Raw genomic sequence first — 57,671 nt, 5'->3', positions numbered from 1 at the left:
GAAGTAGCTCTAAAAATTAAAATGTCTTATATATTTTTTCAGGTTTTACAACCACCACATCAATGTAATAGTATATTAAAAATAATAAGTATTTAATTTAGTTTAATTCAATATAAGAGGTGTATGCATTGTCCGAAAAAGTGTATAAATATAGAAGATCAGGTACCCAAAAACATTTTCACTTAAAAGAAGCTGACATATTTGTCTTTACAGTTTTATATTACAAAAGGGCACTTACAACAAGGCAAATCACGCAGTTATATAGTGCATTTGAGGGAAGAGAATGTTCTGAAGCTAGCATATTTACAAAGCTTGACCGGTACTCACAATATGGAGCTATGTTAACTAAAAGAATAGATAAAAGGGCTGACAGTATTACGAAACGCGCTTTATTTTCCTTAAAAGAAAAGACAATTGAATTCTTATTGGAAATAGGAAGAATTCCCAAAAAAAGTTCAAAAAGACGGTACTCAAGAACAACTTCTCTTCACACTATGTGTTCACGTGAAGTCATGATCCGTACTCTTTTAGCGACTACAAAGAAGACACAAACCAATGAAGTATTATATGAATTGGATATTCGTTCTTTTTACCAGAAAAAAAATATAAAAATTGAGGACAACCAATTGGCCTTGATTCCTGATGAACATATTTCATACCAAGATAAAAATATCCATATTGAGATGGACATGTGCAAAGAGACAAATTCTATCTTAGTTGAAAAAGTAGAGAAGTACATAGAATATGCAAAAAAAACAAATGAGGATGTAACGGTTGTCTTTGTTATGTACGACAAATCAATGTTCCTTGCTGAAGATGCAGAACCGCCATACATACGTATGAAAAATCTATTATTTTCTATGCGGAAGCATCATGAATTATTAATGAATATACCAAATCTAAATGTACACATTTGCTCATTGAAAGATGCTGGGGATGTTATTTCAGATATCATTCTAGGAACAAATGATAATCAAAACTTGGAACAAGATATTCTTTTTCCTTTATCTCAACGTACAGTAGGAGATGTCAATTGGCGTTACACTTTTGTCGAAAAAATTCAAACGTTTAAAGAATCAATAGATGGTGGCCTTCGACGCACATACAAGAGAGATAAAGCTTCTATTCAAGATTTCTTTTTTATTTTTGGAAATGAAAATGATTACCGAATGATTGCAAGATTAGATGATGTCGTGTTTTCAAGAAGGGATGGAGATGAAGGCGTTCCGCTTGTAGTTATCTATCCTAAACGTGAAAATCCTAGAGATATTCTACTGATGGACACTTATGATAATGTACTACTTCTATCCATTCAAAATACAAATATAGCAACCGATGAACAGCTCATGGTACATGCTGCAAATAACGTTAATCCGAAAAGACGTAAACTTGTAGAATTATATTAATCGTTTATTTTTTATATACTTTTATATAACTTTATTGATTTTTATTATTTAAGGTGGTAGAATAACGTTTGAACTAAACACTCAAAACTACAATCAAATCAGAACATATGAAATTAAGGCAAGCGACACACGCTGTTTTTACAGTGGGTGTCGCTTGCCTTTTTTTGTATGGAGAAAGGTGGAAGTGGAAAATGACAATGAACTTACAATTTGCAACAACTACTGGGGGAGTGCTCTCAGCAAGAGAAGCATTTAAAACTCCAGAACTAGTCCTTAAACATATTACAGAAGGGGGAGCTAAATTTTGCGTTTCCCTACAAGATATCAAAATTCCAGGGAAACCTAATTATTATTGGTACGATGTAATAATTGAAACTGCGGCGAATAACAAACTAGAGATAAATATTGCAGTACTTTCTCAAGAAGAATATAACCAATTGTGTGAAGGAGATAGTATTGACTTATATTTAAAACAAACTGAAGATGCAGCGAAGTTCTTTCTAAAAAAATCAAAGGAACAATTCAAGCCAGAACTTCATAATCGTTTTACATTACACCATAAAGCTCAACTATGTCTTTAAAAAGTAGGTGAACCCTTATGGAGACATCTAAGCAAAGATTACCATTATACACTACAATCGCCTTATTTAGCGGATTTATCCTTTCATTTGGATTTGGTGTAGCAAACTACATCCAGTTACTCTACTATGCATTTGAACCACCGTCTTATCCTATAGAAATTACATATGTACCACTATTTTTAATGTTCTTCTCTTTGCTATTAGGAGAATTTAGTTTTAGGTTCTACAGCCGTATCCCAGCTTTACAATTTCAAAATGGCAAGTTATTAATTTTAATTGCTTCTCATATTGCAGTAGATATTCAGTTTTTATGGTTTGCAACTACTCCTATCCATGCGAAAGTTATTCCTTATCTTATGAATAAAGCAAAACATGTTAATTTTGGTGAATATCAAGCAATAGGGGATGTATTAACAGGAAATTTCCATACACTCACCATGATATTTGTATTCTTACCGACCGTATTTATGATTTTGTTTACTCTTTGGTATAGTGGCCATATTATCCGTTACAGAGAAGAAATCTTAAAGTGGGTACAAAAATACGAATATAAAAATCATAAGTTGCAAAAGTGGTTTAATAGCCAAGAGGAACAAATATATCCTGATGTTGATATAGGTCCTCATATTAAGCACAAAGAAATGATTCGAATCAAGGGGAAAGATAGAACCCTAAATGGAATTATTATTGGTCCTATTGGTTCTGGTAAGACATCTAGTTTAATTATTCCAATGATTAATCAAGATTTACACTGGATGGTACGTTTTATAAATAAGTTTGAAAATACGTATAAAAAGAATAATTATGATACAGAAGAAGTAAAAGGAACATTTTTAAATGGGATAACTGTTATTGAACCGAGTAATGATTTATGTCAAAAGGTATTTAAGTTAGTACAAGCACACAAGATTCCTGAAAGTTCAATTTATTATATTGATCCCACAAACCCTGATACCAAAAACATTAATATTTTACGTGGACCAGTTGATAAAGTAGCCGAGGTTTTTGCAATGGTTATCCAGGGTCTGTCGGAATCTAATAATGCATTCTTTGAACAAGCACAACGGAACCACCTTAAGCAACATATTTATTTATTAAAACTACATAACCCACAAAAAGATGTGACCTTTGATGACTTAATAGATATGTACGACGATGTAGAACGTGTACACCGTATGCACAAACTATTAAAAGTACAGGTAGAAAAATTATATGATTTTGTTCAAAGTGGTGTTGCTTCACGTGATCAAAAAAACGAATATAAGATTATAAAAGGTATCGATGAATGGTTCGATAATACCATTCGTGAAAAAACGGGTTTCCAAGGGGAACCGGCCGTTTATAAATCTGGAAAATATCGTGGAAAACCAATGCATTATGACCGGGAAGAAGAATATGTAAAAGGTTTGCGTAACATCTTAAAAGATTTAGCCTCAAATGTTTTAATACGACGTGTTTTATTTGGAAAATCAGATTTTGATTTTGATGTTCACCTAGAGCAAGGTGGTATTTTACTAGTAAATACAGCCAAAGGAGAACTTGCAGATCTTTCTAATGTACTAGGAAAATTCGTATTACTAAGTATGCAAAATGCTGTATTCCGAAGAGAACCAAATATTTCACCATACCATCATATTATTGTGGATGAATTCCCTGATTATGTTGTGCGCCCGTTCAAAGAATTCCCTGCACAATCTCGTAAATATAAAGTCATTCTGACAATTGCAAGTCAAACACTATCTCAATTAGCTTTGGATTTCACAGAGCAGTATATGTTTACTTTACTAGGTTCGTTCCGTAACAAGATGATATTTGGTGATGTAACACCATATGATGCGAAAATTTTCTCTGACATGTTTGGTGAAACAGAGGAATTTAAAGAATCCGAATCCGAACAAGGGATTTCTCCTATGCAAGAGAATCCCGTTAGTCGCTTAGGTTCGACATATCAAAAATTAAAAGAAGTCGTTATGTCACCAGGAGATATTATGGCACAAGGTGCCTTCATTTGTGCTGCGCGTATTGTACAAGACAATCATGTGCAACCTGTACAACAAATTACTAGTAACTTTGTACCCAAAGAGGAATTTACTCAAGCAATCATTCAAGTAGAGATCAAGTCTGGACAATATTGGGAAACTGAACGTCTTCGACTCATTGAAGAATCTATCGCAAAATCAAATCCTATGAAACATGTAGATGCAAATAATAAAAAACAGATAGAATCATTTCCACCTATGCATGGTGATAAAATAGAACAAAATAATTCCATAGAAACAAACACTGTAGAAAATGTAACTTTTCCTGATTATTTTAAGGATGTCAGTCAACAGGGAAATGTTATTGAAGAAACTGAAAATAAGTTGTATGAAGAAATTAAGGCATTCGTTATTGAATCACAACAAATCTCACCATCTCTTTTGCAAAGAAAATTCAGAATCAGCCATATAAAGGCTGTAAAATTTATTGAGAAGTTAGAACACAATCACATTGTGAGCACTTACACCGGGAATAGCCCTCGTAAAGTTTTAATTTCAAACAATAATAATACGTTGATATTATCAAAGGATTCTCAAATCAATACTACTCCTTCATCTAATACAGATTTAGATAATACGACTTCACGAGAAAATAGCATTCCAAACGAAAAATCAGAAGCAAAGCAAGAGGAAACAGGCTTCTTTAAAGACATCCTATATGATGATGTAGTAGCCTTTGTTAAGGCATCAGGGAATTCTTCTATACATGCACTACAGAACGCATTTAAAATTGATTATACACGTGCTTCAAGATTACAAGATGCCCTACAACGGAATGGCGAGCTGCCGAATATAACAAAAGAGACACATAGGGAAATAGTAGGTCCTAAAAAAAATATGGAGCTAGCAGAACGGAAGAAAGAGGTATCTAATACTATGCTGGAACCAAAAAGGGATATAGATTACCCAATTCATTTCGGAATTCCTGTAGAAACTGATCCATTGCAAAAAAAGCTTCTAACAGAGGGACTTATAACCACAGTATTAGAGGAAACAAAAACAGATATGAAAACTAATTTGAAACCAGCTACAAAAACAGTTAATCCCACTAAAGAAAATAAACTTGATGAAGAGGTTGCAAAAGTTTACGAATCTATTAGCATTACTGTTCATCAAAACTTAGAAAAGAATATGGTAGAGAACACTAGAAATAATGAAGAGCAGCATGAAGATAAACATATCGACTATAAAGAACGCAAAAAAAACTTAAAAGCCAAACAAAAGAATACGTATAACAATACAAATTCACTACTTAATAAAAACCAGCAACAAAAGAAAAATACATCTAATGTAATGAGTAAGGAATTAGATGATTTTTTTGATTAATACCTATAGAAACCTAAAATAACTTTTTATTCAAGATTATATTTTTAGGGAAAATCTAACTTAAATTAGGAGGAAAGGTTAGATATAGTATTTTAACTTTTCCCTTTTCAAAAAATAATACTTGCACAAATTACATAAAAACGTTATATTTTAATTAATAATTATACAAATAAAACATGACTTACGTGAAGGACACACCTTACGTACCATTCCAACGGTACAGGTGTGTCCTTTTTTACGTTCAAGGAGGAAAATATAATGGTTGAAGATAAGGTAAATACTCATATTACAAAAGAACTAGGGATGGCATTTGAACCGGATAACACGCTAGAGGACATCTTTATAGAATCAACTTTCAATCAATTTGAAAGAATACGTGAACATGAATTAGAAGAATTAGCTCGTATGAAACGTGAACGTACTGTAGGGAAAGGCTTAATTACAATAGTATCTGAAAAATTATTCCCAACTAAAAACGGGACATCTGAGCGGATACAAGTGCTCACAATGCAAATTGGTACTCATACGACAGCATATTGTCCACTTACAGAGGCAGGTATAAATATTCCTAAAAATCCTCAATGGCTGATAGGTAAAACAAAACCCGTTATTATTGAGCATTTCCAAAGAACTGAGGAAGGGAACTTTGCTGTTGTATCTATCACTGCAGGAGAACTTGCACTGCAAAGAAAATTATATGAAGAAATAGTAGAGCAAGAGGGGAATAAAGTATACACAGGAACAGTTTCTGGACATATTCCATCTGCACAAACTATTCTGGTTGAAGTTCATGGTGTAACAGTAGGAGTAAGATACTCGCAATGGTCTCATTCATTCGTTCGTTCGGCGGATATTATTATTGGCGATGTTGTAGAGCTTATCATCGATAAAGTAGTGGAAAAGGATGGGCGCTATGAGTTTAGAGGAAATAAAAAGAAACTTGAAACGGATCCAATGGAAAAACTATTAGAATTAAACAAACGACGTGACCGCTTTGTAGGTAAAATTGTAGGTGTAGATGCTATTGCTGGGATTTTCGTAGAAGTTGCACCAGGTATTCAATTTAAAGGGTTAAAGGGTCGTAATCTGGCAAATCCAACCGTGGATGACGCAATAAACCAAACAATTGTTACATGTGAGCTGCTTAATATTGATGCTAAAAATAGAAGAGGAACTGTACGTATTCTAAATTATCCGCAAGGCCAAAGTAAAAAATCTAATTCGTCAATTTACCAATTTTAATAGATGATTATGCGTACAATAAAGAAACAAATGTCTACTTATATTCCTTCTATTCCTCATTTATCAAGTGAGGATGTACAAGGACTTCAAATATATCGGATACATGACTTGGATAAAACCTATGTATTCCACTCTTATGACGAATTAGTTAAGTTTAAGCAGCTTTTAACAGAGGAACAATATGCTATACTCAATTTCATTGGTGTTCATACATCTGTTCGGTTTAATCATTTATTATATCTATTCAAGAATAAATTTTCACGGAAGAAAATTAATAATGCACTTCAAGGATTACTTTACTATCAATTTATAGAAAAATGGCAAGTAGAAATTTTTGATATGGAAATCTTTGAAGAAACATATACCTTATCCAATAATGGATTTAAACTACTAAAATACTGGCAAGGGAATATGTTCTTCTTTGCCCCAGAGCGTCTTGACAATCATGGTAAATATGTTCACCTACGTTATTGGCATGACATAGACCTACTTTGTCATTTACGCTACGCTCCTTCATTTTTAGGTCATATTATGCATCCATCTATTAGTAAAGGGGTTTTTACCCCTTCTTTAAGTTTTATAGTAAATGGAGGAAAAGAACGTAAATTTAACTTTGTTGTATACTCCACCTTATTATCTGATCAAAAGGATCGATTAAAACGAATAATTGCTAGATGGCAGACTTTTGTAGAGTCAGGAAAAGATGTTATTATGCAGGACTTAGGGAATAACCCTACAATCTTAGTTATTTATGTTTCTACTAAAAAACAAGCAAAGAAAATTAATAATGAACTATTACTTGATTTAATTCCTGGTAAAGTATTGTTATGCATAGGGGAATCTTTACATTTTCAAGGATTACAACACGCTTTTTATCAACCTCTTGCAGAAGGGGAGATTAAACAATTAGATACAAAGCTATTTAAAGAAAACTAATCCACCTTACAAGCTTTCGCTTCAAGGGTGGCTTGTTTATTTTATAATTAGCTTGAAATATTCAAAAAAACTTAACAAAATTAATAATCCTGTATCTACCTCTATACAAAGCAAGGATTTTGCGAAATAATATTCTTTGACACCTGTTAATAAAATAACATTATATACAAATATAGTTATTTCATTGGAGGAATATACAAGAAAGGAGTACTATATTGCTACGTATACAAAGAGGGTACATGTACGATCCTGATAATAATGAGGTAATAGTAAATGAAATTTTCTATGATGGTACATCAGAAAAAAAGTTAGGCAGTAAAATGGGGATATTTGATCCAGTTAAAGTACCTATTGCTATTTTTGAAAAGGTCCAGGAAAACGAAAGTATGACCTATATGGAAAATGTTGAAGTAGAAGAAAAAAATATTAAGGAAATACTTTGTTATTTAGTTCAAAATCAAAAGCCCGAAAAACTATATTTTGAAATACAGTACATGAAGTAACACCAGGGCCTGAATATAAGAGGGGATTTATAGCAGGGGAATCAGGGGCATTATTATACAATACATGTGGGATCTGCATATAAACTTCCTTCTTATCTCTGTTCTATTGAAAACAATTGAATATAATATAAAAATGGTTTAATATAAATCTATATTTATTGTTTAATTGATTCCGTCTATTCCCACGCCCTATGTGTTGTGGTTGAGTTTTAGAAACAAGTTATATTTTTGTTTCAATTATGAAAGGGCTTCTTTGAGCCGATTAGTGTATATATAGCTTATTTTGCTATGCACATTTTAATCGACTTGAAGAAGTCCTTTTTGTGTTGTCTTCAAGTTAGGAATCACTTATACATAAACCTTTAGGACTAAAAGTATGCTAAATGAGAAAGTACAAATTTTGTGCTTTTTGTTTAATTTAGGGGAGAGATTATATGAATTTTTACAGAGTATAGCATAAAAAAATATGGATAAAACGCACATATTTCGTGCTTTTTATTTAGAAAAGAGGATATTTATGATGAAATATGAACATGCAATTACTTTAGATAAGCCAATCTTATCAATAGGGGAAATCATTTAAAATTTTCAAAAGAAAAAAATAATTAACACGTTAAAAGTTATGAACTTACTATCTATAAAATCAAAACTTTATATTGTTGGAAATTCCAAAATTTCACTATGAAGTAAGATAATAAGTATCAATTCATAATGGCATTCGAAAGAGAAGAACAAGGGAATCTAAATATGTAAAGACTTGTTGCAATGCTAAAAGCACAAGGAATTAGAATATGAAACTTGAGAGGAGTTATATAATATGATTACAGTTAATCGAGGATACATGTATGTTCCAGATGATAATGAAGTCTTAATTACCGAAATTTATTATGAAGCTGCTACAGATACTAAACTAGGAAGTAAAATGAATAACTTATCTTATTCAGCCATTCCTAATGAGATTAAAGAAAAAATAGAAGCAACTGCTTCATTATCCTATGTGGAAAGCATTGAGATGTCTCAGCCATTAGCTGTCCTATATCAAAATGAAATTAACATATATGGAAAACCAGAAAAACTATACTTTGAGTATACAAACATTTAAAAAGAAAAAAGACATTGAAACAAACTGTTCAATGTCTTTTTTCTTTTTAAACTATAGAGGAACAAATGGTTAAGGCTTTGTTTGGCATCCTATAGTGTTTTAGGTGTGTTATACTTATATTTGTTAATTATAATATTACGTAGAAAGTTAGGTTTGTTTACTACTATTCGATATATATAACTGGAGGAAAAATTATGTTTTTTTTTAAAAAGGCAGTATGTGGTGTTTGTGATACAAAGGTTGGTTTAAATCGTTATAAAATACTAAAATCTGATGCATGGCTATGCCCAGATTGCTTTGATAAAGCAGGTGGCTTGGGTGTTGTAAGTGTAAGTACGGACACTATGGAAGAATTGAAAGCTACAATCGATGCAAAGGTAGCAAAACTTGCTGAGGATCCATTGTCATGCGCTGAAGGAATGTATCAATTCTGTATAGATAATACATTTGGTTCTGGCTTTAATGAAAAGTGGGGTGTAAAACACTTCAAGGTATTAGAAGATAACTTGATGAATGGCGAAAAAATTCATATGACTTATATCGGAATGCACGATTATCAATCTACAACAAAGCATGATGGTTATTATGCCTACGCCATAAGTAATAAACGCATTATGTTCGGACAAAAAACAATGACTGGTGAAAAATTCAAAGCAGTAGATCATGAAAAGATAAATGATATATCTTTTGAAATAGGGATGTGGTTAGGCTTTCTAACAATTGATACTCCGCAAGAAAAGATCAAAGTTGCGTTAGATAAAGATTCAGCAAAATCCATTAATAATCATATCCATCAAGTTCTAGATGCTTTAAAAAGCAAACCTACTGAAGCTCAACCACAAGCAGTATCTGCTCCAATATCAACAGCAGACGAATTAAAGAAATTCAAAGAGCTATGCGATATAGGGGTTATTACAGAAGATGAGTTTAACGCCAAAAAGAAGCAGTTACTTGGTATATAAATACAAGATAAACAAGGCAAGTATATTAGAGGGAAAAAGACATTAAACGTATTTGTTCAATGTCTTTTTTATTACACTGCAGAGAAGCATGTATAATAAATATTGTAAATGAAATAGAAACTGCACCCTATACGAATTATTGACTAACCTAGAGTTTCTTTTTAGATGACAGTTTATTAAATTTTTAGCGATAAAAGCCAATAATTTAAAATTGAGACATCCTATTTCTTATAATCTGAATAATAATTTTTGTTACCTAGGACAAGGATACCAAGGTGCTGAGGAGGTACTAAGAAAAGTACGAATTTTCCCAAAGTCATCATAAATATTGCGTGGAATAGTCCACGTGTGCGTGACAGTATAGTTCTTTAACCTACAATCAGGTGATACAATATCCCGCCATTCAGTAAGGAACCCTCCATCTTTGGTTAAATAAAGAATCTTAAAAACCGGATTCCACACTACTTCCCCCCAAGAGGGTCCTGTTGTTATTTAGGATGTATGAAAAACTAACTTGACTACTCTTATCAGAATTTAGCATAACTGTACCAGTAACGTTAGATATAGACATAAAAACATCGCTTTTATCCCCAGTACTACTGTTGAATACAATCCAGCCTGGGGCAAAGTATATTTTAGTTAAGCGGATATTATCCAATTCAGCAATTTTTAAGACTGTGTCTTTTGGTTCAAATCCCATAAAATATCCCCTCTCATCCAAAAATATATTCATTGTATGAATGTATTTTTGTCCTAGTAAATTGGATTTAACTATTTTTAAAAATTAGGTAGTATTACTACTTTACTTAAATCTAAAATACATAAGTTGTCATGAACGAATTATTATTTTGAAGGAGATGAAATATTAATGCATATAGTTCCGTGTTGTCATCTACAGGTATATACATCATTTACACCAAATCCTATGCAGTATATTCCATATGGGTCATGGAATACTTTTGTACAGCTCAACCCGCAACCACTACCTCCTGGTACTTTTGTAGAACTCAATCCACAGCCACTACCTCCAAGATATCATTATTAAAAACAAAGGCTTTCTAAAAAACTTAAATTGCGGAGTACATCTAAAGACCACTGGGAAGGTAATCTTTAGATGTATTTACATACAGAACATTGCTTCATATACAACTACAGAGGAACAAAGCATTCTATTACAAGTAACCCCTAATTTAACTTTCACTTACCTTTGGTCTTTCGTCCTTCATCAAGTTAAGGAATAAGGTATCTGTGATGATGGGTTCTAACAAGACTTCAAGAAGGTTTACAAATGTTATTAAGCATTGAAGGACGTTGGGAAATAAGGGCACAATATGAAAATAAATATGTAATAGTAAGGAGAAGAGAAGCGCATATATAATATACTTAAACGTCAATATAATTCTATTTTCCAAGGGGTGATTTGGATTAACGAGGAAGTACAAAGAGAGCTAAACCTATTAGTACAAAAAATTTGTGAGACCGTGTCTTTTGTCCAAAAAATTATCCTTTTTGGCTCTCATGCTTATGGTACACCAAATAAAGATCGTGATTTTGATCTTTGTATTATTGTGGATGGTGTAGGAACAAGAAAGAGAGAAGTGATTAATCTTATCAATTGGGGTATTTACGATGTGATGGAAACACCAGTTGATATTTTAGTATATGGACCTGAAGAGTTTCAAGAACGTGCTAACCGTAATGTAACCATGGAATACAAAATTGCACTAGGGGGGCAAGTTTTATATGAAAAATACTGAGGATCTAGAAGAGTTGCTATTCATTGCAAAATCTAATTTAGATTCTGCTAGGTACTTAACTCACATGAAACCTTTCCCTGCCTCAGTTATTTGTTACCATAGTCAACAATGTGTTGGGAAACCTCTAAAAGGATTTCTTACACTAAACATTAGAACAGCCCCTAAAACTCATAACCTTTTAATGCTGCACAAATTTTGTCGTAAATTAGATGAGGAGTTCTCATTGATTTTAGAACAATACGTGCAGCTGAATGGTTATGTTACAAACATTCGTTATCCGTATTTTGAAGCACTTACTGTCCAAGATGGATTAATGGCTCAACATGCTCAAAAAGTAATGAGTTTCTATAATGAAAAATTAAACAAGCTAAATATACATGAAATTGTGATTGATTAAAAATAGAGGATATGCATAAGAGAGGGTTCCTATAGCAAGGGACTCTCTTTTTCTATGTAAAAAAGAAGGGGCAAGTTTTATAATGATGAATACTTATAGAGAAATTAAAGAGGAAATGAAAAAAGTCAATTTATCTCGAGATTGTTGTTTTGTAGGTTAAAGTGGGGAAAAGATAGTCCGTTGTCACTATTATGTAATACAATTGCTGAGATTCTGCTAGAGAACCGTACAAAACCTATTGATATCTTGGCTTCCTAGGTTGGAGTAGAAACACTTCTATGATTGCTGATATCTCACTGACATTACAAAATATCTAGGCTAATACAGATATATAAGCAGCTAATCGCTTGTTTATACACTTCTAAACCTCTCGTGATAACAGTAATTAAGAGCCTTGCCTAATAAGACAAACAATGAATGTATTTCGCATTTGCTGCGCCAAGATATGTCTATTCAACCCTTCACGTTTTAATTCAAGTCGTATCATCTTTTGTATTGCAACCTCAGACAAAGCCTTTGGCGCATCTTTTTCGTAAACTCAACGATATGTTCCCTGATTAAAATTAAATGCTATAAACAAAGGATTATCTGTATACCGTCTAAGCCTTACATGTTCAGGAATAGTTATATAGTATTTGTAAAGATGCTTTGTATCTTCCTTGGTTAAGGAAACAGACCTAGTTACACCATTTTCTCCTGGAACAATTAAAGAGCAAGCTGTATATGGCTCATATTAAGCGATACAAGCCCTTGTAAGGACAACCCATAGTTTACTACTAAATTTATTATAGAAGCGTTTCTATCCATAATAAGAGGGCGATATTCAACGTGTCTTTCTGTTAATCCTTTTGTTGAAAGGGTAGTTTGTTTTAATAGTTTTTCTTCTGCTTCGGTAATAAAATCCTTATCACTTAGTGATTGATCAGGAATTAATGAGAGGTGAAAATCATCTACTGAAGTATCTATCGCTAAAGACATGTTCAATTTATTTAAGAACGGCCATATTCTGTGCCTTGTTTTCTAGCGCATAGAAATACTCCTAATAATTTTCTTTAGGTAGTTCACTTCATGATTTGATATCTAGGAGCTTCTCATTTGCTCTTAGTCACTTATAAAAACCAGTAATATCGTAATTATAAAGTTCAATCCTAGATTGTTTACGTCCATTTTCTGCTAAATAAGCAGAAAACGCTTCTAATACTACTTCTATACTAATACCCTTGTTCATTATAATCACCTAAATTCTTATCATATATTATAACAAAAAATAAGTGAAAGACCTGCTACCGCCCTTTGCTACGCTCGGTTGTTGGCATATCAAAAAGGAAAACGGACAAACAACCCTTTTCCTTTTTGATATGTTGTTTTTTATTTTCAATGAAAAAAAAGACAAATCTCGTCCTAATAAGGATTCGTAGATTTGTCCTTTTACATGGGAGTAATGATATGTTTAATTACCATTATTATAACGGATTTTACAAATATTTTCAATTAGGTCGGACATCTTAATAACAAGCATACTAGCTGTATTAAAAATCTATTATAAATATGTATCTTATATATTAAAAAGAAATAAAGATAAAACTATTATAGGTTATCAAAAATAGGGGAAAGATCTACTCCCACAAGGGAAAATTTGATGTTGGAACGTAAAAAATCATAAATAGTAGAAAATGTATCCGGAAATTCAATAATTATTAGACTATCACTTCTATAAAAAAGCATAAAGGGAATCACATATTTCTACATGAAATCGGAAAGGAATTGATGCAAATCACTTTATATTTATCCAACTGTGGAAATAGGCTTTATTTTCTTTATTTTGGTAAATAAGCAGTATCTAGCGTTCAATTACCCACATTTTATCCAGATTAGGCTGCTATTTGCTAACATAACTCAGTATTTACACATAACTCACATTATTATTGATGATTTTTATTAGATAAATGCAACAACATTAGTAATTACAATGGTTTTAGAAAGATTATATTCACAATGAACCATATTTGTCCGCATATCCACTATTTTTATAATTTTCCTTTTGATTTTTTGTAGGTATTATGAGATAGGTTTTAATACATTAGAAGAATACTCCCTAGTATTATGTGGAGAGTTATATATTGCTAGAATTGAATTTGTATAGAAGTGCATAAAAAATGACTCCATTTTATATGAAGTCATTTCGATTTAGTATTTATAAGTAGAGTAGCAGAAATGGATTACTAATTATACAAACACGAATAGCCCTCTACTTTCGATTTTTTCAAAAATAGAGAGCTCATTACTATTATTTTATTTCCATTGCGGTTAGCACCTGATCTGGAGTTGTTATTGTTATTCCAGCACGTACTAAACGTTCGAAGGTACGCATAAACTCTAGTAAATTAAACTGCTTTGGTAGTTCAATCACACGAAGTTTTTCTTGTGGCAGCTTATCAATTGCCTCGATAAACCATTCACGTACATCACTTGGAATCGTGCGTTCTTTATGGCCACGAACTTTTAGTTTTTCACGTATTTCAATTTCTAAAGCGATATATGCATGGAGATTCACTCCTTGATCATATGCATATTTTCTAAATAACGTTTCTTCCTGGTATTTTAGATAATTACGGTGATAAGACTCTTCTGTTACTGGTACCGCAAACTTCTGCTTCAATAATGCATGCACATTTTTAAACATCTTTTTAATGTTATGAAGAGAATACATAGAATAATGTAGGCCGAAATTAAAGATAGCTTGCTCACGTTCGCTATTTCTCTCTTTTGGTATATGCTGCGCAATAAGAGGGTAGATACCTTCTTTTGCTGCTGTATCGAGAATTTGATATTGAGATGTCTGATGCAATAGTTTCTTCAATGTATATACAATTTTCGTTGGATATCCTTCTTTTCGATCAACCATGTCACGTAGTCCGTGAATTACACTGCGAATTTGACGATGACAAGTATGCTTTAATACATGAATGAATTTATTCATGTCTGCAGAAAGTTCACCGATATTCATCTCTTGTAGGATTGCTTCGATAAATTTCGCTTTTCGAGCATAGGTAGCTTTTGGTGTAAATGGATCCCTATGTTGTTCTTCTCCAGCTTCTTTCGAACATAAGAAGTCTGAATGGATAGACAGATATAATGTTGTATATCGTTTTGTATGCTTTACACCTTTTTGCATTTTGCAAATTTTGAATAGGGGATTCCCCGTACATGGTAATGCAGTTGTTAATTCATCGATAACCGCACGGATCTGATGCGGATATTTTTTATGTAAGAAACGATACATCCCACCGAAGTGAGTTTTGTTTCCTCTTTCGTCCTGCTTGTCTAAAGAACGCTTTAATGTTGTTTCCGTATGTTGTTGCATTGCGATGTCTAAGAATAGTTTCTTAGCTGCTACAGATAGCTTAAAGAAATCCTTTGTAAATACAACAGGACTAATATATACGTACGGATTTGCTTTTTCTGTTTCCTCATTCATAAAATGAGTGAGTTTGATTGTATAACGGCCATCTACTCCATTTTCGATGGAGATAATGTTATGTAAGTTTAATTTCTTTAATGCGATATAGAATTGAGAGTGTTGGATATAAGCAAATTCTTCTTTATATTGCTTGTAATCTTCCCACATCATATGTATGGTTACATTTGGAATGACGCCGTTTGTATAGCATTTTTTATGTAAGTACAAGAACACTTCAAGATCAGCATTCGTAATACCGTATAATTTATGCTTTCTTCCCGTTTTTTCTGCAAGTGCAGACATTGCGCGACGTGAAAAAGATGGTTTGGCTTTTTCGACAAAGCCTTCTACGTCAGCAATACGTTCTTCGTATGTCATGTGCTGCAAAATATCTTCTAAATATGTATCTTTATAGCTGTAGTATTTCTCCTCAAATGCTTCCACAAGCTTTTGCCAAGATTTGAGTGTTACTAAAACTGCGTTTGTTGTTTTTCCATTTAAGCTACGTTGATTTCGTATTACAAATGACTTTCCCATCTTTTTCACCTCCGTTCTACAAATTCAGAAATATATGTCAAAATACTATAAAATATACCAATTTTGATTATAGCAAATCGAATTTTGTAAAAATGTCCTCCTTTAAGGCGAAATATGAAAAGATGAAAACCTCCCTGAAGCTTAGTGCCCCAAGGGATTTCATGAATATGCTAAAAAAAATAAAGGACATGATACCGCTGTAGATTTTCATCTTTCTAGAAAGAAAAGAACTAGAAGTGATAACCTTTATAATGCTTGATTTAATAATGGTTTTAATGAATTTAGATTATCTCAAAAGGGACATGATACCGCTGTAGATTTTCATCTTTTTTGTTCTATGGATTTTAGGAGGATAGCTTTAAATCGTTGATGTGATAGGCTTCATATCAAATGTTAGAGTTTTCGAAAGGGACACCATATAGCTATTTTGTATTTCATGTTTTTGAAATAAGGGGACATGATATAGCTACAAGTTTTCATGTAGGGGAAAGAACTTTTAAAATGAAAAATAGCATTCTAAACATTGATATATAGGTAGTTTTAAGCCTTTCAAGATAAATTCGAAAGGGACATGATATAGCTATAAGTTTTCATATCGAATATTAAGAGGATTGAACAAATCCTTTTATATCAGGGATGTAGGGGTTAATGAAAAAAATTTTTCGTTTATTATTTTTAATAAAGATATTGATACAATTTTCATCTTTATCTCGAAAGGGACATGATACCGCTATAGATTTTCATGTTTATATGAAAATAATCTTATTTAATGGTGCTAATGTTATTATAAAGTAGGCTATACAATAGCTATGTTTTACAAATTGTTGTTGTTCTATATAATAAATAAAAGAAAAAACTTCAATGCTACGTGATGAAACATCATTAATAGCGAGGTTAAAAGAATGAAAATTCTGATATTTTTTCATGTTTTTATATAAGGGAATTCATATAGCTATATTATTTCAACTTGAAATAATAAGATTTTAAAAATTTAAGGAAGAAGGAGGGGGACATATGGATAATGTTCTACAATTGTTTCGTGATGCATTATTAATATCGGAACCACTTTATAAAGATAACGAGACATTATGGGATAAATGGAATGCTTATTATAAGGATGTGAAAGAAGATAACAGCAAAATAGTAACTTCTGCATATCTTTCTCCTTCTTTTTCAATGCTAGTACAATGGCTTGAAAAGCAGCAAAAAAGAGGAGTTTCTTCATTACAAATATTCACAGAGATAGATCAATATAAAGATGAAATACAAGAAGCAATAGATTTATTTATTCACCAGGAGTTCTTAAGGTCCATAAAGAGTAACAATGAAATGGAAACTATTCCGTTAGAGGATGATAAACGAGTAAAACCAAATGATTATTATGAGGTTAATAACTCTGCTGTTTATTATAAATTAAGAGATGGAATTGCGAAAAATCAATTTGAAGAGGATGAAGAAACGAAAATAAAGTCATATCCAATTGAAACAAAGGATAGTAATGGACTGGCTCAACTTTCTTCTCATAAAGATGAAGATTTAAGGTTAACAAACATAGAGGAAGCAGCTCGGTGGAATACACTCGTGGATGGTGTTATGAGTAATATGGATGACTTAACAGCAGATTGTCTGGATTCTATCACTATTCAATGGTTGAATGAGGCTAAATCACCAGATGAGTTCATTGATTTCTCATATGAACAAGTTTTAGAAATGTGTAGTATTCCTAAGGCAAAAGCTAATGGAATTGAATATTATCGAGCTGAAGATAAGATTAAAGTTGCTAAAAGAATTGCTGCTTTAGCAAGTATTTTTATATATCTTAATGATGAAAATGAGGTTGTAGTTTTAAGTGATCGTGCAGAACCGGGTAAACATTACGAAGTAAAACGTGAAATCATAAAAAGGCTTTTTGTGCTTGATTCAGTGGTGCTTTGGAGAGATAAAAATACAAATGAATACATGGGAATAGAATCATGCCGAATTAAACCAGGTAGTTTCTTGTCAAGCTACTTATATGGTTCAAATAGTACAAACGCATTACTTTCTAAAAAAGCACTGGAATACAATAGTTATAGGCATAAGTATCACAAAAGACTAATTCGTTATTTAACATGGCAGTGGAGAATTCGACAAATGTTTTCTAGTTTAAGCAGGCCTTATTCTATAGGTGGGGATAAAGGACTATTAGCAGTAATGGATATTAAACAAAATCAAAAACCTAATAGAATCAGAGACCAATTAGAAAATGTCTTAATGGATCTAGAACGTGAAAAGGTTATTTCACATTGGGAGTATGAGAATGGATTAGATGAAGAGCAATTAACAAAAAAGAATTGGTTTAAAAATTATTATTCACAGTTAGGTATTAGGATATTTCCACCTAAAGAGTTAATGAATGCAATGGAGGATCTACCTAAAAAGAATAATACCAATGTGATACAAGTGGAAAAAGCTGTTACCAAGAAAGAAAGTAAGCCCATAAGTGTGGATGAAAGTGAATATGTAATCCGTGAAAAGATTATATTTTTGCATACGAAGAAGAATATAACAATGAGGGAGCTTTCAGAAGAGATAGGCATATCACAACCTACTCTTTCTAGGTTCTACAATCAAAAAACTAAGCGTCTTTCAGGTGTTGCTAAAGAGAAGTTGAACCGTTGGTATAAAAGGCAAGTTATAATCGATAAAATGTAATGAATAAGCTTACAAATTATGTATAAGAAGAGTAAAGTGAAGGGATGTCCTAGATATGGTACTAGGACATCTTTTTTTGCTTTAATGGGGTTTAATCTATAAATAATAATCGATAATACTCTTAATAGATTAGTGAAATCATAGTAAAAAATTCTTCTATAGACAAGAAGTTTTTTTAGTAAGTCTATCCTATTCTGAATCTAGTACTGTTTGGTTCAATTTTATGGATCACTTCGTTTATGAATATGTAATTTTACATATTCATATAAAGTACATATATACATAAAAAACCATAAAATTATATTGAAATCATTTTTTAGAAAGATATACATTAAGATTGAATTATATCATTAAATTTTTCATTTAATTATCGTAGTATAATTATTTCACCTAGTGAATTTAAAGTTACACTTAAATTTTTTAAGTATAACTTTAATGAAACAAAACATTTAATATCAGAAAAATCAAATATAACATATGCGATTTTCTAGTTTACTTATGAAAAAAATAGTGTTTAAATGATGGGGAAGTAAAGTCTTTACGCTCTATTAAAAAATCGAGTGTACGAGAGGAGAAATTCTAACGTTAGATTTTACAACATACACGATTAATATCGTAAAAAATAATAGTGAAGAGGTGTACGGAATGAAGAATAAAATTATGGCAGGATTTTTAATAACATCAATGGTTTCTGGTGCTACTATTCCTATCAATACACTCGCAATGCCAATCGTTCGGGCAGAAATGAAACAAGATAATATAGATATTTCCTCAGCATTAAGAAAAATAGGTGCACACTCCAAATTAACACAAACCTTTATAGATGGAGCCTTAGCAAGTCCGAATGTACAACTTGAAGAAGTTCCATCTTTAAATACAAATCAATTTCTAATTAAACAAGATATGAAAGAGTGGTCATCCGAACTTTATCCAAAATTTATTCTATTAAATTCAAAAAGTAAAGGATTTGTAACTAAATTTAATAGTTATTATCCAACATTAAAAGGGTTTGTAGATAATAAGGAAGATAAAGATGGGTTTACAGATAGACTGGAAGTCCTTCAAGACATGACCATAACAAACCAAGAAAGTGTGCAACGTCAAATTAATGAGTTAATAGATCTAAAACTACAGGTAAATAAAAAGTTGAAAAATCTTGATTCCGATGTGATAAAAGCACAGAGTATCCTTAGTTCAGAGGGAACAGGAAAAATAGATAAGTTAAAAACAGAAATGCTAGATACAAAAAAATCAATTCAAAATGATTTACAGCAAATAGCATTATTACCAGGAGCCTTAAATGAACAAGGGCTAAAGGTATTCCAAGAAATTTATAGTCTATCGAAAGATATCATTGAACCGGCTGCTCAAACAGCAGTAGTAGCGTATAACAAAGGAAAAGAAATAAACAATGCTATTGTAGACGCAGAGAAGAAAGCAGAGCAAGAAGCAAAAGAAAAGGGAAAATCAGCTATAGAAATTGAGGCTGCCAAAAAAGAAGCACGTGAAGCAATAGAGAGAAGTAAAAAAGGTGAAATTGCTGCAGCTGCAGTTACAAAAACGAAAGAGTATGATCTTATGAAAGTGATTGATCCTGAAAAAATAAAAAAAACATATAATACTTTTGCTGAAATTAATAAACTAACAGCAGAGCAACGTGCATATTTAAATGATTTAGAGAAACAAAATCAGAAATTATATGACTTAACAACTAAATTAACTGTAGCGGATTTACAAAAATCAATGATTCTTTTCATGCAAAATGATTTGCATACATTTGCTAACCAAGTAGATGGAGAAATTGAGCTAATGAAACGTTACAAAGAGGATTTGGATCTAATAAATAATAGTATTACAAAATTATCGACTGAAGTTGATGCCAATAACACTCAGTCTCAAAAAGATACATTAAGACGATTAAAAAGTGTAACAACTCAACTCGAAGAACAAGTTTATAAATTCTAATATTAAGAACATATGTTTATCAAAAAGATTATATTGCAACTGAAAATAAGGAGGAGATCAAATGATGAAATTTCCATTTAAGGTTATAACTTTAGCCACTTTAGCAACGGTTATAACTGCTACGAATGGTAGTACTATTCATGCACTTGCACAAGAACAGACAGCTCAGGAACAGAAAATAGAAAATTATGCGTTAGGACCTGATGGATTAAAGAAAGCGTTGGCTGAAACAGGCTCTCATATTCTTGTAATGGATTTGTACGCAAAAACTATGATTAAGCAACCGAATGTAAATTTATCCAACATTGATTTAGGTTCCGGAGGAGGAGAATTAATCAAAAATATTCACCTAAATCAGGAACTGTCACGAATCAATGCAAATTACTGGTTAGATACAGCGAAGCCAAACATTCAAAAAACAGCACGTAATATTGTAAATTATGATGAGCAATTTCAAAACTATTACGACACATTAGTAGACACTGTAAAAAAGAAAGATAAGGTAAGCCTCAAAGAAGGAATAGGGGATTTAATCGATACAATTCATACAAATTCAAATGATGTTACGGAAGTCATTAAGATGTTAGAGGCTTTTAAAACAAAGTTGTATACAAATACTGTAGATTTTAAAAATAATGTTGGTGGTCCAGATGGACAGGGCGGATTGACGGCTATATTAGCGGGAAAACAAGCACTAGTCCCACAACTTCAGGCCGAAATTGAGAATTTACGTTCTACACAGAAATCACATTTTGATAATGTATTAGCCTGGTCAATTGGTGGTGGATTAGGAGCTGCTATTTTAGTTATTGGAACGATTGCAGGAGCAGTAGTAATTGTTGTGACGGGTGGTACAGCTACACCAGCTGTTGTTGGTGGTCTTACAGCTCTAGGAGCCGCTGGTATCGGTTTAGGAACAGCAGCTGGTGTCGAGGCATCTAATCATATGAATTCTTATAATGAAATTTCGAATAAAATCGGAGAATTAAGTATGAAAGCTGATCTGGCTAATCAAGCGGTTATTTCACTTACTAATACCAAGGACACTCTAACATATTTGTATCAGACAGTGGACCAAGCAATCATGTCTCTAACAAGTATTCAGCAACAATGGAATAAAATGGGGGCTAATTATAAAGATTTATATGATAATATCGATCAAATGCAAGAACATAAACTTTCGTTAATACCTGACGATTTAAAAGCTGCTAAACAAAGTTGGAATGATATTCATAAGGACGCAGAATTCATTTCCAAAGACATTGCTTTTAAACAAGAAAAAACAAACTAAAAATCAATATATATTAATAGGAGGAATTAAAGTGAATAATAATTTTCCTTATAAACTACTTGCTGTATCGACGTTTTTAACCCTGACAACAACTACTGTAGTTTCACCAGTAGCTGCTTTTGCAAGTGAAAGTAAAATAGAACAAACCAGTACGGAAGATATATCTCTTTCTGTAAACAGTGAAAAGATGAAAAAAGCTTTGCAAGATGCTGGGGTATTTGCAAAATCCATGAATGATTACTCTTATTTGTTAATTAATAATCCAGATGTTAACTTTGAAGGAATTGATATTAAAGGATATACAAATCTACCTAGTCAAATTGCACAAGATCAAAAGAATGCAAGAGAGCATGCTACAAAATGGGATGCGCACATAAAAAAACAACTTTTAGATACCCTTACAGGAATTGTAGAGTATGATACCACATTTGACAATTATTACGATACATTAGTAGAAGCAATTAATGAAGGAGATGCAGATACATTAAAAGAAGGCATTACAGATTTACAAGGTGAGATTAAACAAAACCAAGCATATACACAGAATTTAATACAAGAACTAGCTAAGTTAAGAGATAGTATTGGAGAAGATGTCCGAGCATTTGGAGGTCATAAAGATATCTTGCAATCGATTTTAAAAAATCAAGCATCTGGAATAGATGAAGATGAAAAACGCCTAAATGATGTTTTAGAGCAAGTAAGACATTTTAAACAAGTAGAGTCGGATGGAATAATAACTGTATCAGTTCCCTCAATTCCTACATGGATTGCTGGCGGTGTAATGATTGGGGTTGCAAGAAATAATTTAGGTACGTTAGAGCCGTTATTAGCGCAATTACGGCAAACGGTAGACTATAAAATAACATTAAATCGTGTAGTTGGGGTTGCGTATAATAATATTGCTGAAATGCAAAATGCAATTGGATCAGCTATTAATGCTCTTACCTATATGTCAGCACAATGGCATGATTTAGATTCTCAATATTCAGGAGTACTTAATCATATTGATAAAGCATCCCAAAAGGCAGATCAAAATAAATTTAAATTTTTAAAACCTAACCTGAATGCAGCAAAAGATAGTTGGAAAACATTAAGAGCAGATGCATTTACATTAAAAGAAGGAATAAAAACATTAAAAATGGATCCTGTTTCTTCGAAAAAATAGGGAAGTATACTAAAAAGGTGGAGTTGTATCAAGAGCTTCACCTTTTTTTATTGTAGTTGAGTTGTATAAACAAGTTTCATCTTGTTTCAATTGTGAAAGGACTTCTTTGAGTCGATTAGTGTATATATAGCTTATTTTGCTATGCACATATTTAATCGACTTGAAGAAGTTCTTTTTGTGTTGCATTCAAGTTAGGAATCACTTGTATATAGAACATCGGAGGCTAATAGTACACTAAATGAAAAAGCACATAATTTGTGCTCGTTTTTCTCATGAAACAATAGGGGTTTATTTAAAGGAAACGATCTATGATTGCGATTGTATGGAATATCTAAACATTCAAAAGTTAAATATATCCGAACAAATTAAATTTATGCATAATGGACAAATGGTATTAAGAACATTACAAGACATATGTAATGAGAGAAAATTTACTATCATCGCTTGTACTGTAGTAAAGATATTAAAATAAATAGGCACGAGGGCTTATATTTAGATATTACAACTAAAAAATAATGTGAATAACTAGCACAGCTATTAGGCTTTTTTCATTTAGAAAAATACTATGGACATTATTAAATTTTTTTGATTAGATCTGACATTTTATTAACACTCATACTACTAATAATAAAATCTATTATAAATATATATCTTATATATTAAAAAGAAATAAAGATAAAACTATTATAGGTTATCAAAAATAGGGGGGAACTGTACTCCCACAAGGGAAAATTTGATGTTAGCACGTAAAAAATCATAAATAGTAAAAAATGTATCCGTAGATTCAATAATTATAAGACTTTCAATTCTACAAAAAAGCAGAAAGAAAATCATATGTTTCTACATGAAATCGGAAAGAAATTGATACAAATTACTTTATATTTATTCAACTATGGAAATAAGCTTCATTTACTTTATTTTGGTAAATAAGCAGTATTTAACGTTCAATTATCCACATTTTGTTCAGAAAATGTAGTTATTTGTTAACATTACTCAGTATTTACACATAACTCACATTATTATTGATGATTTTTATTAGATATATACAACAATACTAGTAGTTACAATGGTGTCAGAAAAATACTATTCACATTCGAGTATATTTGTCCTCATATTCACTGTTTTTATAATTTTATTTTTGATTTTTTGTAGGTATTATGAGGTATGTTTTATTACATTAGAAGAATACTCCCTGGCACTATGTGGAGAGTTATATAGTGCTAGAAGAGAATTTGTATAGAAGTGCATAAAAAAAGACTTCATTTTACATGAAGTCCTTCTGATTTTGTATTTATAAATAGAGTAGTAGAAAAAGAGTATGAATAAAACAACTACGAATAGCCCTCTAATTTCGATTTTTTCAAAAATAGAGAGCTCGTTACTATTATTTTATTTCCATTGCGTGTAGCACCTGATCTGGAGCTGTTATTGTTACACCAGCACGTACTAAACGTTCGAAGGTACGCATAAACTCTAGTAAATTAAACTGCTTTGGTAGCTCAATCACACGAAGTTTTTCTTGTGGCAGCTTATCAATTGCCTCGATAAACCATTCGCGCACATCACTTGGAATTGTGCGTTCTTTATGGCCACGAACTTTTAGTTTTTCACGCATTTCAATTTCTAAAGCGATATATGCATGGAGATTCACTCCCTGATCATATGCATATTTTCTAAATAACGTTTCTTCCTGGTATTTTAGATAATTACGGTGATAAGACTCTTCTGTTACTGGTACCGCAAACTTCTGCTTCAATAATGCATGCACATTTTTAAACATCTTTTTAATGTTACGAAGAGAGTACATAGAATAATGTAGGCCGAAATTAAAGATAGCTTGCTCACGTTCGCTATTTCTCTCTTTTGGTATATGCTGCGCAATAAGAGGGTAGATACCTTCTTTTGCTGCTGTATCGAGAATTTGATATTGAGATGTCTGATGTAATAGTTTCTTCAATGTATATACAATTTTCGTTGGATATCCTTCTTTTCGATCAACCATGTCACGTAGTCCGTGAATTACACTGCGAATTTGACGATGACAAGTATGCTTTAGTACATGAATGAATTTATTCATGTCTGCAGACAATTCACCGATATTCATCTCTTGTAGGACTGCTTCGATAAATTTCGCTTTTCGAGCATAGGTAGCTTTTGGTGTAAATGGATCCCTATGTTGTTCTTCTCCAGCTTCTTTCGAACATAAGAAGTCTGAATGGATAGACAGATATAATGTCGTATATCGTTTTGTATGCTTTACACCTTTTTGCATTTTGCAAATTTTGAATAGGGGATTCCCCGTACATGGTAATGCAGTTGTTAATTCCTCGATAACCGCACGGATCTGATGCGGATATTTTTTATGTAAGAAACGATACATCCCACCGAAGTGAGTTTTGTTTCCTCTTTCGTCCTGCTTGTCTAAAGAACGCTTTAATGTTGTTTCCATATGTTGTTGCATTGCGATGTCTAAGAATAGTTTCTTAGCTGCTACAGATAGCTTAAAGAAATCCTTTGTAAATACAACAGGACTAATATATACGTACGGATTTGCTTTTTCTGTTTCCTCATTCATAAAATGAGTGAGTTTGATTGTATAACGGCCATCTACTCCATTTTCGATGGAGATAATGTTATGTAAGTTTAATTTCTTTAATGCGATATAGAATTGAGAGTGTTGGATATAAGCAAATTCTTCTTTATATTGCTTGTAATCTTCCCACATCATATGTATGGTTACATTTGGAATGACGCCGTTTGTATAGCATTTTTTATGTAAGTACAAGAACACTTCAAGATCAGCATTCGTAATACCGTATAATTTATGTTTTCGTCCTGCTTTTTCTGCAAGTGTAGACATTGCCCGACGTGAAAAAGATGGTTTGGCTTTTTCAACAAAACCTTCTACATCCGCAATACGCTCTTCGTATGTCATGTGCTGCAAAATATCTTCTAAATATGTATCTTTATAGCTGTAGTATTTCTCCTCAAATGTTTCCACAAACTTTTGCCAAGACTTTAGTGTTACTAAAACTGCGTTTGTTGTTTTCCCATTTAAGCTACGTTGATTACGTATCACAAATGATTTTCCCATCTTTTTCACCTCCGTTCTACAAATTCAGAAATATATGTCAAAATACTATAAAATATACCAATTTTGATTATAGCAAATCGAAAAATGATGAAAGGTGCTCCTTTAAGAAGAAAATTAGCAACTTGCAACAGCTTATGAAGCTAGTTGTATCAAGGGATAAGAGAATTTCATGATTTTTTTTTGTGTTAAGGATACCGCAAACGTGTTGCAAGTTGTGTGGTATGTGTAAAAGTAAGCGAAAAAGCACCTAAACCCTTGGTATATAAAGGATTAGAGTGAAAATGGTAGGAAAGTTAGGGAAAGGATACCGCAAACATGTTGCAAGTTAGTGAACGCAATCATTAAAAATGAATTGTAATAAATACCCTTGATATAAAAGGATTGGTCGGCATTTATAGAATGAAAGTAGGGAAAGGATACCGCAAACAGTGTTGCATCTTGTGAGGGAAATAAGGGCATGCATACCGCAAACGTGTTGCAAGTTGTGTAATATGTATAAAAGTAAATAGAAAAGCACCTAAACCCTTGGTATATAAAGGATTAGAGTGAAAATGGTAGGAAAGTTAGGGAAAGGATACCGCAAACATGTTGCATATTATGTATGTAACTTATTAAAAATATGAGATAAATAGCTTAAAAACTTTAAAATGACATGATTTTTTTTAGAATTACTTAGTTGAGAAATAAATTATACTGTTGCAAGTTGAAAGAGATAGGGAAAGGATACCGCAAACGTGTTGCAAGTTGATTAGAAATAGGTAAGAGAAAGAGCAAACGTGTTGCAAGTTGAGAAATATAAGGCAAACAAAGCGCAAAAAGAATGTAAGTAAGGAGAAATAGGTAAGAAAAAAAGCAACCTGTTGCAAGTTGAGAAATATAAGGAAAGCAAAGCGCAAAAAGAATGTCAGTAAAGGAAAATAGGTAAGAGGAAGAACAACCTGTTGCAAGTTAAAAAGTTAAGGAAAGTAAAGCGCAAAAGGAATGTAAGTAAGGAGAAATAGGTAAGAGGAAGAATAACCTGTTGCAAGTTGGAGAGTTAAGGAAAGCAAGGCGCAAAAGAAATGTAGGAAGAAGAAATAGGGAAAAGAAAGAGCAGTATGTTGCAAGTTGAGAAATATAAGGAAAGCAAAGCGCAAAAAGAATGTCAGTAAAGGAAAATAGGTAAGAGGAAGAACAACCTGTTGCAAGTTAAAGAGTTAAGGAAAGTAAAGCGCAAAAGGAATGTAAGTAAGGAGAAATAGGTAAGAGGAAGAACAACCTGTTGCAAGTTGGAGAGTTAAGGAAAGCAAGGCGCAAAAGAAATGTAGGAAGAAGAAATAGGGAAAAGAAAGAGCAGTATGTTGCAAGTTGAGAAATATAAGGAAAGCAAAGCGCAAAAGGAATGTAAGTAAGGGGAAATAGGTAAGAAAAAAAGCAACCTGTTGCAAGTTGAAGAGTTAAGGAAAGCAAAGCGCAAAAGGAATGTAGGAAGAAGAAATAGGGAAAAGAAAGAGCAGTATGTTGCAAGTTGAGAAATATAAGGAAAGCAAAGCGCAAAAGGAATGTAAGTAAGGGGAAATAGGTAAGAAAAAAAGCAACCTGTTGCAAGTTAAGGAGTTAAGGAAAGCAAAGCGCAAAAGAAATGTAGGAAAAAGAAATAGAGAAAAGAAAGAGCAGTATGTTGCAAGTTAAGGAGTTAAGGAAAGCAAAGCGCAAAAGAAATGCAAGTAAGAAGAAATAGGGAAAAGAAAGAGCAGCATGTTGCAAGTTCAGGAAAGAAAGTTGCAAAAGGAATGCAAGAAAAGCAGAATAGAGAAGAAAGAAACAAAAATTTGTAAATATCTGTTACAATAAATTAAATATAATAGTAGTTAAGATTTTTATACTGAGAATTATTTAATTGTGATCCATGGTTTAGGGAGGAAAAGAAAGTGGATAACTTATTACAAATGTTTCGAGATGCATTGTTAATCTCTGAGCCAATTTATAAAACTAACGAGCTAGTATGGAATAAGTGGAATGCATATTTTAAAGATGTTGAAAACAATAATAATAAAGTACTCACATCACCTCATGCTTCCCCATCATTTACTGCATTAGTGTCTTGGCTAGAGAAAAAACAAGAATCCGGTACTACATTAGTACAAATTTATGCCAAAATTGATTCCTATAAGGAAGAAATATATAAAGAAATTGAAGGATTTATAGACAAAGAATTCCAAAATATAGCTTCTTCAAGTTCCATAATAGTAGAAAATGATCAAAATATAGAAGAGGCAAGTATAGTAAACCATGAGGATTATTATGAGGTAAATAACTCTGCTGTTTATTATAAGCTAAGAGATGGGATTGCAAAAAATCAATTTGAAGAAGATGAATTAAGTAAGGTTTTACAATATCCTATTGAAACAAAATCTTCTAATGGTGTAGCCCAGCTTTCTTCACACAAAGATGAAGATTTAAGACTTACTAATATAGAAGAAGCTGCTCGATGGAATACTCTTGTCGATGATGTAATGAGTAATATGGATGATTTAACGGCAGATTGTCTAGATGCAATTACAATACAATGGATAAACGAAGCAAAATCTCCAGACGAATTCATTGATTTTTCTTATGAGCAAGTTTTAGAGATGTGCAACATTCCAAAAACAGTAGTCAAAAATAAGGAATACTATAGAGCGGAAGATAAAATTAAAATAGCAAAAAGAATTGCGGCTTTAGCAAGTATTTTTATCTATTTAAATGATGAGAATGAAGTCGTAGTATTAAATGACCGTGAAGATGAAGGGGAACGACTAGAATTAAAGCGTGAGGTTGTTAAACGATTATTTGTATTAGATTCGGTTGTATTGTGGAGACATAGTGTTACAAATGAATATATGGGTATTGAATCTTGTCGTATTAAGCCAGGCAGCTTTTTAACCAATTATTTATACGGATCAAATAATACAACAGCATTATTGTCTAAAAAAGCACTTGAATACAATAGTTATAGACACAAATATCATAAAAGGTTAATACGATACTTAACATGGCAATGGAGAATTAGACAAATGTATTCATCATTGAAAAAGCCATATTCTATAGGTGGGGACAAAGGCCTGCTAGCAGTAATGGATATCCCGAAAGATTGGAAGCCTAATCGTATTAGAGAACAGTTAGAAAACGTTCTAATGGATTTAGAAAATGAAAAAGTAATCTCTCATTGGGAGTATAGTGACCCACTGGATGAACAACAAATTGGGAAACGTAATTGGTTTAAAAATTATTACACTAACTTAGGAATAACGATTTTGCCACCTGAAGAAATGCTACAGTCAATGGATAGGGTAATAGGAAAGAAGATTGTAGAGGAACCACAAGAGCAATTACCCGAAGTAACAGTTGTTAAAGAGATAAAGAAGACTGTAGAATCATTCGAACAAATAGAGAAAAAAATCCGTGATCAAATACTGAAAGTACACAATGAAAAAAAGGTAAGCATTCGTGAAATAGCAGATGAAATGAGTATTTCTCCGTCTACATTATCTAGGTTTTGTAATTATAAAACAAAACGTTTATCTAAAAAAGCATTAGAAAAGCTAACAAAATGGTGTGAAAGGCAAGAAATATTAGAAAAGATGTAACATAGACTAAATATTTCTTTTAATAATAGTCAAAGTAAAAATACACATACATTATGTATGTGTATTTTTACTTATTATCACCAATAATAGTCTAAATTTTCTTTATTGATGGTGGTTTTGGCGCGCGAAGATCCTACTGGAAAGTCATTATAGTTATGCTATTTAATCCACTGCAATTAAATTTCTTGTCTTATCGATATGGTTCAGTAACATACGATACTCTTCTTCATACATAGTTATACGTTGTAGAAGAGATTGATTCTCTGTTTTTAAATCTTCAATTTGATTTTGTAATTTTGTCAATTCATTCACATCTTTATAATTTTGTAGAAAGAGAATAATATCATCTAATGTAATAGACAAAGAGTTTTTTTCTTTTTCTGATGGGGAGAGGGGAATGTTGTTTCCCATTTTTCGGTCTTGTTTTGCTAGTTGTATTTCTTCTTGGTATTGTTTTCTCACATATGAATTCCAACGAAATCCACAAGCTGCGGGTGTTCTAGCTAGTAGTTTTGCTACCTCTTTGAATGCAGCTAACTGTGTTCCACCGTTACGAATATTCTGAAGTACTGTTGATGCGAGAAGTAAATCGTTATCATCAGTCCAGGAATCTTGTCTTGAGATTACCACGTTTTAACCCCCCTTATATGTTTTATATTATATATATGCAATTACTCAAAATGATAGAAGTTTAACTTCTCTTGAAATAATTGGGAGTAAGTTGGTAGAAGTATGTATGATTTTACATGCAAAATTGCATTTAAGGTTGACTATTCCACGAGGTGTAACTATACTGGTTACAGTAATGCAACTGAATTAATAAAGTTGTTGGTATGAATTGGTTGTATTAATGATGTATAAACAAATATTAAAGAATGAATGGAGTTGAAAATATAGTCCTACATATAAAACGTTTGTATAAAAAGAAATTAGGTAATATACATTTTTTTATAAGTATATATAAATGAAAAGAGGTGTGCGTTTTGAAAATTTTCAAGGGAATTCTAGTTTCTTCAATTGCATTAACAGCATTTAATGGAGTAGGCAGTATACTTCCAAGTGAAAAATCAGAAGTTGCCTACGCAGCTACTTATAATTATTCAAATAAGCAATTGAATTCTACTGTACATAAGCAAGTTACTAAACAATTAATTTTAAAATTTAAAAATGAAGTGAATTTACCATATCAGGATGGAATAGAAAAATTCATTAAAGAAGAAAAACAAGATCCTGAATTAATTGGAATTTTAGCTGAATATCCAAATGTAACTATAAATCGACTTTTTAATTCTTTAAATCCTAAAGAAATTAAAAATCTTGGTAAAGAAATAAAAGATTCCGATCATATTTCTTCTAATTTGCTAAACTATTATATTGTAGAAACTCAAGATGATATTGATGTACAAGCATTACTTACAAAAATTGAAAAATCATCTCTTGTTGAAACGGCGTATTTACAGGAAGAAGAAGCGCCACCAGCAGAGCGTTTGCCAAATTTATCTGTTAATCCATATGATGAGCCTAGACTTACAAGACAAGGTTACCTTGAACCAGCACCATTAGGAATTAATGCACCTTATGCCTGGAGCATAAAAGGTGGAGATGGAAAAGGAACTACTTTCGTAGATATGGAGTATGGGTGGTTATTTAATCATGAGGATTTAGTGAATCAAAAGATTGAATTGATATCTGGACAGAATAAAAGCGAGCACCATGATCATGGTACCTCAGTCTTAGGAATTGTTTCGGCAGAGGATAATAACATAGGTGGAATTGGGATCGCACCGAAAGCTAAGGTAAAGGTTGTATCCCAGATTAGGGATAACGGAAATTATAATACAGCTGATGCTATTTTAAGTGCGGTTAACAATATGCAAGCTGGAGATATTCTTTTACTAGAGGCACAAGCAACTTACGATGGATATGGAGATAAGAACTATTTTCCTGTGGAAGTAAAACCAGACATATTTGATGCAATTCGTATGGGAACAAATAAGGGAATTATTATTATTGAAGCAGGTGCAAACGGCGGAAATGACTTGGATCAATTTAGAGACCGTAATGGTAAACAAGTTTTAAATCGTAATAGTCCTGATTTTAAAGATTCAGGGGCAATTATGGTTGGGGCAGCTTCTGCAAGAGTTCCTCATAAGCGTTCATATTTCTCTAATTATGGTAGTAGAGTGGATGTGTATGGATGGGGGAATGCAGTAGATACTACAGATGCTAAACCAAGTGAATTTATAACAAATTTATATACATCTAGTTTTGCTGGAACATCTAGCGCATCACCTATTATTGCTGGTGCTGCAGCATCAATTCAAGGAATAGCAAAAAATAATCAGGGAAAAGTATATACACCAAGCCAGCTTAGGGATATTTTAAGTGATTCTAGCACCGGAACGAAATCTAATGATCCAACTTCTGATAAAATTGGTGTTTTACCTGACTTAAAAGCCATTTTATCTAAACTTGGTTTTTCACCAAACTTAAGTAATGATTCTTCCATTGTATTTCCTGAGGAACAAGAAATAAATAAAGGGAATAAGGGAAATGAAGGATCTACTATTACGTTCCCAAAAGAAGATTCCGCTAATAGTGAAGGGGACTCTAGCTTTATTTTCCCAGAATAATAGAAATACCTCCTATTAAGCATGGGGCAAAATAGTTTACTCAATAAGAACAAAGGATATGAATTCAATAGAAATATGAATTTATATCCTTTTTATTTTAAGCTGTTTTTACTACCTTACAAAAACGTAATGTTAGCGTAATGGAAATGAATTTTGGCAGCCAATAGATTAGGATATAATTTTTGTGAGAAAAGATATGAGGTGAATAATATGAAACGAATAGTGCTTATGTGTAGCGTTTTTGTGATGTTTACTGTGTTGTTATCCGGGTGTAATTTAAATCGTCTTGGTACAGATACATATTATGTGCAAATTACCAAGGATGGTGAAAAATTAAAAGAGAAAAATGTAAATGGGGATACAACTTATGATTATAAATTACCTGGATTTGATAAGGATGGTAAAGAGAAAGAAATGGAGTTTACAGCGTTAAAAAATCTTCGTAAAGAAGCGTTTTTACGTATATATTACTCTGAGAAAAAAGGTGTGAAATCTTGGGAAGAAGTGAAAAAAGATGAACTCCCTACAAAGGTAAAAGAAAAATTAAAGGTGGATTAATATATAATGCTTTGTTAGAGCAATATATCCTCAAACTATTAGAATGTATATTGTGAAATAGGCTAAAGTTCTTTAGAGTTGTTAAAGTAAGAGGCTGACAGTTATTGTCAGTCTTTTACTTTTGCAGGAAGAAAATAAAAAAGGCATTTAACAGGAAAGTGTTGGATTATTAACAATTATTTAAGATACAAAGCTACAATATATCTACTCCTGAACTATAATAATTTTAGGTCAGAAATAAGCTTCTGATTTTGTGAGGAGTTAAGTACTAAAAAAGCTTAATTTTGTTTACGTATTTATAGTCGTTTAAAGGATTTATGATTGGTTATGATATAATAAAATTCAAGTACAATAAGGGGGATTAATTAAATGATTTTTCAAAGCATGATAACAGCTATTATAGAAAAATTACAAGAGACGGTGAATCCCTATTGGATAATTGTGTTTGGATCAACGGCTGAGAACAGAGAACGAGAAGATAGTGATATTGATATAGCTTATGTAAGTGACACAACATTAGGGAACTATGAACGTTTTTTATTAGCACAGGAGTTAGCTAACATTGTTCAAAGAGATGTTGATTTAGTTGATTTATCCGAAGCTTCTACAGTTTTTCAAGCTCAGATTATACATACAGGAAAGACAATATTTTGTTCGGATGAAAAACGTAAGGTTATTTTTGAAATGAAAACCTTAAAAATGTATTCAAAATTGAATGAAGAACGTCAGGTAGTATTTGATGATATAAAGAAAAGAGGTTCTATATATGAAGAATGAGGTTATTTTAAATAAAATTTCTACAATAGAGCGTTGTATAAAAAGAATCCAAGATGTGTATGGAAATGACCCTGAAAATTTAGAGGACTTTACAAAACAAGATTCAATAATATTGAATATACAAAGAGCTTGTGAAGCGAGTATTGATGTAGCAATGCATATTGTTGCAGGGAAAAAATTAGGATTACCCCAATCTAGTCGAGAGGCCTTTGATTTATTGGTTACAGCAGGATTACTTAGCGCTGATCTAGCAAATAAGTTAAAGGCGATGGTTGGATTTCGTAATATTGCTGTTCATGATTATCAAAGTGTGAATTTAGATATTGTTCGTCAAATTATTGAAAAACATTTAACTGATTTTAAACTATTTACAAAAGAAGTAATGGGGATATTGGAATTTTAGGTAAAAGAACAGAATAATAGGGCTAGAAAGAAAGTAAATCTATGATTCCCAAACCAGCTATTGAAACAATCACTTAATTTCGTAAGAAGAAACGCGTTCATAAGATGAATTTGTTTATGTTGTAGTGAGGCTTTGCATGAGATGTGTGTAGATAAATAGTAGGGAAAATATCCATATACAATTTTATCAACAAATAAGTAAATATTTTCAAAACTAATTTTTATACATATAATGTATACCCAAAACAAAAAAGTTTCCAAAAGGAAACTTTTTTGTTTTGGGTAAATTTATGGCGGTTAATTAATATACAGTTTTTGAAAAAAATGATGGATCATGTCAAATCATCTTCATTTACACGAACATGAACGTAGTATAAAAATGAAGCATATCCAAAATAATTAAAGGGGCTGAAAAAATGATTAAAAAACTTATTATTGGTTCTATTGCTTTAGGCACAACAATAGGAGTGAGCAAACCTACATTTGCTGCTACAATACATTCTCCATCACAGTTTAAAGAAACTCGATATGTTCATGTGCAATCACTATATTCTCCATGGCAGTATTTAGGGCAAACTTCAAGGGAATTTCAAATTAAAAGTAAGGATCCAAAAGTACTAGCTTTTGAACTAGCAAAAGAAGCACCATTTTATGAAGAAGAATTAGTAGACATATGTTCTGAAATTTTAGATGCAAATGTAGATGTTGTATATTGGACAAGTAAGGAATGGGTTAGATTTGAAGAAGGAAATTATGAATTTAAACATGAAATTAAAATTTTTAGAGATAAAGAACGTCAGCAATTAATTACGACACTGGAATCTTAGTTCTTTTACAAAAAAGAAGCTATCTTTAGTATGCTATTCTCCCCTCATAGTAGATAGGAAAAAGAAAACACATTAACCTATTTATTATGGAGGGGATTTTTCTATGGGGTAAATTAGAATGACTTGCTATAAAAAATGAAAGGAAAAGGAGTGGGTTTATACTTAAAAGAAGATGTAAAACTGTTAAGAAAAAAATAGACATTTATTATCCAATTGTAAGACATTAAATGAAATGATTCGAAACTTTAGGTATTAAAGAACTAGAAGAATACGGGAAAATAAAAGGGTTATATTTAGGTAGAATGAAACTTAATGGTTTAGATACTAAGACTAAACGATTGGAAAAAGAGAATGGGATGTTAGAAAAATGAAGGATAGTATGTCGTGAAATCGCGAAAGTAAAAATTCTAGGATAATGCACATAAAAAAGACTTCTTCATCTATCTTAAGTCCACAAATATTTAAAATTTTATAATCATCAAAGATTTCAAGAGAAACTAAGCCACCTGAGTCCATACAAATATAGACTCAGGTGGCTTAGCTGCGCTTTGAAAATCCTGTCTACCCGACAGGGCCCTGTCTTTTTATTTTTCAAATAAACAAACTGAAACAAGATTATTTAGAAGTATTAGTGAATTAGCCTCTTTTTAATTCTTATTTCGTATCTCTTACCTTTAACAAGTACAAACATAATTGATTAATCTAAATTACCTTTAAAACATTTATAAATTTGATGCTATAAAAGCAATAGAATTATGTAATAAGTGAATCAAAAAAACAACCCCAAAAGCAGACATGGTAACCTGATATTTTTCATTCTTTTTTTTATATACCCAATAAGCATAGTTATATAAAAGACCAATTATCGTTGTACCAACTATATAAGTGATTCCATATTGATGATTTAATCCAAATATAATTGAAGCTATTAAAATGATAAGGTAATCGCGATTTTTAATGTAAGGAATCCAACTTAATAGCCAAAATAAAAATACTTGAAAAACTACTGTTTCATATATTGGTGCCGCTAATACCCCTAATAAAACTTGAAGAATAAGAGGTGCTTCTGTTATTGGGTTTTTTTGTATTTCAGGTAAGAATAGATCTAATGGTATTACAAATAAAAATGATCCTAATAAAATAAGAAAAACAAAAGAAATGGTAGGCAAAGCAAACATAAATCTATTTATTTTTTTGAGCATATATATTTCTCCTATAATCTTTTAATACAAAAAGTAATAAATAATTGAGTCTCTTTTTGTTTGACATGTTTTTGTCTACTATTGATGAAAACCGTTCTGTAATTGAATTCTTGGCTTATATGTAGGTGTAGCGATAAAGTAGGGATATATTAACACTATATTGTTAATATTAAAATATTAAAGAGCTAAGTGAGATATTAAGGTCACACCAATTGTATGATGAATATAATATCAAGCCCGTTAAGGAAATATGCTGTATAGGACACGCTTGTACTGTTTATTTTACTATATGAATATTTAAGTGCATATAGTTTTGGAGGAGTATGTATTTTTGCATTTTTTAATACAAACGTTTTTTATTAAAAATTTACTTTCTGCGCTACCTCATATGAATTTAAGACAATTGAAGAGTAAAGGCTAAAAGAGTCTAAGTTTAGATTGTACAGGTAAATTTTATAATGTTATAGAAAAATAAGGAAAAAAGTTATAAAATAGGAGATTGAATTAAACTTTCAGATTTTATTGTTCTGCAAGATAAAAATAACTAAAGATGAGGCTCTTAAAAATTCTTATCTTTATTTAAAACTAACGATATTATAAAAAATCCTCGCTGAAGGTACTGCAACAAATCTAATTTGAAAATCTTTAGGAGATAAATATGGAATTTTAAATAGTCTTAGGAGTCCATTAAACATTATAGCAATTATTATGGGTAAACCCTTTAATATAATCGATTTAGAAGAAATCAGTACAAATAGAAAAGATGAAGTAGTAGAAGTATTACGTCTTCCTTTTAATAGATTTCCAGGAGCAGCTGGACATATAAAAGATGAAATTGTAAATGAAAAAAAAATGGAACGTTCGGTTGAACGATTAGTATGCGATTTTAAATTTTAAATTAATAACAGAAAGAGAAACTCTTAATATGTTACTACTTTGTTTTTGTATTGTTGAAAATAAGAAAGGTGAAATCGATGAAAAAATATTGGCATAAGCTATCGTTGCTTCAAAAAAATGTATTACTAACGGTATTAGTAATTCTGACCCTTGTTGGAAGTATGGGAGCGTTAAGTTTTAATATGTTTCAAAATAGTATGATGTCTATATTTGAGAGGCAGTCTTTTGAAACAGGTGATGCGGTATTAAATCAATTAGATCTAGAAATAGTAAGAGATGTAGCAAAAGACCCCACAGCTCAAAGAGTGAAGAAAGAAAAATTGACGGAGCAATTAGATAAAGCGATAAAAGATATGAAAAGTGTTGGGCAAACATATGTTACAGGAGCCAAGCTAAATGATAAAGCTGAATTACAAATAGTAGCTTTGGATACAAAATTAGCAAATACTGTTTCTATAAAACCAGGTGAATACTATGAGCAGCCTAATTATTGGATGAAAACATATGATGAAGTAATGAAAACGAAACAGGCACAAATGACAGAAGTGTATGAGGATGAGCTAGGGTTCTGGGTAACAATTTTAGAGCCAGTTACAGATGAAAATAAAAATATAATTGCAATTGTTGCAGCGGATTTGGAAGCTTCTATTATTCCTCATACAAAGAAAAACTTTATGATACAAGGTTTACTATTTATTATAATTTCATTAACTATCGCTATTACAATTCAAATATTTATCTCACGAAACTCTCTATCGCCTTTAAAGGATTTACAAGAAGGGTTACGTAAAGTTGGTGAAGGGGATTTAAGTATTAAATTGAATGAAAGATCTGATGATATAGGGATAACTAATATCTATTTTAATAACACTATTAAAAAGTTTAATAGGATTATAGATAAAGTAAGGCAGACTGCTGAACAGGTTTTGACATCTTCACAGGAATTGTCGGTAAGTACAAAAGAGAATAGCATAGCCTTTAAAGAAATTGCAAGTGCTATTACAGGATTAAATTTAGGAGCACATTCTCATGAATATGTAGTGCAAAAATGTTTAGGGATTGTTCAAGAAATGGAAAGTAAGATGAAAGAAATTAAAGGAGCTGCAAAACAAGTTGGCAATGCTTTGGAAGACATGGAACAGCATTCTGTAGAGGGAAAAGATTTGATTAAGCAAATCGTGAATCAAATGAAAAGAATCCAAGATACAGTCCAGGATGTATCTTCTAGTATTTATGCATTCGAAGCACGATCTAAGGAAATTCATGAAATTCTTACTGTAATTACAACCATTTCAAATCAAACAAATTCATTAGCTTTAAATGCTTCTACTGAATCCTCATGTGCTGGAGAGATGGGGGAAGAATTTTCAGGTGTTGCGGACGAGGTACATATATTAGCGGAAAGAACCGAGGCATCTGCAAGGGATATAGCTAAATTAATTGGTGAAACCCAGGCTGAGGCAGAGAGAGCTGTAAGATCCATACAGAAGAGTTCAAAGGAAGTAGAAGTAGGAATAACACTTGTTCAAAGTAGTGGTGCTTTTTTTGAAAAGATTTCAGAATCTGCACAATCTGTTACAAATCAAATTAAAGCGACTTCGAATCATTCAAGTGAAATTCTAACAGATAATCAAACTATTGTTCAGTTTATAAATGAATTATCACACATTGCGAATACATATGTGAATAGTAGTAGTAATGTGGAGACAAGTATGAAAGAGCAAGAACTATATGTACAAGATATTGCAGAGTTAGCAAATTCTCTAAATTGGCTCTCGCAAGAGTTACAGGGGTTAATAGGGGAATTTAAAAGTAAGTAGGATAGAAGAAGGTAAAGGTATAGGGTATGACCTATACCTTTATTTATTCCCACATAAGGGATGAAAGCTTAGGTATATATGTAAAATAGCTAAACGAATAATTTTTTTGCATATTTTGTTGGAAATAGAGCATGATATTACCAAATTCAACGGAGGTGTTTAAAAAATGCAAATTCGCGAAAATAATAATTCAAACGAAATCTTAATAGCAGCTGCAGCAAGTGCAATTGAACAAATGAAATATGAAATAGCTCAGGAGTTTGGTGTTACACTTGGACCGGACTCAACTGCACGAGCAAATGGTTCAGTAGGTGGAGAGATTACGAAACGTTTAGTTCGTATGGCGCAAGAGCAGCTATCTGGTCAATATAAAATTCACTAAAACTAAAGGTATATCCCATTGAAGGGATATACCTTTTTAATTTGTTTGTAAAGAGGATCGTTACATTTTTTATTATTGGTTAAGTTTAGAAACAGCAAATTTAGCTGTAAAATTCATCTTCTTCATGTACGTAGAATTTACACCTGCTTGAAATTGTACAGAAATATTACCGTCTTTTTGCGCTTTAAATACGCGACCATATGGGGAATTAGCATTGAATGTGCCAATTACTTGATCATCTGCATCAAAGACCGTATAAGAAATTGGGAACCCTGAATTTTGTACAAAGACTGTAAGTTCTTCCCCTTTTTTTAGATTAAATGATTCTTTTTGAGACACTTCATAGGAACTCATAGAGTAGTATTTTGTGACTTCTTGGATTTCTAAATTCGTAGTAGCTGCACTCGCTTTTGATGCCTCAGCCCCTGGTAGGTTCATACCTGACAATACTGCAATTCCTAGTGCCCCTGCTAAAATCAATTTTTTCATAATAGTATTTCCTCCTTTAATATATTGTGAGATTTGAAACGAAAGTGAAAATTTCAATCCCTGAAACCATTATAGTTACAATGAGAACTATTTTCAATGGGGATTGGTATGTAATTTTGCATACACAAAGTAGCGATATAAGGTAATCTATTCAAGTTTTGAAGTCTTCTTAACAGAAGGGAAGGGTAATTTAAAAAAATCATGAATCAGATTGTAAATGAACTCTATATCTTTTGTAGAAAGACTAGAAAGTGGGGACTTCATAATTTGAAAACACCAAGGTGGAGTTTTTCTGAATGGGAATGAACAATCCTCTATTAAAAATATTTTTTAACACCAAATATATTAAATTAATCCTCATATAACACATTATTTTTCAGTAAATGTTAAAAACTTTACGCGTATGTAAATTTTTAACATTATTATTTTTCTCAATTGTATAATTTTATTTTCGAATTATACTTAATTCGTAATACCAAAATTAGGAAAGGACCTTTGAGACAGGACATTTATCTTAAATTCTTATTTAGAGGAGTGATTTAAAAAAACAATGAAGGAAATGTATCTCTAGATTAATTAGGAAAAGAATTTGAAGTGTTATTATACTCATCCAAAAATATAATTAGCATTGTTTAAAATACATGTACATTTAATAAATCCACTTTTGAAATTAGTGAGAAAACTGATATTTCGTATGTAAGTAATAATGAAATTGAACGAAAGGACTGATTTATATGAACAAAAGAAAGAGTGGTAGATTACAAAAAACTATAAAGGTGTTTGCGACATCCGCTATTTTAGCAACTACTTTATTTGCACCTATCATGACAAATAATTTAGCTGTACATGCTGAAACTGCACAAACTGCAACTCAACTTGAACAAAGAGAGTTTGATCTTCCAGGTACAGGCAGTTTTTCGGATGAAGCAAAAAGAGAAAAAAGAGGTGAGCAAAAAAATTATATGCCAACAGGCATTTATGTGAAACCTAATGAACAGGTTACTATTACAGTATCAGGAACGCAAAAGATTAGAGCCATTATTGGGACACATCAATATGATAAAGAATGGGGAAAAGAAATTGACCTTTCTCCCGGCTCTAATACTATTTCTTCACCAAACGGCGGTGTATTAGGGTTAGATAATTTTCAAAGTACAGGAACAGTTAAGGTGCAGGTAACGCAAGGCGGAAGTCCTATTCCTTTCTTTGAATTAGGGAAACACACGAAAGAAGACTGGGTTGTCATGATGAACAAATATCCAGATGCACATGCAGTACAATTGAAATCAGAACGAGCAGTACTAACTGTAACTCGTGATAGTGCCAATAAATATATTGTAAATCAAGATCCTGTGCCACTATTAAATAAATATGATGAAATGATTCGAGCGCAAGACAAGATATCGGGGCTATCTGAAACAGAACCTAATCCTTTACATCGTTCAACTCGTCGTATTTGGACCTTTATAGAAAACCCTAATGCACAAAGCTGGGGCATGTATGCAAGTTGGGATGGTGCCGTCTTTACAACTGCTGGTGAAGCAATCAAAAGTACTTTAAATGTAAATGAGTTTGGATGGGGACAAATGCATGAAGCAGGACATGCAAGACAACAATATCCATGGACGTGGAATGATTTAAGAGGTATGGGTGAAGTAACTGTTAATCTATATTCTTTAGCTGCATTCAAGAAAATATATCCAAATAAACCAACACGTTTAGATACAGAGGGAGATTATAATAGGGCTTTTACTTATTTAAAACAAACGAATAAAGAATATAAAAATATTGATGACCTGTTTGTAAAACTTGTTATGCTTTGGCAGCTTCATTTGGCATATGGGGATGAGTTTTATCCAAATCTTCACAAATTATATCGTGAGATACCAGAGGATCAACTTCCAAAAACAGACGAAGATAAAATACAAGCTTTTATTTACAATACATCGAAAATAGCAAAACAAAATGTACTACCGTTTTTTGATCAGTGGGGATTGAAGGCAACCCAAGAAACGAGACAAAAAGTAGAAGCTTTAAATAACCCGACATTAATTGCACCTATATGGGAAGCAACGGATGCTAAACCTGTTAAACCACTTGCTGTATTATCTAAAAAAATAATGAAGGCAAGTGCAAATAGTGAGGAATCAACGGGTTCAGCTAGTAAGGCGATAGATGGAAAAACAGATACATTTTGGCATAGTAGTTGGACACCAAATCAATATCCATACAATTTAACACTAGAACTTGGCGATACACGTACCATTTCACAATTGGCATATCTTCCAAGGCAGGATGGGTCAGAAAATGGCCGTATTTTAACTTACAATATTTATACGAGTGTAGATGGTGTTAAGTATGACAAAATATCATCAGGAACGTGGGAAAATAATAGTAATAAGAAAAATGCAACATTTGATCCAGTTACTGCAAAATATGTAAAAGTGGAAATAACAAATGGACAGAATGGATTTGCTTCAGCAGCTGAAGTAGATATTCTAACTGATTCTCCATCTGTTAAACCATACGTATTGCCTAAAAATACAATGAAAGCAAGTGCAAATAGTGAGGAATCAAGTGGTTCAGCTAGTAAAGCAATTGATGGAAAAACAGATACATTTTGGCATAGCAGTTGGACACCAAATCAATATCCATACAATTTGACATTGGAACTCGACAAAAATCAAACAATTTCAAAAGTGGATTATCTTCCAAGACAAGATGGATCAGAGAACGGCCGCATTTTAGGGTACAGTATTTATACAAGTGTAGATGGTATTAAATATGAAAAAGCATCATCAGGAACATGGGGAAATAATAGTGATAAGAAAACGGCAACATTTAACCCAGTTACTGCAAAGTATGTAAAAATAGAAGTAACGAATGGACAGAATGGATTTGCTTCAGTAGCTGAAGTAGACATTTGGGGATATTAATCTTTTACAGAAATGGTTGGGGATTATAGCACGTCGCTATTAAGTTAAAAAAGTGTATCCATAAAACAAAAAACGCTATTCTTTTTGTAGAAATATACAGAAAGGATGGCGTTTTGTATAAATCCATCAATTCAGAATGGGTTTCATTTGTTCACTAAAGAACTACAGCGATACCCATCTTCAACAACTTGAATAAGAGATAGGTTTGGTAAAATGTAAAAGTTAGTATAGTGCAAGAGATTTGACGGTCTTATGTATCTGGAATCGTCGAGAAGGAGCAAGCGATTCTGTTACTTGATTATTTAATCAGTTTTATGCAAATATAGCTACACATATGAGTTCAGAAGGAGTTAATCAATGTTTGAACCGATATTCGGATTTATTTCTACAGCGTTTATTATAAAACATTTTAAGGTTGATAAAGTTTTATTATATGGAATTATTAAACAAAAATGATAAATTATATGTTATGATAAAAAGGCAATAAAGTACATCATCCTGACTTTATTGTGTATGTTTAGCCTATGTATGTCGTTTGTATTAAAAATAAGAAGTCTCTTAAAAAGAGACTTCTTATTTTTTGTATGGAGGGGGTATTACAGATGATTGATTACTATCAAATGTTTTTAATTGCTATGGCAGGTATTGCCTTATTTTTTTATATACAACATGCTGGAAAACCAACGAAAAGAAACAAAAGGAAGTTTTTAATTGTAGTATTTTTATTTTACCTTTTGAATTATTTATTTCTTAAATTCTTATAGATATATAGGGGATATGTTTATCATTCTAAAATATAAAAAAGGAAGGTGTAATCCTTCCTTTCATTATCCAGTATGTCCATGTGAATATTTAATAATATTTACAGTACTTTGAGTGCCTGTTGAAGAACTTGATCCAAAAGTTACTGTAACGACAATTAAGATACCAAGTAAGCTAACCGCTAATTTTTTCATTTTAATGCTCCTTTTTTAAAGTTTTTTTCATTGGCTTTACTAGCTTCATAAAAGTAATAGCTAGCTTTTAGATGATTATCTTCTTTGTAAAATTGGACTGCCAACTTTTCGGTATATTCATTTATATACTCATATAGTTCTTCTCGTTCAAAATAAGAAATTCCTTCTAAAACAGCTTTTTCTAAATCATTAGCACAGCTATGTAGATTTATTTTTTCTAAAATATTAAAGTGATGAATATAACCTTCAATTCCCAATTGAGTAGAGAGTTGGAGGCCCTTTTTTATTAATTCTTGAGCAATTTCATGTTCTCCTAATTTATAATGCTCTCTAGCTTCAATGAATACAGCTTTATAATCGCTAGGTAGTTTCTGATTAACTTCGGATAAATATCGTAATGCTACTTCAGATAGATTCTGAGTAGCGTACATAAACCCTAGATTGTGACGGACAATTAAAATATTGTATTCTAAATTTTCTTTTTGGAATGTATCCATAGCAGAGATAAAGTGTTCCTCAGCTAATTCCCATTCTTTTAAATGAGTGCATGCTAATCCATATAAGTTATTACAGAAGGCAACTTTTAATTCATATCCAGGATGCTTTGAAAATATATCTTTAGCCTTCATTACATGATTAATACATAAAATTGATCTATGTGTATGACAATAGAAAATGGCTAACTCATAATGGAATTCAGCATGTTCAATCTCATCAGGTATTGTTTCTAACAGGTATTCTGCTTTATCGTAATGTATTTTTGCAAGACTATGATTGCCGGTAACATTGGAATGAATGGCTTTAAAGAAGTGATAATAGTATGAAAGGAAATCGTCTGTAGGAGTTTTGTAAGCATCACTTTGTTTAAAGCTATCTTTAGAAATACTTAAACTATCAATTAAATATTGATGTCTAAAATCTAGTAGTGAGTAGTATAATAATATCGTTTGATTTTCTTCTATATTATGAATTCTGTTTTCAATTTCTTGTTTAAGTAATTGAGCGGCGTCTACATGCCTAGCCCTAATTTCTTGATACCATTCATTTAATAAATGAGTTATTTGCTCGTTCCCCTGTATATGAACATTCATTGTTCAATTTCATCCTCTCCAAAGATATTATGCAGCAATTAGTATCATATCAGAAATTTCCTCTATCAAAATCTATTTAATAGCATTTATCAATATAAGACGGAATATTCTATCAATTTATATTTGTTGAGATTCAAGTAGTATGTATTATTGTAATTTTTATAACAATAACCTCTTTTTTCAATTTAAAGATTTGATCAAAATATATTTTTTTAACAGGAGGAAAGGGAGCTATACCTAAGTAATTATGTATAGGGATAATAGAAAATAGAAATAAATAATAACGGGGAATTTGAAATGTTAGAGTTAAAAGAAAAGCAAGTGAGAAAAGAGATTTTGGAAGAAGATAAGATGTTTAATATCTTGTATTATGTGAATAAAGATGAGTTAAATATGATTTCTGATTTTAAAGAATTAAAAGAGGGTTGTATTCGTATAGCAACAAACTTATATGGTAAAAATTCATCTGAAGTACAAGCTGTCCAACAAGCTTTTAAAGCAGCTTATATTTAATCTCTTAATAGGGTGTAGCTTATTATTCGCTATTAATAAATGGATAATAATATTTTGACATTAGAAAAGGGAACGCTTATAGAGTGTTTCCTTTTCTAATGTAATTGACTTTATTTTTTAGATCTCACATAACCAGCTGCTTGAGCATCAGCTTCTGAACAGAACCAAACAATATTGTCTTTTGTAGAATCATAATATTGTCCACCAGGAACATGGTATTTTTTCGAATTGGCATTTCCTTTAATTTGTCCTTTACAAGTGGTATTGGCTTCTTTGTCATCACTAGGATCATTTTGGAAAGGTTTCCGATTAGAACCGTTATGATTACCACTAGATGAGGAAACAACAGCATTACTTTTTTGTGAAGCTTCTTCCTGGGCCTTACGGTTAGCTTCTTCCTGAGCTTTACGTTGAGCTTCTTCCTGAGCTTTACGTTGAGCTTCTTCTTGAGCTTTATGGTTAGCTTCTTCCTGAGCTTTACGTTGAGCTTCTTCCTGAGCTTTACGTTGAGCTTCTTCTTGAGCTTTATGGTTAGCTTCTTCCTGAGCTTTGCGTTGAGTCTCTTCTTGAGCTTTACGGTCAGCTTCTTCCTTACTCTTTGTGTCTGCTGTATCTTTTTTAGTATCTTGTGAAGTGGCAACTTTGGTGTCTGCCTTTTGTACAGTTTGATTGGAAGTTGATTTTCCATCAATAAATACAATACCCATTAAAAAGAAAGCTAGTGCTAGATATAAATATGAATATACTACTTTCTTTCTGGTTTTAATTTGTATTTTGGGTAACACAAATTGTGGTTTGATTAATCCAATAATTAAAGCAAGTAAGCTTAACGAAAATCCCAAAAAACCAATATTAACAAGGGCAGGGCGAATAGAATTTGGAATAATTGCTTGAAGTATTAAAAATAAAATAAAGATATAAACAATGGAAGCAATAAACATTTTCCATGCGGTTTTAGAGCGATAACCAAAAATTTTTCTCCAGTTCATTTAAGAACCTCCTTATCTAAGATACTAGATTTTGCTTATAAATTATAATAATGTAATGATTTAATATCGAGATGTAATTCATCACCTCTCATTTAATAAAATTAATGTATTTATGTAACAAATATACATATGTAAGCATATCATTGTCGTTAACAAATTTTCCATTTTTTATTTTCATTTTTTCTTGCTTACTTGAAAGATTTTAGTATAAATGAAAGTTTAATCATCATCTAAAAGGAAAACTTGGTGTTAAAATATGAATTAATATAAGATAGTAAGTATTAATTAAACTATATAAGGAAGTGAGTAAGTATGAAGAGAAAAATATCAGTGGTTGGTGCGGTAATTGTTAATGAAAATAATGCAGTCTTATGTGCATTACGTTCTCCTACAATGACGTTACCAAATTATTAGGAATTTCCAGGTGGTAAGATAAACAAGGGAGAAGAGCCACCAGCTGCATTAATTCGTGAAATTAAAGAAGAGCTTGGATGTACAATTGTTGTAGATGAGAAGGTAGAGGAAGTCGAGTACGAGTATGAAACTATTGTTGTTCATCTTACTACATATAAAGCTAGAATCTTGGCAGGTAAGCCTAAAGCTCTTGAGCATGCAGAGCTAAAATGGATGAGTATTAAAGATTTAAAGCATTTAAAGTGGGCACCTGCTGATATTCCTACCGTAGAAGCACTGTAGGAATATTTTAATGAAATATCCTTGAGAATTATACTTTTATTATGTAATATATAATTATATTGTTAGTTTATTTGATTTCGTTTATTCCCACACCTACCTTATGTGTTGTGGTTGAGTTGTAGAAGCAAGTTTTTTCTTGTTTCAATTTTGAGAGGGCTTCTTTGAGCCGATTAGTGTATATAGCTTATTTGCTATGCACGATTAATCGACTTAAAGGAGCCTTTTTTGTTTGTTTAAGTGGAGGTTTAAAGTAGGTTTTAAGCTAAAGAGAAATATGATTGTTTAGAAGGAATATATAGTGATGAATTGAAACCTATAGCATCTAACAAAAAGAGTTATATGAAATTATAGTAAGTTAAATCTCTTATAGAGATTTCAAAATACCGAAGTAATAAGCGTAGTTAAAGGGGAAGGTCTCAAATTTTTAAAGGGACACAATAATGCATCTATAGAAGAGGAGAATAAAAATTGAAACCAACTAGAGAAAAGTACGTAATTAATGGGGAGTATACAATAGAACGTAAGCTTTTACATAATGAAATCATTAAATTATTTCTAAATGATCAGCCGCAGCAAGAGCAAGAACCTGAGGCTATATTACTTGGTGGTGGTTCTGCTGCTGGAAAAAGCTCAATTGGAGAGTTAGTAAGTAAGGGATATAAATATCAGAAACAAAACATGGTTTGGATAGATCCTGATAAGATCAAAGAACAAATACCAGAATATCAAGAGTTAATAGAATCTGGGAATATTGAGTTAATGAAACAAGCAGCATTTTTAGTTCATGATGAAAGTAGTGATATTACCATGAAACTTTTAAAAATCTGCATGAAAAGAAAAATAAATTTTATGTATGATGGTACAATGAAAAACGAAGTAAAATACAAAAAGTTAATTCAACAATTAAGACTAGCAGGTTTTAGTATTAAAGCAATTATTGTAGATGTTCCAATCAAGGTTGCCTTAGAGCGATCCAATTTGCGTTTTAAAGTAACAGGAAGATTGGTACCCCAAAGTATAATTGAAGAAAGCCATATGAAAGTAGCGACTACTTTTTCTAAAATTAAAGATTTAATAGATTGCTATACTTTATATGATAATACAGGGAAGGAACCAGAAGTTTTTGCTTTTAAAGAATCAAAACGAGTAAAAGAAATTATTGTTGATGAATGTAGAAATAATCAATTTATCGAGAAATCAGCTCTTGTTTTCAAGTGAATATATATCGTTTAAGTTTTATAAAATAATTAATAGATATTATCCTGACATTTTATTATATTATTGATATAATAAATACAGGAGGCGATATAAATGGAACTTAAAGACCTTATGAATTATATTGAAGAAAACAAAGAAGAACATTTTCATGATTTAATCGCTAAAAATGAACGGGAAATTGTAAAAAAAGAAGAAGAAGAGAAATAAAAAATTTAAAATAGAAGAGTTGGCCTTTTGGGTCAACTCTTTTGTTTTTATAAATGGATATAAAGTTGGATTTCTCAATTGTTGAGTAAAAGGAATTGCAGAATTTTTCTGTAGAGAAGGTTGTTTGGTATTGAAAATGAAACAGACAATTTGCTAATCATAGGAGAGTTTTTTAGTATTATATTAAATAGAAAATAGCGTAATGAGTTAACGCTTTAGGAGAGAGTATATGAATCATTTTATTGTTATGCAGGGGCATACATATCAAGAGGAAAAAGGATTAGAAATTATTTGGTCACCTAAAAAGGATAGAGGCGGTAATGTACCACATTCATGGAAAAGAATGATGGATGTAAAAGAGGGGGATCGAATCTTTCATTATGTAAAAGGGAATATTGTAGCAGTTAGTATAGCTGAAGAAGATTGTAAGGAATCGAATAAACCATCGATTATGAAAAGCCATGATCAATGGAATGATGAAGGCTATTTGGTATCTTTAAAATATCATGAGTTAGAAAAACCAATTAATATACGTGAGAAATTTGAAGAGATATCGCACCTGTTGCCAATTAAATATTCACCTTTTCAATCAGATGCAAATGGAAACCAAGGTTATTTATATCCATGTAATGAAGAATTAGCCCTTAAATTAATGGAACTAATTGGTGATTCAAACATTTATAAAATAAATGATGAGCAATTAGAGTTAGCAGTTGATCCGGTAAGAAGGACAGAAAACAACACATTAATTCCGGTTATAGCTGAGACGGAATCCGAAGTAAAAGCGAAAATCCGAATTGGACAGCAAAAATTCAGAGAAGAATTAATGGAGATTTGGAATGGAAAATGTGCATTATGCGGAATAAATTTACCAGAATTGTTAAGAGCAAGTCATTCTAAGCCATGGAAAGATAGTACAAGTATGGAACGCTTAGATCCGTATAACGGTGTACTACTGTGCTGTAATCATGATGCTCTTTATGATAAAGGGTTTATCACATTTGATGGACAGGGACGACTGCATATTTCCTCATTAATATTGGAAACAGATTATATGAAATTTGGATTAATACCAAAAGCTAAGATAGGAATTCAACCGGAGAATAAATTATACTTTAAGTGGCATAAGAGGAATATTTTTAAAGTAAAATAGTATAATTTTTAACTTCAAGGACAGGAAGAGCATAAGAGAGATGAATTGGGTTATTCAGTAAAGGGGAATGGTACATGTATAACTGTAATCAATGTGGGACAGAAATGATTATGCAATTACAAGATAGATATAGAGAATATTGTCCAAAATGTGAAGAGCTTAAACCAAATAACTTGGTATACTATAATCTATATGAATTACTAGATTATATGGAAGCGAATCACTACATGAGTAAGGAAAATATGCTACATCATTTTTTGAAATGGGAGTTTGATTTAACGAAAGGGAATATATTCAAGTTATATCTAGACATAGATAAATATAATTAATCCAATGATGAGGATTTTACAAGACGATTAGAGGATTATATGAAGGGAATTCGATTAAAATTAAATGTTAAATATGAAGATGATTATATTTGGATTAAGGTTAATTAGATGGAATTCCAGATGTAATGAATTTTGTTTTAAAGAGATAATAAGTAATTGAGAGGAGATTAATAGTGATGGAAGATTTGCAAAAGGCAGTAATAAAATTTCGAGATGAGAGAAATTGGGGGCAATTTCATAATGCGAAGGATCTAGCAATTTCCTTAAATTTAGAAGCATCAGAGTTACTTGAGACTTTCCAATGGAAGTCTAGTGAAGAAGCAACAGAGACGAAAATGCAGGAAATAAAAGAAGAAATGGCCGATGTAATGATTTATTTACTTATGCTAAGTGATAAATTAGATATCGATCTAGAAGAAGTAGTACATGCTAAGTTGGAAAAGAATGCAGAGAAATATCCTGTAGAAAAAGCATTTGGAAGTAATAAAAAATATAACGAACTGTAAAGCGATAATCGTTTTACAGTTTTTTGAAATGGTTATGGGAAAGCAGATGGTTGAGATTATGATTTGGATGTATGGATTGTATTCTAAAAGTATGCAATCCACACATCCTCAAATATTCTTAAAATTAAAAAGTAGGGAGTTATTCAAATGCTATCATTTGCAGCAAAATTATCTTCATTTTACATAATTAAAAAGAAGCGAAAAGAGTTTGAGCAAGGTTGTATTAGAGACCCTAAAATAGACGGAATACCAGTAGTTTATATTCAACGAGATAAAAAGAATATATATGTAGGTAAGTCCACAGATATTTATGGCCGTTTCATTGCACATTTAAATGATGAAGATAAAACATTCAAGGAAGTTATTGTGATAAAGAGTGATTTATTTAATGAAAGCTCAATTAAACATATTGAAACATTATTAATTGAATATTTATTAGCTGATGAAAAATTTAACTTACTGAATAAAGTCAGAGGACAAAAAATTCATTCCTATAATGGAATTGAAAATGTTGAAAATATGTTTGGAGAAATTTGGGCTCAGTTAATGAAAGAAGGTATAGCTAGTGAGAATTTAGGTGAGATACATAATAAATTTATTTATAAATATTCACCATTTAAAGAGTTATCGGCAAATCAAATTGAGGTTTGCAAAGACATTTTTAATACAATGCTTACTACATCAAATAGTCGACATTTGATTACAGGGGACCCGGGTACCGGTAAAACAATTGTATTAACAAACATCTTATATGCTCTTGCGTATGACGATAAAACTGGTAAAGCACGTGAGGGGCTGTCTCATGAAGACATTGCACTTATTGTCCCACAAAATCATTCTTTAAATTTATATAAGAGTTTAATGAAAAAACTAGGTTTACAAGATATTACAGTACTTTCACCTTCATTATTTATTAAGAAAGCAAAAAATAGAGGATCTAAATATAAATATGTTTTTGTAGATGAAGCTCATCGTCTGAAACAATATTTTGGTAAACAAGCACGTGATTTAAAACATTTAGTTACTGATGATGGTTATACAAACGAGTTGGAATTAATAGAAACATTTGCATATCATTTAACAATAGTTTATGATCCATACCAAACAATTCGACCAGCAGATATAGATACAGATGCATTCCAGAAACTTATAAAAAATTATAGAAAGCATCTTTTACATAAACAATTTCGTTTAAAGTCTGGAGATCAATATTTAGCATGGCTTCGTAAATATTTACAAATAGCAAATAATGTTGGAGTGTATGAAGAAGGGTTATTGCAGGGCTATGATTTTAAGGTAATGGACTCTATTACAGAATTAAATGAATCTATGAAAATGTTAAATGAAAAACATGAATTATGTCGCGTAGTCGCAGGTTATTCTTGGGAATGGATTACACAAAAGGATAAAAATCACTATGATATAAAAGATCCTGTTACAGGTGAGACATTCAAATGGAACTCAAAGGTAAAAGGTTGGATTAACTTTGAGAATAGTATAGAGGAAATAGGATGTATACATACTACACAAGGTGCGGATTTAAATTATGTTGGTGTGATTTTAGGGGCTGAAATTGATTGTGATTACGTAGGTGAAGAAAATGGAGACTATGATTTAAATAAGGCTAAGATTGTAGTGAATCCAAAAGAATATAAAGATCGAAACGGTCTTCCAATTAAGGGAACAGATATAAATAATGAGGAGTTAACATCCTATATTAAACGTATTTATTACGTACTATTATCTCGCGGAATAAATGGATGTTATGTCTATGCAGTAAATCAAAGTATGCAAAGATATTTAAAGGAAATAGTAAAAGCAAGTCAATAATTATGAAAAGGGGTTACCTTTAATGTGGTAGTCCCTGACAATTAGATAGCATTTAATAAGTATTTAAAAAGCCTTACTACACACAAATTGTAGTAAGGCTCTTATTATCTCTATAGAAATAAGGATTAGAAAATAACTTATCCCCTCGGAAGAAAAAAGACTTTATTTTAACTTCCCTATTGATAGGTTAACACGATAATTCCCATATTTTAATAGTCGACCTAGAAAGTTATCCAATTCTTCATTAGAAGAAAAATGTGTTTTTAATAAATAACATCCTTCACCACTTACACGATGTACTTCAGATATTTCTTCTTCTTTTTGAAAGAAATCCATAAATTCTTGATGATTAGCTGATGTGACAAACAAAGTAACAAATGCAGTCACGGTTTGTCCTAGTTTGATTCGGTTTATAGCGATTGTATATTGTTCAATAATCCCTAAATCCTCTAATCTCCTAATTCGATTTCCTACAGCCTGCCCAGTCATATGTATTTTTTGACCTAGTTCTTTCCATTGTATTCTTGAGTTTTCTCCTAATAATTTCAGTATCTCAAAATCTGTTTGATCAATAATATAAACCAATCCTTTCATCGTGAAAGTAGAAAAGCAGAAAGTGTTTCGCCAACTTATTCAGCTTATCGATACAATTCACTATACTAAGTTTATCCTCTTACATCGCATTGTTTATTAGTTATATTTACTTATAACACAGAGGACGCAACAAAAAAATACATCTAGATTTAAAGGAGGTTACAAATATGTTATTACAAGATATTTTATCGTTCAATGAAAAATTTGTAGAAAATAAGAAATACGCCCCCCGTGAAGCAACAAAAATGCCTAAGAAACGTATGGTTGTTGTTTCTTGCATGGATGCTCGTTTAATTGAGCTACTTCCAAAAGCTTTAGATATACACGATGGAGATGCAAAAGTTATCAGAAATGCAGGTGGTAAGATTGCTTCTCCTTTCGATAGTGTTATGCAAAGTGTTGTAGCATCAGTATATGATCTAAATGCAGATGAAATCTTTCTTATCGGACATCATAGATGTGGTGCAAGCCAAACTAATCCCAAAGGAACACTTCAAAAAATATTAGATCGTGGAGTAGCTTCACCAGAAATTTTAGCAGCAATTGAATATGCTGGTGTTGACCTTGAAAAATGGCTATTTGGATTCGATGATATCTGTGATTCGACTCAAGCTAATGTTGATTTAGTAAGAAATCATCCACTTATTCCAAAAGATGTTCCTGTACATGGTTTAGTTATTGATCCTCACACAGGTAAATTAGATGTAGTAGTTGATGGATATAAAACATTAAATGGTATGAAACATTAATCATTACTTAAATGAAGGGAAGTTATTAAATATGAATAGACAAGAAGCTACGCAAAAAATTATGGAAGCAAAAATCGCAAAAGGTTTAACATGGGAAGAAATTTCAAAAGTAAGTGAAAACTCTGAGACTTGGGTTGTAACAGCATTATTAGGGCAGGCTACAATGACACGTCCGGAGGCAGAAAAAATCGGTAAACTATTAGAATTAGATGAAGAAGTAGTTCAGGCATTAACAGTAGTTCCACTTAGAGGTCAAGTAATGCAAATGCCTCCTACTGACCCAATCTTATATCGATTATATGAAATGATGTTACAATACGCACCAACTCTTAGAGAATTAATCTTAGAAAAAGCTGGTGAAGGTGTAATGAGTGCAATTAACTTCAATTTAGGTGTGGATACACAAGAAGATCCAAAAGGTGGCGATCCTCGTATCGTTATTACACTTAATGGGAAATTCTTACCATTTCGTGCATGGTAATTAATTAAAAATCTATCTATACAATTAAATTGATTTTACAGATTTACAAAATCCATCCTTTTTAATCTAACTGTGTAGAAAGGATGGATTTTTACTATGAGATTCTTTTTCAGTAAAGGAGAATAATATGAATAAAAAATACTTTAATACAAGCTTTAGTATTCTACAGTGGTTTGTGTTTCTATTAGCAAATGCAATTGCATTGCCTATCATTATTGGTGGCATATTCCATTTATCAGTAGAAGATATTTCAACATTAATGCAGCGAACTTTTTTAGTCGTGGGAATAAGTTCATTTATACAAGCATGGTTTGGGCATCGCTATCCCATAGCGGATGGTCCAGCCGGTTCATGGGTAAGTATATTTGTCATACTGGGACAAGTTGCTATGCATCAGGGACAAAGTGCAAAAGACGTGTTGCAACTTTTAGAAGGTGGGTTAATTATTGCAGGTATATTACTCTTCGTTCTTGGTATAACAGGTCTTGTTCATCGAATCTTACGTTTATTTACTCCTTTAGTTACAGGGACATTTCTTTTAATTTTAGCACTTCAACTTAGTGGTGTGTTACTAAAAGGAATGATGGGATTACAAGGATCTGCAACTCATCCTGATTATCCAACAGCTACTATTGCGCTCTTTGTTTTTGCCCTTATTACTTTCTTATCAATTAAAGAGACAGGATGGATGAAAAGGTACGCTGTGTTACTTGGAATTTCATGTGGTTGGCTTTTGTATGCTCTTTTAGGAAAATCATCTTATATGCCTTCACACACAACGCTAGTTAAGTTACCAGAGATATTTGCTTGGGGCACACCTAGATTGGATATTGGAATGACCCTAACTGCAACTTTATTTACATTTCTTTTAGTTGCAAATACAATTGCGGCTATTTCAGCTGTAAAACAAGTAGCTCCCTTATCTAAAGAAAATGAAAAGCAAACACTGAACCGTGGTGTATGGGTCGGAGGTATATCACATATTATCTCGTCGTTGTTTTCTACAATGGGTATTGTACCATTACCTGCATCAGCAGGATTTATTCAATTAACAGGACAAAGAAAAGTGAAGTCATTCCTTATAGCAAGTCTTATATTAGCAGGAATTTCTTTTGTTCCCTCAATCGTAAGCTTTATATCCTTGCTTCCAGGCCCTATTGCCAATGCTGCACTTTTAGCAACATTTGTCCAAGTAATAGGCATTTCATTTCAATCGATTTTAAGCGAAGAATTAAATCAACGCCGATTAACTATATTAGGAATTACATTATTAATCAGTTTAGGAATAATGTTTCTTCCAGAAAGCGCATTTAGTGGCATTCCTTCTTCCTTACAATATGTTTTAAGGAATGGATTGCTCGTGGGTACCGTGATTGTCATTCTATTGGAACAGTTTTGGAAAGAATAAAGTATTTATATGCTTTTTTATTTGGAAGAAAATAAAGAATGAAAATCAGCATTTGGAAATATTTTAAAATATCTTGATATAAACCTATGTATTTTGTAATATATAGGTATATTGTTAGTTTATTTGATTCCGTTCATTCCCACACCTTATGTGTTGTGGTTGAGTTGTAGAAGTAAGTTTTTTTCTTACTTTAATTTTGAAAGGGCTTCTTTGAGCCGATTAGTGTAATTAGCTTATTTTGCTATGCACAATTAATCGACTTGAGGAGGCCTTTTTTGTTTGGGTTTAAACAGGTATAAATATATATTTCTGTATAAAACAACAGATTAAGATAGGAAATTTATATAGGGGGAGAAAACATAGGAGTAATTGATTTGTTTATCAGGGAAATTGGAGGGATATGTAGTTTTTTTACGTTAAATGTATACACGGATATATGAAACTGTGGTTGTAAAATAGATACATAATAGATTTACGAATCGCAGCAAAAATAATTATATGGAAGTTTTGTAGACGACATAAATGTACTCATTATAAGAAGGATGAATAGAATTTTACTGTGAATTTTTAAAAAAACGTATCAATTGATACGTTTTTTATTGTAATTCTAGTAAATATGAGGTACGATTTGAAAGGGGAAAGAATTTTAATGCATATTAGCTTTCAAAATAGGGAGACAAAAAAGCACACTAATTTTACAATCGGAGAGATTGAGCAGTACATATTAGAGTTTAAAAAATTAATTAAAAATAATCGATTTACGGTTTCTCGAAATGAAAAAAGGAAAGAGAATAATGAATTTTTAGAGGCTAATAAGATTAACGCTAGTAAAGTGAAAGAGATTCTTCTTAATATAGGAGTACGTGATTTTTGTTATGCAGTTGATAATAAAAATCCAAATTTTGCTCATGAAAAATTGTATATCTTTTGTCCACAATATGAGTTAGATAATTGGGGACAAAAGAAGTCGGTAGACATATATATTAAGATGAATCTAATTGAAAATAAGGACAGGAACAAATACATGATTGTTGTTTCTTTTCATAAAAGGAATAAACCAGTCACTTATCTTTTTAGGTAAAGATAAGTGACTAATGGTTTTAGAATGAGGGAGGATTTTTATGTTGGTTTTATGTGAGTTTTGTCGAGATATGGTAAAGTATTCTACTAAAGATGTTTCAAAAGTGACAGTCATTAGAGGGAAGCAATATCATTATGTAGGTAAAGAAGCAAATTGCGAGGAGTGTAAATCTGAAATATTTGTTCCTAACATTCATGATTATAATTTAGAACAATTAGATCATGCCTATAGACAACAGGAACAGTTAGTTACTATTTCTGAAATAAGAGAGGTTTTAGAAAAATATAAGATTGGAAAACGTCCATTGTCTTTACTTTTAGGTTGGGGAGAGGTTACCCTAACAAGGTATGTAAATGGAGATATTCCGACGAAGCAGTACTCGGATATATTGAAAAGATTAGGTAGAGATCAATCTTTTATGCTAGATATTTTGGAAAGAAATAAAGATTTAATTACTCAAAAAGCATATAGAGTCTCTAAAGAAGCAATCGCAAAGCTACAGGAAAATGATGATATTCCTTCTACGCAGACTACGAAAATCGAGGAAGTTGCTAACTATTTGCTATATAAAAATGATGATATTACTCCTTTAGCTCTTCAAAAGCTGTTATACTATGCGCAAGGATTTTGTAAGGTGTTTACTGGGACATATTTATTTGAAGATGATTGTGAATTAGGAAGTCATGGCCCGGTATATCGAGTTATTTTTAATAAATATAAAGTATATCAGTACGACAATCTTGAAGTTAATTATGATAGTACAAATCAATTAACTCAAATAGAAAAGGAAATATTAGACTGTGTAATCAATACTTTAGGTTGTTATAGTGGGAAGAGTTTAGAAAAAATGATTCTATTTGACTTACCATGGGAAGTTACGCA

44 protein-coding genes and 7 pseudogenes (1 of these 51 cut by a window edge) are annotated in these 57,671 nt (G+C 31.7%); 40 read left to right on the top strand and 11 right to left on the bottom strand.

Annotated features, from left to right (window positions below):
• Nucleotides 1–128: 128 nt before the first annotated feature.
• The 8 genes from NST27_RS28600 (at nucleotide 129) to NST27_RS28565 (ending at nucleotide 10,097) form a co-directional block, all read left to right on the top strand.
• Complete coding sequence (locus NST27_RS28600) at nucleotides 129–1,406, top strand: replication-relaxation family protein (RefSeq protein WP_061661803.1); 1,278 nt, start codon at nucleotides 129–131, stop codon at nucleotides 1,404–1,406.
• A gap of 107 nt (nucleotides 1,407–1,513) precedes the next feature.
• Nucleotides 1,514–1,987 (top strand): hypothetical protein, encoded by a 474-nt coding sequence (locus tag NST27_RS28595; RefSeq protein WP_002006391.1) that lies wholly within the window; start codon nucleotides 1,514–1,516, stop codon nucleotides 1,985–1,987.
• 17 nt (nucleotides 1,988–2,004) lie between these two features.
• On the top strand, nucleotides 2,005–5,352 hold the full coding sequence (locus NST27_RS28590) for a DNA translocase FtsK (protein ID WP_061661804.1): 3,348 nt from the start codon (nucleotides 2,005–2,007) through the stop codon (nucleotides 5,350–5,352).
• 258 nt (nucleotides 5,353–5,610) lie between these two features.
• Complete coding sequence (locus NST27_RS28585; RefSeq protein ID WP_000228952.1) at nucleotides 5,611–6,594, top strand: hypothetical protein; 984 nt, start codon at nucleotides 5,611–5,613, stop codon at nucleotides 6,592–6,594.
• Between the two features lie 9 nt (nucleotides 6,595–6,603).
• Nucleotides 6,604–7,530 (top strand): hypothetical protein, encoded by a 927-nt coding sequence (locus tag NST27_RS28580; protein WP_170868018.1) that lies wholly within the window; start codon nucleotides 6,604–6,606, stop codon nucleotides 7,528–7,530.
• 215 nt (nucleotides 7,531–7,745) lie between these two features.
• Nucleotides 7,746–8,033, top strand: coding sequence for a hypothetical protein (locus NST27_RS28575; RefSeq protein WP_002183131.1), 288 nt, complete (start codon nucleotides 7,746–7,748; stop codon nucleotides 8,031–8,033).
• Between the two features lie 817 nt (nucleotides 8,034–8,850).
• A complete protein-coding gene (locus NST27_RS28570; protein ID WP_000633829.1) occupies nucleotides 8,851–9,135 on the top strand; it encodes a hypothetical protein in 285 nt (94 codons plus the stop codon).
• Between the two features lie 194 nt (nucleotides 9,136–9,329).
• Nucleotides 9,330–10,097 carry a PH domain-containing protein gene (locus tag NST27_RS28565; RefSeq protein ID WP_061661838.1) on the top strand — a complete coding sequence of 256 codons (768 nt, stop codon included), beginning with the start codon at nucleotides 9,330–9,332 and terminating at the stop codon, nucleotides 10,095–10,097.
• A gap of 442 nt (nucleotides 10,098–10,539) precedes the next feature.
• Here NST27_RS28565 and NST27_RS28560 read toward each other — a convergent pair whose 3' ends face one another.
• Nucleotides 10,540–10,797 carry a hypothetical protein gene (locus tag NST27_RS28560; protein WP_240525090.1) on the bottom strand — a complete coding sequence of 86 codons (258 nt, stop codon included), beginning with the start codon at nucleotides 10,795–10,797 and terminating at the stop codon, nucleotides 10,540–10,542.
• A gap of 670 nt (nucleotides 10,798–11,467) precedes the next feature.
• Here NST27_RS28560 and NST27_RS28555 point away from each other — a divergent pair.
• Both NST27_RS28555 and NST27_RS28550 read left to right on the top strand, forming a co-directional pair.
• The gene (locus NST27_RS28555) at nucleotides 11,468–11,854 is read left to right on the top strand and encodes a nucleotidyltransferase domain-containing protein (protein ID WP_061661839.1); all 387 of its coding nucleotides are present in this window, start codon (nucleotides 11,468–11,470) and stop codon (nucleotides 11,852–11,854) included.
• Nucleotides 11,841–12,251 carry a HEPN domain-containing protein gene (locus NST27_RS28550; RefSeq protein ID WP_000798818.1) on the top strand — a complete coding sequence of 137 codons (411 nt, stop codon included), beginning with the start codon at nucleotides 11,841–11,843 and terminating at the stop codon, nucleotides 12,249–12,251. Before NST27_RS28555 ends, NST27_RS28550 begins: the two co-directional genes overlap by 14 nt.
• A gap of 391 nt (nucleotides 12,252–12,642) precedes the next feature.
• Here the strand turns inward: NST27_RS28550 and NST27_RS28540 are convergent.
• Nucleotides 12,643–13,479 (bottom strand): annotated as a pseudogene (locus NST27_RS28540) (integrase); the annotation flags it as partial.
• A 1,059-nt stretch (nucleotides 13,480–14,538) separates the two neighbouring features.
• Entirely contained in the window at nucleotides 14,539–16,248 is a 1,710-nt protein-coding gene (locus NST27_RS28535; RefSeq protein WP_341035306.1) for a hypothetical protein, read from the bottom strand.
• A gap of 1,014 nt (nucleotides 16,249–17,262) precedes the next feature.
• On the opposite strand from NST27_RS28535, the pseudogene NST27_RS29680 reads away from it, so the two are divergent.
• The 5 genes and pseudogenes from NST27_RS29680 to hblA all read left to right on the top strand — a co-directional run.
• Nucleotides 17,263–17,554, top strand: a pseudogene (locus NST27_RS29680) (hypothetical protein); the annotation flags it as partial.
• A gap of 71 nt (nucleotides 17,555–17,625) precedes the next feature.
• Nucleotides 17,626–18,942, top strand: a pseudogene (locus NST27_RS28530) (helix-turn-helix domain-containing protein); the annotation flags it as partial.
• Nucleotides 18,943–19,587: 645 nt separating this feature from the next.
• Nucleotides 19,588–20,907, top strand: a complete 1,320-nt coding sequence (hblC, locus tag NST27_RS28525) for a hemolysin BL lytic component L2 (RefSeq protein ID WP_047388013.1) — start codon at nucleotides 19,588–19,590, stop codon at nucleotides 20,905–20,907.
• 61 nt (nucleotides 20,908–20,968) lie between these two features.
• On the top strand, nucleotides 20,969–22,198 hold the full coding sequence (gene hblD / locus NST27_RS28520; protein ID WP_000975323.1) for a hemolysin BL lytic component L1: 1,230 nt from the start codon (nucleotides 20,969–20,971) through the stop codon (nucleotides 22,196–22,198).
• 31 nt (nucleotides 22,199–22,229) lie between these two features.
• Entirely contained in the window at nucleotides 22,230–23,363 is a 1,134-nt protein-coding gene (gene hblA, locus NST27_RS28515; RefSeq protein WP_001063470.1) for a hemolysin BL binding component B, read from the top strand.
• Between the two features lie 1,384 nt (nucleotides 23,364–24,747).
• Here the strand turns inward: hblA and NST27_RS28510 are convergent.
• Nucleotides 24,748–26,457, bottom strand: coding sequence for a hypothetical protein (locus NST27_RS28510; RefSeq protein WP_341035304.1), 1,710 nt, complete (start codon nucleotides 26,455–26,457; stop codon nucleotides 24,748–24,750).
• Between the two features lie 1,910 nt (nucleotides 26,458–28,367).
• On the opposite strand from NST27_RS28510, the gene NST27_RS28505 reads away from it, so the two are divergent.
• Entirely contained in the window at nucleotides 28,368–30,065 is a 1,698-nt protein-coding gene (locus tag NST27_RS28505) for a helix-turn-helix domain-containing protein (protein ID WP_061661887.1), read from the top strand.
• Nucleotides 30,066–30,227: 162 nt separating this feature from the next.
• On the opposite strand, the gene NST27_RS28500 is transcribed toward NST27_RS28505, so the two are convergent.
• On the bottom strand, nucleotides 30,228–30,695 hold the full coding sequence (locus tag NST27_RS28500) for an RsfA family transcriptional regulator (protein ID WP_000237072.1): 468 nt from the start codon (nucleotides 30,693–30,695) through the stop codon (nucleotides 30,228–30,230).
• A gap of 353 nt (nucleotides 30,696–31,048) precedes the next feature.
• Here NST27_RS28500 and NST27_RS28495 point away from each other — a divergent pair, with 353 nt between their 5' ends.
• From NST27_RS28495 to NST27_RS29675, 6 genes and pseudogenes are all read left to right on the top strand, one after another.
• Nucleotides 31,049–32,698 (top strand): S8 family peptidase, encoded by a 1,650-nt coding sequence (locus NST27_RS28495; RefSeq protein ID WP_000688780.1) that lies wholly within the window; start codon nucleotides 31,049–31,051, stop codon nucleotides 32,696–32,698.
• 210 nt (nucleotides 32,699–32,908) lie between these two features.
• On the top strand, nucleotides 32,909–33,256 hold the full coding sequence (locus tag NST27_RS28490) for a YxeA family protein (RefSeq protein ID WP_000822913.1): 348 nt from the start codon (nucleotides 32,909–32,911) through the stop codon (nucleotides 33,254–33,256).
• Between the two features lie 369 nt (nucleotides 33,257–33,625).
• Nucleotides 33,626–34,033 carry a type VII toxin-antitoxin system MntA family adenylyltransferase antitoxin gene (mntA, locus tag NST27_RS28485; RefSeq protein WP_000577229.1) on the top strand — a complete coding sequence of 136 codons (408 nt, stop codon included), beginning with the start codon at nucleotides 33,626–33,628 and terminating at the stop codon, nucleotides 34,031–34,033.
• Nucleotides 34,023–34,436 (top strand): type VII toxin-antitoxin system HepT family RNase toxin, encoded by a 414-nt coding sequence (gene hepT, locus NST27_RS28480; RefSeq protein ID WP_000787542.1) that lies wholly within the window; start codon nucleotides 34,023–34,025, stop codon nucleotides 34,434–34,436. Before mntA ends, hepT begins: the two co-directional genes overlap by 11 nt.
• Nucleotides 34,437–34,851: 415 nt before the next feature.
• A complete protein-coding gene (locus NST27_RS28475) occupies nucleotides 34,852–35,262 on the top strand; it encodes a hypothetical protein (protein WP_000592183.1) in 411 nt (136 codons plus the stop codon).
• Nucleotides 35,263–35,723: 461 nt separating this feature from the next.
• Nucleotides 35,724–35,861: pseudogene (locus tag NST27_RS29675) on the top strand (hypothetical protein); the annotation flags it as partial.
• 123 nt (nucleotides 35,862–35,984) lie between these two features.
• Here NST27_RS29675 and NST27_RS28470 read toward each other — a convergent pair.
• Entirely contained in the window at nucleotides 35,985–36,464 is a 480-nt protein-coding gene (locus NST27_RS28470; protein ID WP_000913860.1) for a CPBP family intramembrane glutamic endopeptidase, read from the bottom strand.
• Nucleotides 36,465–37,172: 708 nt separating this feature from the next.
• On the opposite strand from NST27_RS28470, the gene NST27_RS28465 reads away from it, so the two are divergent.
• The 3 genes from NST27_RS28465 (at nucleotide 37,173) to NST27_RS28455 (ending at nucleotide 39,563) form a co-directional block, all read left to right on the top strand.
• Complete coding sequence (locus NST27_RS28465; RefSeq protein ID WP_061661892.1) at nucleotides 37,173–37,361, top strand: hypothetical protein; 189 nt, start codon at nucleotides 37,173–37,175, stop codon at nucleotides 37,359–37,361.
• A gap of 77 nt (nucleotides 37,362–37,438) precedes the next feature.
• Nucleotides 37,439–39,181 carry a methyl-accepting chemotaxis protein gene (locus NST27_RS28460; RefSeq protein ID WP_061661891.1) on the top strand — a complete coding sequence of 581 codons (1,743 nt, stop codon included), beginning with the start codon at nucleotides 37,439–37,441 and terminating at the stop codon, nucleotides 39,179–39,181.
• 166 nt (nucleotides 39,182–39,347) lie between these two features.
• Entirely contained in the window at nucleotides 39,348–39,563 is a 216-nt protein-coding gene (locus tag NST27_RS28455) for an alpha/beta-type small acid-soluble spore protein (RefSeq protein ID WP_001167047.1), read from the top strand.
• 72 nt (nucleotides 39,564–39,635) lie between these two features.
• Here the strand turns inward: NST27_RS28455 and NST27_RS28450 are convergent, their stop codons facing one another.
• Nucleotides 39,636–40,052 (bottom strand): hypothetical protein, encoded by a 417-nt coding sequence (locus tag NST27_RS28450; RefSeq protein ID WP_061661890.1) that lies wholly within the window; start codon nucleotides 40,050–40,052, stop codon nucleotides 39,636–39,638.
• Nucleotides 40,053–40,786: 734 nt separating this feature from the next.
• Here NST27_RS28450 and NST27_RS28445 point away from each other — a divergent pair.
• From NST27_RS28445 to NST27_RS28440, 3 genes and pseudogenes are all read left to right on the top strand, one after another.
• Nucleotides 40,787–42,988, top strand: coding sequence for a discoidin domain-containing protein (locus NST27_RS28445; RefSeq protein ID WP_061661911.1), 2,202 nt, complete (start codon nucleotides 40,787–40,789; stop codon nucleotides 42,986–42,988).
• 117 nt (nucleotides 42,989–43,105) lie between these two features.
• Nucleotides 43,106–43,385: pseudogene (locus tag NST27_RS29670) on the top strand (IS4 family transposase); the annotation flags it as partial.
• A gap of 205 nt (nucleotides 43,386–43,590) precedes the next feature.
• Nucleotides 43,591–43,752: a hypothetical protein gene (locus NST27_RS28440; RefSeq protein WP_176520635.1), complete on the top strand. Its 162-nt coding sequence runs from the start codon at nucleotides 43,591–43,593 to the stop codon at nucleotides 43,750–43,752.
• Nucleotides 43,753–43,815: 63 nt separating this feature from the next.
• Here NST27_RS28440 and NST27_RS28435 read toward each other — a convergent pair whose 3' ends face one another.
• Complete coding sequence (locus NST27_RS28435; protein WP_000732005.1) at nucleotides 43,816–43,944, bottom strand: hypothetical protein; 129 nt, start codon at nucleotides 43,942–43,944, stop codon at nucleotides 43,816–43,818.
• Nucleotides 43,941–45,035: a Rap family tetratricopeptide repeat protein gene (locus NST27_RS28430; protein WP_001100605.1), complete on the bottom strand. Its 1,095-nt coding sequence runs from the start codon at nucleotides 45,033–45,035 to the stop codon at nucleotides 43,941–43,943. The genes NST27_RS28435 and NST27_RS28430 overlap by 4 nt, the downstream gene beginning before the upstream one ends.
• Nucleotides 45,036–45,332: 297 nt before the next feature.
• Between NST27_RS28430 and NST27_RS28425 the strand changes: the two genes are divergently transcribed.
• On the top strand, nucleotides 45,333–45,548 hold the full coding sequence (locus NST27_RS28425; protein ID WP_000891235.1) for a M4 family metallopeptidase: 216 nt from the start codon (nucleotides 45,333–45,335) through the stop codon (nucleotides 45,546–45,548).
• Between the two features lie 110 nt (nucleotides 45,549–45,658).
• Here NST27_RS28425 and NST27_RS28420 read toward each other — a convergent pair whose 3' ends face one another.
• Nucleotides 45,659–46,537, bottom strand: coding sequence for a sunset domain-containing protein (locus NST27_RS28420; RefSeq protein WP_341035302.1), 879 nt, complete (start codon nucleotides 46,535–46,537; stop codon nucleotides 45,659–45,661).
• A gap of 312 nt (nucleotides 46,538–46,849) precedes the next feature.
• Between NST27_RS28420 and NST27_RS28415 the strand changes: the two are divergent.
• The 6 genes and pseudogenes from NST27_RS28415 to NST27_RS28390 all read left to right on the top strand — a co-directional run bounded on the left by NST27_RS28415 (nucleotide 46,850) and on the right by NST27_RS28390 (nucleotide 52,476).
• Nucleotides 46,850–47,233 (top strand): annotated as a pseudogene (locus NST27_RS28415) ((deoxy)nucleoside triphosphate pyrophosphohydrolase).
• A gap of 468 nt (nucleotides 47,234–47,701) precedes the next feature.
• Nucleotides 47,702–48,451, top strand: coding sequence for a zeta toxin family protein (locus tag NST27_RS28410; protein WP_000805386.1), 750 nt, complete (start codon nucleotides 47,702–47,704; stop codon nucleotides 48,449–48,451).
• Nucleotides 48,452–48,887: 436 nt separating this feature from the next.
• Entirely contained in the window at nucleotides 48,888–49,811 is a 924-nt protein-coding gene (locus tag NST27_RS28405; RefSeq protein WP_001015285.1) for an HNH endonuclease, read from the top strand.
• 74 nt (nucleotides 49,812–49,885) lie between these two features.
• A pseudogene (locus NST27_RS28400) lies at nucleotides 49,886–50,248 on the top strand (hypothetical protein).
• Nucleotides 50,249–50,316: 68 nt separating this feature from the next.
• The gene (locus NST27_RS28395; RefSeq protein WP_000389841.1) at nucleotides 50,317–50,646 is read left to right on the top strand and encodes a nucleotide pyrophosphohydrolase; all 330 of its coding nucleotides are present in this window, start codon (nucleotides 50,317–50,319) and stop codon (nucleotides 50,644–50,646) included.
• 147 nt (nucleotides 50,647–50,793) lie between these two features.
• Nucleotides 50,794–52,476: a DUF2075 domain-containing protein gene (locus NST27_RS28390; RefSeq protein WP_061661775.1), complete on the top strand. Its 1,683-nt coding sequence runs from the start codon at nucleotides 50,794–50,796 to the stop codon at nucleotides 52,474–52,476.
• A 162-nt stretch (nucleotides 52,477–52,638) separates the two neighbouring features.
• On the opposite strand, the gene NST27_RS28385 is transcribed toward NST27_RS28390, so the two are convergent.
• Entirely contained in the window at nucleotides 52,639–53,070 is a 432-nt protein-coding gene (locus NST27_RS28385) for an Lrp/AsnC family transcriptional regulator (RefSeq protein WP_000677474.1), read from the bottom strand.
• 167 nt (nucleotides 53,071–53,237) lie between these two features.
• Between NST27_RS28385 and NST27_RS28380 the strand changes: the two genes are divergently transcribed.
• The 5 genes from NST27_RS28380 to NST27_RS28360 all read left to right on the top strand — a co-directional run.
• Complete coding sequence (locus tag NST27_RS28380) at nucleotides 53,238–53,819, top strand: beta-class carbonic anhydrase (RefSeq protein ID WP_000926479.1); 582 nt, start codon at nucleotides 53,238–53,240, stop codon at nucleotides 53,817–53,819.
• A 31-nt stretch (nucleotides 53,820–53,850) separates the two neighbouring features.
• Nucleotides 53,851–54,300, top strand: a complete 450-nt coding sequence (gene cynS, locus NST27_RS28375; RefSeq protein WP_016090269.1) for a cyanase — start codon at nucleotides 53,851–53,853, stop codon at nucleotides 54,298–54,300.
• A gap of 127 nt (nucleotides 54,301–54,427) precedes the next feature.
• On the top strand, nucleotides 54,428–55,708 hold the full coding sequence (locus NST27_RS28370; RefSeq protein WP_061661776.1) for a purine/pyrimidine permease: 1,281 nt from the start codon (nucleotides 54,428–54,430) through the stop codon (nucleotides 55,706–55,708).
• Nucleotides 55,709–56,357: 649 nt separating this feature from the next.
• Nucleotides 56,358–56,789, top strand: coding sequence for a hypothetical protein (locus tag NST27_RS28365; protein ID WP_000548169.1), 432 nt, complete (start codon nucleotides 56,358–56,360; stop codon nucleotides 56,787–56,789).
• A gap of 40 nt (nucleotides 56,790–56,829) precedes the next feature.
• A protein-coding gene (locus NST27_RS28360) for a type II toxin-antitoxin system antitoxin SocA domain-containing protein (RefSeq protein WP_061661869.1) crosses the window boundary here: on the top strand, nucleotides 56,830–57,671 show its 5' portion. Its footprint extends 163 nt past the window's final position; the window shows 842 of its 1,005 coding nt (coding positions 1–842); the start codon lies at nucleotides 56,830–56,832; its stop codon lies off the right edge, out of view.

Origin of the sequence: Bacillus sp. FSL W8-0770, from assembly GCF_038008705.1 — a bacterium.
GTDB classification, from domain to species: domain Bacteria; phylum Bacillota; class Bacilli; order Bacillales; family Bacillaceae_G; genus Bacillus_A; species Bacillus_A cereus.
This window is presented reverse-complemented; position numbering and strand designations above follow the sequence as displayed.

Excerpts from the sequence above, each read along its gene's own strand:
- NST27_RS28470 (WP_000913860.1), bottom strand. The coding sequence starts at position 36,464 with ATGCTCAAAAAAATAAATAGATTTATGTTTGCTTTGCCTACCATTTCT.
- NST27_RS28430 (WP_001100605.1), bottom strand. The coding sequence starts at position 45,035 with ATGAATGTTCATATACAGGGGAACGAGCAAATAACTCATTTATTAAAT.
- NST27_RS28585 (WP_000228952.1), top strand. The coding sequence starts at position 5,611 with ATGGTTGAAGATAAGGTAAATACTCATATTACAAAAGAACTAGGGATG.
- NST27_RS28370 (WP_061661776.1), top strand. The coding sequence starts at position 54,428 with ATGAATAAAAAATACTTTAATACAAGCTTTAGTATTCTACAGTGGTTT.
- NST27_RS28405 (WP_001015285.1), top strand. The coding sequence starts at position 48,888 with ATGAATCATTTTATTGTTATGCAGGGGCATACATATCAAGAGGAAAAA.
- NST27_RS28440 (WP_176520635.1), top strand. The coding sequence starts at position 43,591 with ATGATTGATTACTATCAAATGTTTTTAATTGCTATGGCAGGTATTGCC.
- NST27_RS28590 (WP_061661804.1), top strand. The coding sequence starts at position 2,005 with ATGGAGACATCTAAGCAAAGATTACCATTATACACTACAATCGCCTTA.
- NST27_RS28420 (WP_341035302.1), bottom strand. The coding sequence starts at position 46,537 with ATGAACTGGAGAAAAATTTTTGGTTATCGCTCTAAAACCGCATGGAAA.
- NST27_RS28445 (WP_061661911.1), top strand. The coding sequence starts at position 40,787 with ATGAACAAAAGAAAGAGTGGTAGATTACAAAAAACTATAAAGGTGTTT.
- mntA (WP_000577229.1), top strand. The coding sequence starts at position 33,626 with ATGATTTTTCAAAGCATGATAACAGCTATTATAGAAAAATTACAAGAG.
- NST27_RS28595 (WP_002006391.1), top strand. The coding sequence starts at position 1,514 with ATGAAATTAAGGCAAGCGACACACGCTGTTTTTACAGTGGGTGTCGCT.
- hblD (WP_000975323.1), top strand. The coding sequence starts at position 20,969 with ATGATGAAATTTCCATTTAAGGTTATAACTTTAGCCACTTTAGCAACG.
- NST27_RS28490 (WP_000822913.1), top strand. The coding sequence starts at position 32,909 with ATGAAACGAATAGTGCTTATGTGTAGCGTTTTTGTGATGTTTACTGTG.
- NST27_RS28570 (WP_000633829.1), top strand. The coding sequence starts at position 8,851 with ATGATTACAGTTAATCGAGGATACATGTATGTTCCAGATGATAATGAA.
- NST27_RS28385 (WP_000677474.1), bottom strand. The coding sequence starts at position 53,070 with ATGAAAGGATTGGTTTATATTATTGATCAAACAGATTTTGAGATACTG.
- NST27_RS28365 (WP_000548169.1), top strand. The coding sequence starts at position 56,358 with ATGCATATTAGCTTTCAAAATAGGGAGACAAAAAAGCACACTAATTTT.
- NST27_RS28380 (WP_000926479.1), top strand. The coding sequence starts at position 53,238 with ATGTTATTACAAGATATTTTATCGTTCAATGAAAAATTTGTAGAAAAT.
- NST27_RS28550 (WP_000798818.1), top strand. The coding sequence starts at position 11,841 with ATGAAAAATACTGAGGATCTAGAAGAGTTGCTATTCATTGCAAAATCT.
- NST27_RS28565 (WP_061661838.1), top strand. The coding sequence starts at position 9,330 with ATGTTTTTTTTTAAAAAGGCAGTATGTGGTGTTTGTGATACAAAGGTT.
- cynS (WP_016090269.1), top strand. The coding sequence starts at position 53,851 with ATGAATAGACAAGAAGCTACGCAAAAAATTATGGAAGCAAAAATCGCA.
- NST27_RS28450 (WP_061661890.1), bottom strand. The coding sequence starts at position 40,052 with ATGAAAAAATTGATTTTAGCAGGGGCACTAGGAATTGCAGTATTGTCA.
- NST27_RS28390 (WP_061661775.1), top strand. The coding sequence starts at position 50,794 with ATGCTATCATTTGCAGCAAAATTATCTTCATTTTACATAATTAAAAAG.
- NST27_RS28395 (WP_000389841.1), top strand. The coding sequence starts at position 50,317 with ATGGAAGATTTGCAAAAGGCAGTAATAAAATTTCGAGATGAGAGAAAT.
- NST27_RS28580 (WP_170868018.1), top strand. The coding sequence starts at position 6,604 with ATGCGTACAATAAAGAAACAAATGTCTACTTATATTCCTTCTATTCCT.
- NST27_RS28455 (WP_001167047.1), top strand. The coding sequence starts at position 39,348 with ATGCAAATTCGCGAAAATAATAATTCAAACGAAATCTTAATAGCAGCT.
- NST27_RS28535 (WP_341035306.1), bottom strand. The coding sequence starts at position 16,248 with ATGGGAAAGTCATTTGTAATACGAAATCAACGTAGCTTAAATGGAAAA.
- NST27_RS28425 (WP_000891235.1), top strand. The coding sequence starts at position 45,333 with ATGTTAGAGTTAAAAGAAAAGCAAGTGAGAAAAGAGATTTTGGAAGAA.
- NST27_RS28435 (WP_000732005.1), bottom strand. The coding sequence starts at position 43,944 with ATGAAAAAATTAGCGGTTAGCTTACTTGGTATCTTAATTGTCGTTACA.
- hepT (WP_000787542.1), top strand. The coding sequence starts at position 34,023 with ATGAAGAATGAGGTTATTTTAAATAAAATTTCTACAATAGAGCGTTGT.
- NST27_RS28510 (WP_341035304.1), bottom strand. The coding sequence starts at position 26,457 with ATGGGAAAATCATTTGTGATACGTAATCAACGTAGCTTAAATGGGAAA.
- hblC (WP_047388013.1), top strand. The coding sequence starts at position 19,588 with ATGAAGAATAAAATTATGGCAGGATTTTTAATAACATCAATGGTTTCT.
- NST27_RS28460 (WP_061661891.1), top strand. The coding sequence starts at position 37,439 with ATGAAAAAATATTGGCATAAGCTATCGTTGCTTCAAAAAAATGTATTA.
- NST27_RS28465 (WP_061661892.1), top strand. The coding sequence starts at position 37,173 with ATGGGTAAACCCTTTAATATAATCGATTTAGAAGAAATCAGTACAAAT.
- NST27_RS28560 (WP_240525090.1), bottom strand. The coding sequence starts at position 10,797 with ATGGGATTTGAACCAAAAGACACAGTCTTAAAAATTGCTGAATTGGAT.
- NST27_RS28475 (WP_000592183.1), top strand. The coding sequence starts at position 34,852 with ATGATTAAAAAACTTATTATTGGTTCTATTGCTTTAGGCACAACAATA.